Source organism: Pseudomonas sp. FSL R10-2964 (genome assembly GCF_009600035.1).
Taxonomy (GTDB): domain Bacteria; phylum Pseudomonadota; class Gammaproteobacteria; order Pseudomonadales; family Pseudomonadaceae; genus Aquipseudomonas; species Aquipseudomonas bubulae.
The window spans coordinates 1-57,367 of sequence record NZ_WIWH01000035.1; the positions used below are offsets into that span (position 1 = coordinate 1).

Annotated in this window: 52 protein-coding genes and 2 tRNA genes (1 of these 54 cut by a window edge); 13 read left to right on the forward strand and 41 right to left on the reverse strand. The window is 59.6% G+C overall.

All coding sequences use genetic code 11. The features are described from left to right. A tRNA-His gene (locus tag GHN92_RS18350) sits at positions 1-73 on the reverse strand. 41 nt (positions 74-114) lie between these two features. After that, positions 115-191 (reverse strand) — tRNA-Arg (locus GHN92_RS18355). 280 nt (positions 192-471) lie between these two features. Here GHN92_RS18355 and folD point away from each other — a divergent pair. Beyond that, positions 472-1,329, forward strand: coding sequence for a bifunctional methylenetetrahydrofolate dehydrogenase/methenyltetrahydrofolate cyclohydrolase FolD (folD, locus tag GHN92_RS18360; RefSeq protein ID WP_095020907.1), 858 nt, complete (start codon positions 472-474; stop codon positions 1,327-1,329). Positions 1,330-1,549: 220 nt separating this feature from the next. Here folD and cysS read toward each other — a convergent pair whose 3' ends face one another. Next, entirely contained in the window at positions 1,550-2,932 is a 1,383-nt protein-coding gene (gene cysS / locus GHN92_RS18365) for a cysteine--tRNA ligase (RefSeq protein WP_095001710.1), read from the reverse strand. Between the two features lie 22 nt (positions 2,933-2,954). After that, positions 2,955-4,652, reverse strand: a complete 1,698-nt coding sequence (locus GHN92_RS18370) for a glutamine--tRNA ligase/YqeY domain fusion protein (RefSeq protein WP_095019323.1) — start codon at positions 4,650-4,652, stop codon at positions 2,955-2,957. A gap of 277 nt (positions 4,653-4,929) precedes the next feature. Between GHN92_RS18370 and GHN92_RS18375 the strand changes: the two genes are divergently transcribed. Together GHN92_RS18375 and lpxH are read left to right on the forward strand one after the other, a co-directional pair. Continuing rightward, positions 4,930-5,433: a peptidylprolyl isomerase gene (locus tag GHN92_RS18375; RefSeq protein WP_095001712.1), complete on the forward strand. Its 504-nt coding sequence runs from the start codon at positions 4,930-4,932 to the stop codon at positions 5,431-5,433. Beyond that, complete coding sequence (gene lpxH / locus GHN92_RS18380) at positions 5,430-6,167, forward strand: UDP-2,3-diacylglucosamine diphosphatase (RefSeq protein WP_095001713.1); 738 nt, start codon at positions 5,430-5,432, stop codon at positions 6,165-6,167. Before GHN92_RS18375 ends, lpxH begins: the two co-directional genes overlap by 4 nt. 121 nt (positions 6,168-6,288) lie before the next feature. Here lpxH and GHN92_RS18385 read toward each other — a convergent pair whose 3' ends face one another. From GHN92_RS18385 to GHN92_RS18405, 5 genes are all read right to left on the reverse strand, one after another. Further along, positions 6,289-7,818, reverse strand: a complete 1,530-nt coding sequence (locus tag GHN92_RS18385) for a DHA2 family efflux MFS transporter permease subunit (RefSeq protein ID WP_153380742.1) — start codon at positions 7,816-7,818, stop codon at positions 6,289-6,291. Between the two features lie 63 nt (positions 7,819-7,881). Beyond that, positions 7,882-9,087 (reverse strand): efflux RND transporter periplasmic adaptor subunit, encoded by a 1,206-nt coding sequence (locus tag GHN92_RS18390; protein WP_095019325.1) that lies wholly within the window; start codon positions 9,085-9,087, stop codon positions 7,882-7,884. Between the two features lie 9 nt (positions 9,088-9,096). After that, on the reverse strand, positions 9,097-10,572 hold the full coding sequence (locus GHN92_RS18395; RefSeq protein ID WP_153380744.1) for an efflux transporter outer membrane subunit: 1,476 nt from the start codon (positions 10,570-10,572) through the stop codon (positions 9,097-9,099). Beyond that, positions 10,569-11,042 (reverse strand): MarR family winged helix-turn-helix transcriptional regulator, encoded by a 474-nt coding sequence (locus GHN92_RS18400; protein WP_095001717.1) that lies wholly within the window; start codon positions 11,040-11,042, stop codon positions 10,569-10,571. The genes GHN92_RS18395 and GHN92_RS18400 overlap by 4 nt, the downstream gene beginning before the upstream one ends. Positions 11,043-11,303: 261 nt before the next feature. After that, complete coding sequence (locus GHN92_RS18405) at positions 11,304-11,912, reverse strand: tRNA-(ms[2]io[6]A)-hydroxylase (protein WP_095001718.1); 609 nt, start codon at positions 11,910-11,912, stop codon at positions 11,304-11,306. A gap of 220 nt (positions 11,913-12,132) precedes the next feature. Between GHN92_RS18405 and GHN92_RS18410 the strand changes: the two genes are divergently transcribed. Beyond that, a complete protein-coding gene (locus GHN92_RS18410; RefSeq protein ID WP_153380748.1) occupies positions 12,133-12,996 on the forward strand; it encodes a universal stress protein in 864 nt (287 codons plus the stop codon). 4 nt (positions 12,997-13,000) lie between these two features. Here the strand turns inward: GHN92_RS18410 and GHN92_RS18415 are convergent, their stop codons facing one another. Then, the gene (locus GHN92_RS18415; protein ID WP_153380750.1) at positions 13,001-13,471 is read right to left on the reverse strand and encodes a DUF1289 domain-containing protein; all 471 of its coding nucleotides are present in this window, start codon (positions 13,469-13,471) and stop codon (positions 13,001-13,003) included. Positions 13,472-13,877: 406 nt separating this feature from the next. On the opposite strand from GHN92_RS18415, the gene acnB reads away from it, so the two are divergent. Beyond that, on the forward strand, positions 13,878-16,478 hold the full coding sequence (acnB, locus tag GHN92_RS18420; RefSeq protein ID WP_095001721.1) for a bifunctional aconitate hydratase 2/2-methylisocitrate dehydratase: 2,601 nt from the start codon (positions 13,878-13,880) through the stop codon (positions 16,476-16,478). 69 nt (positions 16,479-16,547) lie between these two features. Here acnB and GHN92_RS18425 read toward each other — a convergent pair whose 3' ends face one another. Next, on the reverse strand, positions 16,548-17,618 hold the full coding sequence (locus GHN92_RS18425) for an AI-2E family transporter (protein ID WP_095001722.1): 1,071 nt from the start codon (positions 17,616-17,618) through the stop codon (positions 16,548-16,550). Between the two features lie 87 nt (positions 17,619-17,705). Next, positions 17,706-17,945: a sulfurtransferase TusA family protein gene (locus tag GHN92_RS18430; RefSeq protein ID WP_095001723.1), complete on the reverse strand. Its 240-nt coding sequence runs from the start codon at positions 17,943-17,945 to the stop codon at positions 17,706-17,708. A gap of 120 nt (positions 17,946-18,065) precedes the next feature. On the opposite strand from GHN92_RS18430, the gene GHN92_RS18435 reads away from it, so the two are divergent. Then, positions 18,066-19,496 (forward strand): M48 family metalloprotease, encoded by a 1,431-nt coding sequence (locus GHN92_RS18435; protein WP_095001724.1) that lies wholly within the window; start codon positions 18,066-18,068, stop codon positions 19,494-19,496. 39 nt (positions 19,497-19,535) lie between these two features. On the opposite strand, the gene nadA is transcribed toward GHN92_RS18435, so the two are convergent. The 5 genes from nadA to galB all read right to left on the reverse strand — a co-directional run bounded on the left by nadA (position 19,536) and on the right by galB (position 24,098). Beyond that, a complete protein-coding gene (gene nadA, locus GHN92_RS18440) occupies positions 19,536-20,594 on the reverse strand; it encodes a quinolinate synthase NadA (RefSeq protein WP_095001725.1) in 1,059 nt (352 codons plus the stop codon). 214 nt (positions 20,595-20,808) lie between these two features. After that, entirely contained in the window at positions 20,809-21,495 is a 687-nt protein-coding gene (locus GHN92_RS18445) for a type 1 glutamine amidotransferase domain-containing protein (protein ID WP_153380752.1), read from the reverse strand. Positions 21,496-21,571: 76 nt separating this feature from the next. Beyond that, positions 21,572-22,648 carry a 4-oxalomesaconate tautomerase gene (locus GHN92_RS18450; RefSeq protein ID WP_095001727.1) on the reverse strand — a complete coding sequence of 359 codons (1,077 nt, stop codon included), beginning with the start codon at positions 22,646-22,648 and terminating at the stop codon, positions 21,572-21,574. Between the two features lie 2 nt (positions 22,649-22,650). Continuing rightward, positions 22,651-23,367, reverse strand: coding sequence for a 4-carboxy-4-hydroxy-2-oxoadipate aldolase/oxaloacetate decarboxylase (locus GHN92_RS18455; RefSeq protein WP_095019329.1), 717 nt, complete (start codon positions 23,365-23,367; stop codon positions 22,651-22,653). Continuing rightward, complete coding sequence (galB, locus tag GHN92_RS18460; RefSeq protein ID WP_095001729.1) at positions 23,364-24,098, reverse strand: 4-oxalmesaconate hydratase; 735 nt, start codon at positions 24,096-24,098, stop codon at positions 23,364-23,366. The genes GHN92_RS18455 and galB overlap by 4 nt, the downstream gene beginning before the upstream one ends. A gap of 157 nt (positions 24,099-24,255) precedes the next feature. Between galB and GHN92_RS18465 the strand changes: the two genes are divergently transcribed. Continuing rightward, the gene (locus GHN92_RS18465) at positions 24,256-25,470 is read left to right on the forward strand and encodes a LysR family transcriptional regulator (protein ID WP_095001730.1); all 1,215 of its coding nucleotides are present in this window, start codon (positions 24,256-24,258) and stop codon (positions 25,468-25,470) included. On the opposite strand, the gene GHN92_RS18470 is transcribed toward GHN92_RS18465, so the two are convergent. From GHN92_RS18470 to GHN92_RS18540, 15 genes are all read right to left on the reverse strand, one after another. Next, on the reverse strand, positions 25,449-26,696 hold the full coding sequence (locus tag GHN92_RS18470) for an OprD family porin (RefSeq protein ID WP_095001731.1): 1,248 nt from the start codon (positions 26,694-26,696) through the stop codon (positions 25,449-25,451). The genes GHN92_RS18465 and GHN92_RS18470 overlap by 22 nt on opposite strands. 55 nt (positions 26,697-26,751) lie before the next feature. Beyond that, positions 26,752-28,014 (reverse strand): gallate dioxygenase, encoded by a 1,263-nt coding sequence (locus tag GHN92_RS18475; protein ID WP_153380754.1) that lies wholly within the window; start codon positions 28,012-28,014, stop codon positions 26,752-26,754. Between the two features lie 25 nt (positions 28,015-28,039). Further along, positions 28,040-29,380 (reverse strand): aromatic acid/H+ symport family MFS transporter, encoded by a 1,341-nt coding sequence (locus tag GHN92_RS18480; RefSeq protein WP_153380756.1) that lies wholly within the window; start codon positions 29,378-29,380, stop codon positions 28,040-28,042. A 204-nt stretch (positions 29,381-29,584) separates the two neighbouring features. Beyond that, on the reverse strand, positions 29,585-30,547 hold the full coding sequence (locus tag GHN92_RS18485; RefSeq protein ID WP_095001733.1) for a type II secretion system F family protein: 963 nt from the start codon (positions 30,545-30,547) through the stop codon (positions 29,585-29,587). Positions 30,548-30,571: 24 nt separating this feature from the next. Continuing rightward, complete coding sequence (locus GHN92_RS18490; protein ID WP_095001734.1) at positions 30,572-31,558, reverse strand: type II secretion system F family protein; 987 nt, start codon at positions 31,556-31,558, stop codon at positions 30,572-30,574. After that, positions 31,555-32,994: a CpaF family protein gene (locus GHN92_RS18495; RefSeq protein WP_095001735.1), complete on the reverse strand. Its 1,440-nt coding sequence runs from the start codon at positions 32,992-32,994 to the stop codon at positions 31,555-31,557. The genes GHN92_RS18490 and GHN92_RS18495 overlap by 4 nt, the downstream gene beginning before the upstream one ends. A 3-nt stretch (positions 32,995-32,997) precedes the next feature. Continuing rightward, on the reverse strand, positions 32,998-34,215 hold the full coding sequence (locus GHN92_RS18500) for an AAA family ATPase (RefSeq protein WP_095001736.1): 1,218 nt from the start codon (positions 34,213-34,215) through the stop codon (positions 32,998-33,000). Then, the gene (locus GHN92_RS18505; protein ID WP_095001737.1) at positions 34,209-34,712 is read right to left on the reverse strand and encodes a TadE/TadG family type IV pilus assembly protein; all 504 of its coding nucleotides are present in this window, start codon (positions 34,710-34,712) and stop codon (positions 34,209-34,211) included. Before GHN92_RS18505 ends, GHN92_RS18500 begins: the two co-directional genes overlap by 7 nt. Beyond that, on the reverse strand, positions 34,712-35,182 hold the full coding sequence (locus tag GHN92_RS18510) for a TadE/TadG family type IV pilus assembly protein (RefSeq protein ID WP_095001738.1): 471 nt from the start codon (positions 35,180-35,182) through the stop codon (positions 34,712-34,714). Before GHN92_RS18510 ends, GHN92_RS18505 begins: the two co-directional genes overlap by 1 nt. An 8-nt stretch (positions 35,183-35,190) precedes the next feature. Next, positions 35,191-36,531, reverse strand: coding sequence for a TadE/TadG family type IV pilus assembly protein (locus tag GHN92_RS18515; RefSeq protein WP_238705536.1), 1,341 nt, complete (start codon positions 36,529-36,531; stop codon positions 35,191-35,193). A 40-nt stretch (positions 36,532-36,571) separates the two neighbouring features. After that, positions 36,572-37,378, reverse strand: coding sequence for a Flp pilus assembly protein CpaB (gene cpaB / locus GHN92_RS18520; RefSeq protein WP_095020918.1), 807 nt, complete (start codon positions 37,376-37,378; stop codon positions 36,572-36,574). Positions 37,379-37,390: 12 nt separating this feature from the next. Beyond that, positions 37,391-38,713 (reverse strand): AAA family ATPase, encoded by a 1,323-nt coding sequence (locus tag GHN92_RS18525; RefSeq protein ID WP_095001741.1) that lies wholly within the window; start codon positions 38,711-38,713, stop codon positions 37,391-37,393. Between the two features lie 14 nt (positions 38,714-38,727). Continuing rightward, on the reverse strand, positions 38,728-39,246 hold the full coding sequence (locus GHN92_RS18530) for a prepilin peptidase (protein WP_095001742.1): 519 nt from the start codon (positions 39,244-39,246) through the stop codon (positions 38,728-38,730). A gap of 28 nt (positions 39,247-39,274) precedes the next feature. Then, positions 39,275-39,466 (reverse strand): Flp family type IVb pilin, encoded by a 192-nt coding sequence (locus tag GHN92_RS18535; RefSeq protein WP_016782274.1) that lies wholly within the window; start codon positions 39,464-39,466, stop codon positions 39,275-39,277. A gap of 417 nt (positions 39,467-39,883) precedes the next feature. Then, complete coding sequence (locus GHN92_RS18540; RefSeq protein WP_095001743.1) at positions 39,884-40,075, reverse strand: Flp family type IVb pilin; 192 nt, start codon at positions 40,073-40,075, stop codon at positions 39,884-39,886. A 241-nt stretch (positions 40,076-40,316) separates the two neighbouring features. On the opposite strand from GHN92_RS18540, the gene GHN92_RS18545 reads away from it, so the two are divergent. After that, positions 40,317-41,177 (forward strand): AraC family transcriptional regulator, encoded by an 861-nt coding sequence (locus GHN92_RS18545; RefSeq protein ID WP_153327473.1) that lies wholly within the window; start codon positions 40,317-40,319, stop codon positions 41,175-41,177. A 5-nt stretch (positions 41,178-41,182) separates the two neighbouring features. On the opposite strand, the gene GHN92_RS18550 is transcribed toward GHN92_RS18545, so the two are convergent. The 4 genes from GHN92_RS18550 to GHN92_RS18565 are packed head-to-tail and all read right to left on the reverse strand — an operon-like array spanning position 41,183 to position 48,679. Then, on the reverse strand, positions 41,183-42,934 hold the full coding sequence (locus tag GHN92_RS18550) for a tannase/feruloyl esterase family alpha/beta hydrolase (RefSeq protein ID WP_153380758.1): 1,752 nt from the start codon (positions 42,932-42,934) through the stop codon (positions 41,183-41,185). A gap of 41 nt (positions 42,935-42,975) precedes the next feature. Then, positions 42,976-44,349 carry an efflux transporter outer membrane subunit gene (locus GHN92_RS18555; RefSeq protein ID WP_153380760.1) on the reverse strand — a complete coding sequence of 458 codons (1,374 nt, stop codon included), beginning with the start codon at positions 44,347-44,349 and terminating at the stop codon, positions 42,976-42,978. Next, on the reverse strand, positions 44,346-47,480 hold the full coding sequence (locus GHN92_RS18560) for an efflux RND transporter permease subunit (RefSeq protein WP_153380762.1): 3,135 nt from the start codon (positions 47,478-47,480) through the stop codon (positions 44,346-44,348). The genes GHN92_RS18555 and GHN92_RS18560 overlap by 4 nt, the downstream gene beginning before the upstream one ends. A 2-nt stretch (positions 47,481-47,482) precedes the next feature. Next, positions 47,483-48,679, reverse strand: coding sequence for an efflux RND transporter periplasmic adaptor subunit (locus GHN92_RS18565; protein ID WP_095032092.1), 1,197 nt, complete (start codon positions 48,677-48,679; stop codon positions 47,483-47,485). Positions 48,680-48,817: 138 nt separating this feature from the next. Between GHN92_RS18565 and GHN92_RS18570 the strand changes: the two genes are divergently transcribed. Both GHN92_RS18570 and GHN92_RS18575 read left to right on the forward strand, forming a co-directional pair. Beyond that, positions 48,818-50,203: an ATP-binding protein gene (locus tag GHN92_RS18570; RefSeq protein ID WP_153380764.1), complete on the forward strand. Its 1,386-nt coding sequence runs from the start codon at positions 48,818-48,820 to the stop codon at positions 50,201-50,203. Between the two features lie 3 nt (positions 50,204-50,206). Continuing rightward, positions 50,207-50,872, forward strand: coding sequence for a response regulator (locus GHN92_RS18575; RefSeq protein ID WP_095001750.1), 666 nt, complete (start codon positions 50,207-50,209; stop codon positions 50,870-50,872). A gap of 32 nt (positions 50,873-50,904) precedes the next feature. On the opposite strand, the gene GHN92_RS23890 is transcribed toward GHN92_RS18575, so the two are convergent. From GHN92_RS23890 to GHN92_RS18585, 3 genes are all read right to left on the reverse strand, one after another. After that, positions 50,905-51,060, reverse strand: a complete 156-nt coding sequence (locus tag GHN92_RS23890; RefSeq protein WP_176464952.1) for a hypothetical protein — start codon at positions 51,058-51,060, stop codon at positions 50,905-50,907. A gap of 263 nt (positions 51,061-51,323) precedes the next feature. Continuing rightward, complete coding sequence (locus tag GHN92_RS18580; protein WP_153380766.1) at positions 51,324-52,643, reverse strand: LLM class flavin-dependent oxidoreductase; 1,320 nt, start codon at positions 52,641-52,643, stop codon at positions 51,324-51,326. A gap of 17 nt (positions 52,644-52,660) precedes the next feature. Next, entirely contained in the window at positions 52,661-53,584 is a 924-nt protein-coding gene (locus tag GHN92_RS18585; protein WP_095019283.1) for an ABC transporter substrate-binding protein, read from the reverse strand. A gap of 313 nt (positions 53,585-53,897) precedes the next feature. On the opposite strand from GHN92_RS18585, the gene GHN92_RS18590 reads away from it, so the two are divergent. Then, positions 53,898-55,136 carry an acyl-CoA dehydrogenase family protein gene (locus tag GHN92_RS18590; RefSeq protein WP_138738467.1) on the forward strand — a complete coding sequence of 413 codons (1,239 nt, stop codon included), beginning with the start codon at positions 53,898-53,900 and terminating at the stop codon, positions 55,134-55,136. On the opposite strand, the gene GHN92_RS18595 is transcribed toward GHN92_RS18590, so the two are convergent. After that, positions 55,137-55,352, reverse strand: coding sequence for a hypothetical protein (locus tag GHN92_RS18595; RefSeq protein ID WP_153380768.1), 216 nt, complete (start codon positions 55,350-55,352; stop codon positions 55,137-55,139). A gap of 62 nt (positions 55,353-55,414) precedes the next feature. Here GHN92_RS18595 and GHN92_RS18600 point away from each other — a divergent pair, with 62 nt between their 5' ends. Continuing rightward, on the forward strand, positions 55,415-56,434 hold the full coding sequence (locus GHN92_RS18600) for an alpha/beta hydrolase (RefSeq protein ID WP_095026557.1): 1,020 nt from the start codon (positions 55,415-55,417) through the stop codon (positions 56,432-56,434). Between the two features lie 176 nt (positions 56,435-56,610). Next, positions 56,611-57,126, forward strand: coding sequence for a cupin domain-containing protein (locus tag GHN92_RS18605; protein ID WP_153380770.1), 516 nt, complete (start codon positions 56,611-56,613; stop codon positions 57,124-57,126). 14 nt (positions 57,127-57,140) lie between these two features. On the opposite strand, the gene GHN92_RS18610 is transcribed toward GHN92_RS18605, so the two are convergent. Beyond that, on the reverse strand, positions 57,141-57,367 hold the 3' portion of the coding sequence (locus tag GHN92_RS18610) for a helix-turn-helix domain-containing protein (RefSeq protein ID WP_095001756.1). 595 nt of this gene lie beyond the right edge of the window; the window shows 227 of its 822 coding nt (coding positions 596-822); its start codon lies beyond the right edge, outside the window; the stop codon is at positions 57,141-57,143.

Here is a 57,367-nt window from a genome sequence, read left to right on the forward strand (position 1 = left end):
GGTGGACGAAGGGGATCGAACCCTCGACAACGGGAGTCACAATCCCGTGCTCTACCAACTGAGCTACGCCCACCATATTGCCTGTACTGCTTTACTTGTGCCAAAGCTGCCTAATGGCGCACCCGGCAGGACTCGAACCTGCGACCATCCGCTTAGAAGGCGGATGCTCTATCCAGCTGAGCTACGGGCGCATTGTTAGCCTGTATTCTTTGACGACTACAAACCAAGTGCTTTCAGTATCACCAAGCTGGACAACAACTTCGCTCTACCTTCTTAACCAGTGCTAGGCTGTGCCCGACAAGTGCGACGAATGTTATAGGTGAGCCCGTAAGTCGTCAACTGTTTTTTAAAAAAAGTTTAGAAATATAAAGGAGTTAGGGCAATAAACAGACCAGGCGCCTTTGCCCTCGCGCCGCGGCATGCGAGAATGCACGTCCTTTTTCCACCCTTTACGATGGTTAATCACGCGTAATGACTGCACAACTAATCGACGGCAAAGCGATCGCCGCCAGCCTGCGCCAGCAGATTGCCAAACGTGTCGCCGAGCGCCACGAGCAAGGCCTGCGCACCCCTGGTCTGGCAGTGATTCTGGTCGGCAGCGATCCTGCTTCCCAGGTTTATGTTTCGCACAAGCGTAAAGACTGCGAAGAGGTAGGCTTTATTTCCCAAGCCTATGACCTGCCCTCCGACACGACCCAACAGGACCTCACCGACCTGATCGACCGTCTCAATGACGACGCGAACATCGACGGCATCCTGCTGCAACTGCCTCTGCCTGCCCATCTGGATGCCTCCAAACTGCTGGAGCGTATCCGTCCGGACAAAGATGTCGACGGTTTCCACCCCTATAACGTCGGTCGTCTGGCCCAACGCATCCCGCTGCTGCGCCCATGCACCCCCAAAGGCATCATGGCCCTGCTGGAAAGCACCGGCCAGGACCTGTACGGAATGGACGCGGTCATTGTCGGCGCCTCCAATATCGTTGGACGCCCGATGGCCATGGAATTGCTGCTGGCTGGCTGCACCGTGACCGTAACCCACCGTTTCACCAAGGACCTGGCCGGCCACGTTGGCCGCGCCGACCTGGTGGTGGTAGCTGCCGGCAAGCCTGGCCTGGTCAAAGGCGAATGGATCAAGGAAGGCGCCATCGTCATCGACGTGGGCATCAACCGCCAGGCTGATGGCAAGCTGGTGGGCGACGTGGTGTACGAGACCGCCCTGCCCCGCGCGGGCTGGATCACCCCGGTACCGGGCGGCGTAGGCCCGATGACTCGTGCCTGCCTGCTGGAAAACACCTTGTACGCAGCCGAAGAATTGCACGGCAGCTAGTGCAAAGCGCTGCAAAAAAACGGCACCTTCGGGTGCCGTTTTTATTGGCGCCGCTAAAATCCGGGCAAACAAAAGCCCGCACTTGGCGCAATGCCATGACCTCAATTGTGGGAGCGAGCCTGCTCGCGAAAGCCCACCCGAGACCTTCGCGAGCAGGCTCGCTCCCACAAAATCATCAGCATCACGCCCCGTACGGGCTTTTGTTCACACAACGGGCAATCTAGTCAGCCAAGCGCCAGGTTGTCCCGCCTTTACTGTCTTCCAGCACCACACCCATTGCCGCGAGCTGATCACGGATACGGTCAGACTCCGCCCAGTCCTTGGCAGCGCGGGCAGCCAGACGCGCATCGATCAAGGCCTGCACCTGAGCGGCATCGATCTTGCCTTCAGCACCGGCCTGCAGAAAGTCATCCGCTTCAAGCTGCAACACACCCAGCACATCGGCCAATTGCTTGAGACGTGCCGCCAGACCGGCAGCCGCCTGCAGATCGGTTTCGCGCAACCGGTTGATCTCGCGAACCATCTCGAACAGCACCGCACAGGCTTCCGGCGTACCGAAGTCGTCGTTCATGACCTGGGTAAAGCGCTCAACAAAGGCTTCACCACCGGCCGGAGCAACCTTGGGCAACCCTTTCAGTGCGTTATAGAAGCGATCAAGGGCTGCCTTGGCATCCTTGAGATTGTCTTCCGAATAGTTGATCGAACTACGGTAGTGGCTCGACACCAACAGATAACGCACAACCTCCGGGTGATACTTCGCCAGAACGTCGCGAATGGTGAAGAAGTTGTTCAAGGACTTGGACATCTTCTCGCCATTGATGCGAATCATCCCGCAGTGCATCCAGGCGTTGGCGTAGGTTTTACCCGTAGCCGCCTCGCTTTGGGCGATTTCGTTCTCATGGTGCGGAAACTCCAGGTCGCTGCCGCCGCCATGAATATCGAAGGTCTCACCCAGGCAGCAGGTAGACATCACCGAGCATTCAATGTGCCAGCCCGGACGACCCGGGCCCCACGGCGACTCCCAGCTCGGCTCGCCCGGCTTGACGCCTTTCCACAACACGAAGTCCAGCGGATCGTCCTTGGCCTCGTCGACCTCGATGCGCGCGCCGATGCGCAGATCTTCGATCTTTTTGCGCGACAGCTTGCCGTAGCCCATGAACTTGGCAACGCGGTAGTACACGTCACCATTGCCCGGGGCATAGGCGTAACCCTTGTCGATCAGGGTCTGGATCATCGCGTGCATGCCAGGGATATGATCCGTGGCACGAGGCTCCATATCCGGCTTGAGGATATTGAGCCGCGCTTCATCTTCATGCATGGCCGCGATCATGCGCTCGGTCAGCACCTCGAAAGGCTCGCCGTTTTCACGCGCACGATTGATGATCTTGTCTTCAATGTCCGTAATGTTGCGCACGTAGGTCAGGTTGTAGCCGCTGAAACGCAACCAGCGGGTCACCAGATCGAAGGCAATCATGCTGCGACCATGGCCGATGTGGCAGTAGTCGTACACGGTCATGCCGCACACGTACATGCGCACATTGTTGCCGTCCAGCGGCTTGAAAACTTCTTTGCTCTTGGTGAGCGTGTTGTAGATCGTAAGCACGGCTTGTTCCTTCAAAACTTGATCACTGGCCCCACGAATCACGCAGGGTCACGGTACGGTTGAATACCGGGTGACCGGGTTTCGAGTCCTTGATATCTGCGCAGAAGTAGCCTTCGCGCTCGAACTGGAAACGGTCTTCCGGCTGTGCATTGCCCAGCGAGGGTTCAGCACGACAACCGGTCAGTACCTGCAGCGAGTCAGGGTTGATGTTTTCCAGGAAGCCCGCGCCGTCTTCGGCCTTTTCAGGGTTCGGCGAGCGGAACAGACGATCATACAAACGCACTTCGCATTCGACGCTGGCAGCCGCCGGCACCCAATGCACAACACCCTTGACCTTGCGACCTTCAGGGTTTTTACCCAGGGTCAGCGGATCGTACGAGCAATGCAGTTCAACGATGTTGCCATCGGCATCCTTGATCGCTTCGTCGGCACGGATCACATAGCTGCCGCGCAAACGCACTTCGCCCGCAGGCTCAAGACGCTTGTAGCCTTTTGGCGGCTCTTCCATGAAGTCTTCACGGTCGATGTAGATTTCACGGGCAAACGGCAACACCCGCACACCCATGTCTTCCTTAGGGTGGCAAGGCAGCTCGAGGTTTTCGACCTGACCTTCCGGGTAGTTGGTGATGATCACTTTCAATGGACGCAGCACGCACATGGCGCGCGGCGCGCTGTGGTCCAGATCGTCACGAATGCTGAATTCCAGCATGCCGAAGTCAACAACACCGTCAGAACGGTTGGTGCCGACCATGTCACAGAAATTACGAATCGATTTAGGCGTGTAACCGCGACGGCGGAAACCCGACAGCGTCGACATGCGCGGGTCATCCCAGCCGTTGACGTGCTTTTCATCGACCAGCTGCTTGAGCTTGCGCTTGCTGGTGATGGTGTAGTTGAGGTTCAGACGGCTGAACTCGTACTGACGCGGGCGCGCCGGTACTGGCAGGCTGTCCAGGAACCATTCGTACAGCGGACGATGGCTTTCGAACTCCAGGGTGCAGATCGAATGGGTGATGCCTTCAATGGCATCCGACTGACCGTGAGTGAAGTCATAGTTGGGGTAGATGCACCACTTGTCACCGGTCTGGTGGTGATGGGCATGACGGATGCGGTACATGATCGGGTCGCGCAGGTTCATGTTCGGCGAGGCCATGTCGATCTTGGCGCGCAGCACACGCTTGCCGTCTTCAAACTCACCGGCGGTCATGCGGGCGAACAGATCCAGGTTCTCTTCAACGCTGCGGTCGCGGAACGGGCTGTTCTTGCCGGGCTCGGTCAGGCTGCCACGGTATTCCTTGGCTTGCTCGGGCGTCAGGTCGCAGACGTAGGCCTTGCCTTCTTTGATCAGGTAAATCGCCCACTCGTGCAGTTGATCGAAGTATTGCGACGCGTAACGCACTTCACCGGCCCACTCGAAACCCAGCCACTTGACGTCGCTTTCGATGGCGTCGATGTATTCCTGGTCTTCTTTTGCCGGGTTGGTGTCGTCAAAACGCAAATGCGTCACGCCGCCAAACTCTTGAGCCAGCCCAAAGTTCACACAAATGGATTTGGCATGACCGATGTGCAGATAGCCGTTTGGCTCCGGCGGAAAGCGGGTCACGATCTGTGTGTATTTACCCGAGTCTAGGTCCGCCTGAACGATTGGACGCAGGAAGTTAGCCGGGACAGCAGGGCCAGCCTTTGGATTCAGAGTGGGGTCGACAGTGGGCTTGCTCATAGGATCCTTGAACGTAACAGGGTGCGCGGCCTGGGTCGGCCGACTAAATCAAAGCGCCTATCATAGCCGATGCCGCCAAGTCACTGACAGAGCAGGTGCTCAATCAAAGCGATTGAAATGCCGGCTTTTAGTCCCCATATGGGAAAAACACCATCGAAATGCCGTGCGAGCACGCTAAACTCCGCCCGCGGCTGTATCTACCCAGCCAGCCCGGGAGATTGAGGTGTGTTCACCCCGCTCCCCGGCCCGACGAATTCCCTGATAGAGCGATACGACCATGACCCAAGTAAAACTGAGCACCAACCACGGCGACATCGTGATCGAACTGAACGCTGAAAAAGCACCGATCACCGTAGCCAACTTCATCGAATACGTAAAAGCCGGCCACTACGAAAACACCGTTTTCCACCGTGTAATCGGCAACTTCATGATCCAGGGCGGCGGTTTTGAGCCAGGCATGAAAGAAAAGAAAGACAAGCGTCCAAGCATCCAGAACGAAGCCGACAACGGCCTGCCGAACGAGAAGTACACCGTGGCCATGGCTCGCACCATGGAACCGCATTCGGCTTCCGCCCAGTTCTTCATCAACGTGGCTGACAACAGCTTCCTCAACCACAGCGGCAAAACCGCTCAGGGCTGGGGCTACGCCGTATTCGGTAAAGTCGTTGCAGGCCAGGACGTAGTAGACAAGATCAAAGGCGTTGCCACCACATCCAAAGCCGGCCACCAGGACGTGCCTAAAGATGACGTGATCGTCGAGAAAGCAGAGATCATTGAGTGATACTGCTGATTTCAGATTTGCATCTGGAAGAGGAGCGCCCGGACATTACCCGGGCGTTTCTGGATTTCCTGACCGGGCGTGCGCGCTCGGCTCAGGCGCTCTACATCCTGGGCGACTTTTTCGAAGCCTGGATTGGCGACGATGCCATGACCCCCTATCAGCGCTCGATCTGTGCAGCGCTGCGCACCCTGAGCGAGACCGGCACGCAGATCTTTCTGATGCACGGCAACCGCGACTTTTTACTGGGCCAGGCCTTTTGTAAAGCGGCTGGCTGCACCCTGATCAAAGACCCCAGCGTGGTCGACTTCTATGGCGAACCGGTTTTGTTGATGCACGGCGACAGCCTGTGCACGCGCGACGAAGCCTATATGCGCCTGCGACGCATCCTGCGCAACCCCGTCACTTTGTGGGTCCTGCGCCACCTGCCGCTGGGCACGCGGCATAAACTGGCGCGCAAGCTGCGCAGCGAAAGCCGCGCCCAGACCCGCATGAAAGCCAACGACATCGTTGACGTGACCCCCGAGGAAGTACCCCGGATCATGGCGCACTTTGGTGTGCACACCCTGATTCACGGCCACACCCACCGCCCGGCGATACACAAACTGCAGATCGGCGAACAGACCGCCCGGCGCATTGTGCTGGGTGACTGGGACCGCCAGGGCTGGGTACTGCAAGTGGATGAGCAAGGCATGCAGCTGGCGCCGTTTGATTTTGCTCCGCCTGGCGCACAGTAAACTCGTGGGCGCGAGCCTGCTCGCGAAGGTTTCTGCGCAACATCACAGATAAACCGCATGCCGACTTTCGCGAGCAGGCTCGCTCCCACAAGGGGCTTGCAGGGCTCCAGCCCCTCTACCCCTAATGCCCGCTGGTCGCCGGCCCCGCCTTGGCTATAAACGGCGGTTTCGCCAGCCACACCAGCAGAATCAAGCCCATAAACAGCCAACCCATCATGGTGAAGTAATCCACGGTGGAGAACATATAGGCCTGACTTGTCAGAATCTTGTCCATCTGTGCATAGGCAGGCGTGCTGGCACCGCCCAGGCTTTCGAGCGTATGCCGGGTCACAGGGTCATAGGCGCTGATGCTTTCGCTCAAGTAGGCATGATGCTGATCCGCCCGGCGAATCCAGATCCAGGTGGTCAAGGACGCCGCAAAGCTGCCGCCCAGTGTACGCAGGAAGGTCGCTAGCCCAGCGCCATCAGCAATCTGATGCGGCGGCAAATCCGACATCAAAATGGTCAAGGTCGGCATAAAGAACAGGGCCACGCCAATCCCCATAAACAGCTGCACCATCGCGATATGCTGGAAATCCACCTCATTGGTGAACTCGGCACGCATAAAGCAGCTCAGGCCAATAGCCAAAAAGGCCAGCCCGGCCAACAGGCGCAAGTCGAATTTATTCGCGTACTTGCCCACAAAGGGCGACATCAAAACCGGCAAGATCCCGATCGGTGCCACCGCCAGACCGGCCCAGGTAGCGGTATAGCCCATCTGCGTCTGCAGCCATTGCGGCAAAATCAGGTTGATACCAAAGAACCCGGCATAACCCAACACCAGCACAATGGTGCCAATCCGGAAGTTACGGTGAGCAAACAGGCGCAAGTTGACGATCGGATGCTGGTCTGTCATTTCCCAAATGATAAAGGCCGCCAGTGCCACTACCGATAAAGCTGTGCCCGAGAGAATGAAACTGGACTCGAACCAGTCCAGATCATTGCCCTTGTCGAGCACGATCTGCAACGCACCCACACCGATGATCAAGGTGATTAGCCCCACGTAATCCATCGGTTGACGGGTAATCACCACCGGGCGCGCCTTGAGTTGCTGGCGAACCACCATCACGGCAAAAATACCGATCGGGATATTGATAAAGAAGATCCACGGCCAACTGTAACTGTCGGTGATCCAGCCGCCCAAAATAGGCCCGGCAATCGGTGCAACCACCGTGACCATTGCCAGCAATGCCAATGCCATCCCCCGTTTTGCCGGGGGATACACCGCAATCAGCAAAGTCTGGGTCATGGGATAAAGCGGCCCGGCCACCAACCCCTGGAGCACGCGAAACCCGACCAGCTCTGGCATCGAGGTGGAAATACCGCACAAAAACGAGGCCAGAACGAACAGCATCGTGGCCCACAGAAACAACTTAACCTCACCAAACCGCCGGCTGAGCCAGCCGGTTAACGGCAAGGCAATCGCGTTACTGACCGCAAATGACGTAATGACCCAGGTACCCTGCTCCGAACTCACTCCAAGATTACCGGAGATGGTGGGCAAGGCGACGTTGGCGATGGTGGTGTCCAGCACCTGCATAAAGGTCGCCAGCGACAGGCCGATCGTGGCCATTACCAGGCTGGGAGGGGAAAATGACGCGTTTGTACTCATCGCAAATCCTTTAAAACCGGGGATGCAGCCCCACCCTTGCGGCGGGGCTCATGGATTGGCGAATCAGCGTTGGGCGGCCATGTCGCCAGTGCCAGCGCTGTTGCTGTCAATCAAACGCGTAATCAGGGCTTCGGCATCGACCAATTGCTGCGCATACACCGTGGTGGAGAACGAAGCTTTTTGCGGCGGTTGCTGAGCCAGAACCGGACCACTTTGGTCACGCAGGTTGACATCCACAGTCGTCGACAAGCCGACCCGCAACGGGTGCTCGGCCAGCTCATCGGCATTGATATGAATACGCACCGGCACACGCTGGACAATCTTGATCCAGTTGCCCGTGGCATTTTGCGCGGGCAACAGAGCAAATGCACTGCCGGTACCGGCACCGATACTGTCGATGGTGCCGCTGTATTTCACGCCGCTGCCGTAGATATCAGACTCAATATCCACCGCCTGCCCGATACGCATCTTGTGCAACTGGGTTTCCTTGAAATTGGCATCGATCCACAGCTGGTTAAGCGGAATGACCGCCATCAACGCCGTGCCTGGCTGAACCCGCTGGCCCAGCTGCACGGTGCGCTTGGCCACATAACCGGTGACCGGCGCAATCAGGGTGGAACGGGCATTGGCCAGGTACGCCTGGCGCAGTTGCGCCGCTGCAGCCTTCACATCCGGGTGGTTGGCCACCGTGGTGTTATCGACCAACGCCAGGGTGGTGTCGAGTTTTTGCTCGGCATTGCGCAAGGCGCTTTGCGCCGAAGACAGATCATCCCGGGCATGGGACAACTCTTCCTGAGAGATCGCCCCGCCTGCTGCCAGGCTTTTACGGCGGCTGTAGTTGTCCTGGTTTTTCTGCACTTCAACTTTCTGCGCAGCCACCTGGGCTTTCATGCCCTTCACATCACTGAACAGGCCGCGTACCTGGCGCACGGTACGGGCCAGATTGGCTTCAGCGCTCTGCAGGCCGACCTGGGCATCGCTCGGATCGAAATCAATCAGCACCTGCCCTTCATGCACCAGATCGCCATCATCGGCGCCGATACTCACCACCGTACCGGTGACCAACGGGGTGATTTCAACCACGTTGCCATTTACATAGGCATCGTCGGTGCTTTCATTCCAGCGACCATAGAGCTCTTCCCAGGCCCAGACACCCAGCCCGAGCAGGATGACCAAAATTGCCAGGCCGCTCAGCCAGAGCTTGCGTTTGCGCTGGCTGGCAGCGTCCTGGGGTTGTTGCGTTTCATTCGGTGTTTGCACAGTGGCCATGACGGGTACCTAAATTATTCTGCCAGCGAGGGCTTCAGCGGGAGCGGCCGCAGCCGGATTGCCGGGCTCAAGTCCGCCGCCCAGGGCTTGCATCAGTTGAATCGAAAGGTCGATCTGCTCGGCATTCAGGCCCGCCAGCTGGCGCTGCGCCTGCAACAATTGCTGCTCGATGCTGAGCACGTCGAGGTAGTTGCCGACACCCGAGCCGTAGCGCTGCAAGACGGTATCGAACGACTCCTGAGCGATCTGGGTGGCCCGTTGCTGGGCGCTTATCTGCTGGCCCACGGCACTTAACTGCGCCAGGGTGTCACTGACATCGCCCAGGGCGCCGACCAGGATCTTGTTGTATTGCGCCACCGCCAGATCGTAATTGGCGTCCTCTGCGTCCAGCCCGGCACGCAAACGCCCGCCATCAAAGATCGGCAGCGAAATCGCCGGGGCAATATTGAGGAAGCGACTGGCAGAACCGAACAGCGCATCACCCAGCAACGACTGGGTTCCCGCCGCTGCACTCAAATTGAGATTGGGATAAAAACGCGTCCGGGCGGCGGTAATATTCTTGCTCGCTGCCTCTACCCGCCAGCGCGCAGCCACCAGATCGGGGCGACGCCCCAGCAGTTCAGCTGGCAAGCTGCTCGGTAACGCCACGGCGCCCGGGGCGAGGGTTTTCGGGCGAGCGATATCCATCCCGCGGTCCGGCCCCTTGCCCAACAACACCGCCAGCGCGATGCGTGCACTTTTGAGTTGTTTTTCAGCATTGATCAACTGCTCCTGGGAGCTGGCCTCAAGGCTTTCGGTTTGCTGGTACTGGTAATGGCTGTCGATACCGGCTTGCAGGCGGCGCTTGCTCAGGTCCAGCATTTTACCGGTGCGTTCCAGGTCATCCCTGGCCAGGTCGCGCACGATAAAGGCATGTCCCAGGCTGCTATACCCCCGCGCTACATCGGCAGCCAGGGTCAGGCTCGCGGCCTGAGTGTCGACTTCGGCAGCGCGGGCCTGGCCCAACGCCGCTTCCCAGGCCGCACGCTGGCCACCCCATAGGTCGAAGGTGTAATTAAATGTCAGGCTGGCGTTGCGTAGCGTGTCGTAACGGCCACCCTGGCCGGTCGGATCCTGGGAACGCGACAGGCGCGAACGCGAAACATCGGCCTCGGCATCCAGGGTCGGCATGCGTGCGGCATCTGCAGCCCCGGCTGCAGCCGTTGCTTGATGGGCGCGGGCACTCGCTATTTGCATATCAGGGCTGTCGCGCAACGCTTGTTCGATCAAGCCATCCAGCTGAGTGTCGCCCAGGCGCTTCCACCAGTCCTTTTCAGGCCATGCCGCCGGGCTGACGGTAATGCCTGCAAGGGTCCTGGCCGCTTCCAGGTTTTTCCCGTCCTGGCTCACGCCCTCGGTGTTCAGCCCGCTGTAGCTGGCACAACCGGCCAGCAGCATCGACGTAAAAACCAGGCTCAGGCCTGTACGCAGTGTCTTGTGGCTCATTTTTCACCTAAACGCATGACAGTGATGGGATCACCCGCTGCCAACAGTATTTTCTTGAGGATCTGTTCCAGGCTTTGCAGTTCTTGCGGGCTGATGGCGCCGGCCAGCTGGTTCATCGCATCGGCACCGACCTTCGGCAGAAGGCCTGCCAGGGCCTTGCCGTCTTCGCTCAGTACCAGCCGCACCTGGCGACGGTCAGCCTCGGAACGCTGGCGCACCAGCAGGTTTTTCTGCTCAAGACGATCGAGCATGCGCGTCATCGAGCCGCTGTCCAGGCACAGATGGCGGCAAAGCTCAGCCGGAGTGTCGACGTCGAACTGGGCCATGATGATCAGCACCTTGAACTGCGCCGCGGTGATGCCGTAAGGCTCCATATGGCGGTCAATGATCTTGTCTTTGAGCATGGCCGTGCGCCCCAGGAGCAAACCCAGGCTGCAGTTTTGAAAGTTATCGGGGTGAAAATGCTTCATCAGGGCACCAGGAAGCTGCCTAGGCAGTAATGTTTCTAAATATTACTGTCTAGGCAGCTAATGTCAAGCCGATTATTAGGTGGCTATCTATCTGGTTTTTCAGCGGGCACGCAAACCGGTGCCTAAGAGAGCAACTATCTAGATGATGGCGGGATTGTTGTGGAAGCGGGCTTGCTCGCGAGGGCATCGCCCTGCCTGCATGACAGACCGCAGCGTCTGCATCGCGAGCAAGCCCGCTCCCACAGTAGATCTACAGAAGACTCAAGAAACTGCCGGCACACCACTATGAAAGCGGAATTCAACATCCGGCGACTCAATCAGCTCCTGCTCCGCCGCCCTCACCCGCTCGATCACCTGGGCGATATCCTTGGCGTCGCCATACTGGTAGGCCAGTTTCAGATAACCCTGGAAATGTCGGGCCTCGCTCTTGAGCAGACCGAAGTAGAACTTGCCGAGCTCTTCGTCCAGATGCGGCACCAGCGCCTCGAAACGCTCGCAGCTGCGGGCCTCGATAAACGCCCCCACCACCAGGGTATCCACCAGTTTGACCGGCTCATGGTTGCGCACCACCTTGCGCAGCGCCGAGGCATAGCGCCCGGCTGATAGCTGGCGCAGCTCGATCTTGCGCTTTTTCATCAGACGCATGACTTGCTCGTGGTGCACCAGCTCTTCACGAGCCAGACGCGACATCATATTGATCAGGTCAACATGGGAGTGATATTTGGCGATCAGGCTCAGCGCCGTGCTGGCGGCCTTGAACTCGCAGTTTTTGTGATCGATCAGCAGGGTTTCCTGATCAGCCAGTGCCGCTGCAATCCAGCCGTCAGGCGTTCGGCAACCCAGGAACTCATGAATTTCAGGAAGATTCACGCGCACACTCCCAGGCATTGGGAATTGCACGGCAGACCGGCAGTGATTTGAACAATTGCTGACATGGGACTCACAAAGACTGAATTGAGGCGAGCCGGTGATTATACGGGCCCCGGCGCGCAGCACCAACGACACAACTTGATATGCATCAACGCAGGTTCAACTGCCGACCAACTATAGTGAATGCACGCCGTTTCTATTACATGTGGAGTCACCGGTCATGCACAGCATTAACAGCCTGTTGGTCGTCATCGAGCCTCACCTGATGGAAAGCCTCGCACTCAAGCGGGCCAAGCACATTGCCAGTCACACCAAGGCGCATCTGCATCTATTGATCTGCGATAAAAAAAATGACCACTCAGCCCTGCTGAGCGTGCTTGAAAGCAGCCTCAAAAGCGAAGCCTACAGTGTGAGCAGCGAGCAGGCCTGGCACGAAAGCCAGCACGCCACCATTATCAAAGTGCAGCAGGCGCACAACTGCGGGCTGGTGATCAAACAGCATGTGCCCGACAACCCGCTAAAAAAAGTCCTGCTGACCCCTGAGGACTGGAAACTGCTGCGCTATTGCCCAAGCCCGGTGCTGCTGGCCAAAACAGCACAGAGCTGGGAGCACGGCGTGATACTGGCAGCCGTCGACGTGGGCAATAACGACCCGAAGCATATGGCCCTGCATACCAGCATTGTCGACCACGGCTTTCGCATCGCCAGCATGGCCCATGCCGAACTGCATGTGGTCAGCGCCCACCCGGCGCCAATGCTCGCAACAGTCGACGCGGTCTACCCGCTGGATACCGAGCTGGAACAGACCTACCGCGCAGAATGTAAAGTCTTCCAGCAACAATGCGAAATTGACGACAGCCGCCTGCATATTGAAGAAGGCCCGGCGGACGTGATCATTCCGCGGGTAGCCAAAAACCTGGACGCCGTGGTCACCGTGATGGGCACCGTCGCCCGTACCGGTTTTTCCGGGGCCCTGATCGGCAATACCGCCGAAGTGGTGATCGACAAGCTGGAAAGCGACATTCTGGTGCTCAAGCCCGATGACATCGTCGAGCATCTGGAGCAACTGGCGAGCAAGCTCTGAGCGCTTACTCGCCAAACGCATCCTTCAGAAAGCCCGGGGCGATATAGCGCTGATAATGCGCTTCGGACAGGAGGAAAAATTCCCGATCAATGGCATCGCGCAGATCGGTCAGCGGCCAGCCGCGAAACTCCGGCAACAGCACCATGCCGTACAGCTCCAGCTGGTTGATCACCCGCGCCCCGCGGGCAATCAGCTGGTAGGCCCAGCAATACTCGGACTGGGCAGGCACAAAGCGGATTTTGCGCGCCACCAGCTGGTCACGCAGCGTGGCCCGGTCGAACACTTCGACCTTGCCGGCCATCACCTGCACCAACAACTGCTCGAGCCGACGCCACACGGCACGCTTTTCTTCCTCGTTGTAACCGTTCCAGTTGATCACTTCATGATGGAAACGCTTGCAACCACGGCACACAAGGTCGCCGTAAACCGTTGAGCAAAGGCCTATGCAGGGGGTCTTGATGGCTTGATTGGACATGGCGAAATAGAGCACTGCAGAACGAAACAGGTGGCCATGTTAGCCCTTTGTCTAACGCAGATCACCCCTCAACCTTCAGGGCCTAACTTACCTTTAACAAGTTTTTACCGTAGAATCGGCCTGCCTTTTAAGGCGCCAATGTCCGTTAGAAGCTGTTTTCAAAGCGTCACGAGCACAGTTGATCCCGAAGAACGGTGTTGGTGAGGGGTGTTTGCACTGCAGATACCCCCACCGACATTCATCATCTCCCCCGTTCGGAAGGCGTAAAACTTTGAAAACAGCTTCTGTTGGGAATCCTTGAAACTCTGGCCAAGCGGCTCATAAAGCCGCGCAGCGCATGAGTGCTCGGCATTCCTGGATGAGCGTCCCGGACACCCATTTGGGACCAATGATGAGGGTAATAACTGTGCTTGAAGCCTACCGCAAACATATCGAAGAGCGCGCAGCACTGGGTATCGTTCCCCAGCCGCTTAACGCCGAACAAACCGCAGGCCTGGTTGAGCTGCTGAAAAACCCGCCTGCCGGCGAAGAAGAATTCCTCGTAGACCTGATCACCAACCGCATTCCGCCGGGTGTTGACGAAGCTGCTTACGTAAAAGCCGGCTTCCTGGCCGCGATTGCCAAAGGCGAAGCGACCTCTCCGCTGATCAGCAAAAAACGCGCTGTTGAACTGCTTGGCACCATGCAGGGCGGCTACAACATCGTGACCCTGGTTGACCTGCTGGACGACGCGGAGCTGGCTCCGGTTGCCGCCGAGCAACTCAAGCACACCCTGCTGATGTTTGACGCCTTCCACGACGTTGCAGAAAAAGCCAAGAACGGCAATGCCCACGCCAAAGCCGTGGTGCAGTCCTGGGCTGACGGCGAGTGGTTCAAGAACCGCCCTACCCTGGCTGACAAAATCAGCCTGCGCGTGTTCAAGGTAACCGGCGAAACCAACACCGACGACCTGTCGCCGGCACCGGACGCCTGGTCGCGCCCTGACATCCCGCTGCACGCCCTGGCCATGCTGAAAATGGCCCGTGACGGTATCGTGCCGGACGTGCAAGGCTCCATCGGCCCGATGAAGCAAATCGAAGAAATGCGCGGCCAGGGCTTCCCTATCGCTTACGTCGGTGACGTAGTCGGTACCGGTTCGTCGCGCAAGTCGGCAACCAACTCCGTACTGTGGTTCTTCGGCGACGACGTTCCTTATGTACCGAACAAGCGTGCCGGCGGTTTCTGCTTCGGCAGCAAAATCGCTCCGATCTTCTACAACACCATGGAAGATGCTGGCGCACTGCCAATCGAATTTGATGTTTCCAACATCAACATGGGCGACGTGATCGACCTGTACCCGCACGCAGGCAAAGTCTGCAAGCACGGTACTGACGAAGTCATCACCACTTTCGAACTGAAAACCCCGGTTCTGTTGGACGAAGTACGCGCTGGCGGCCGTATTCCGCTGATCATCGGCCGCGGCCTCACCGAGAAGGCTCGCGCCGAGCTGGGTCTGGGCCCTACCGACCTGTTCAAGAAGCCTGAAGCACCGGTTGAAAGCACCAAGGGTTTCACCCTGGCGCAGAAAATGGTCGGCAAGGCTTGCGGCGTGACTGGCGTTCGTCCAGGCACTTACTGCGAACCGAAGATGACCACCGTAGGTTCTCAGGACACCACCGGTCCTATGACCCGTGACGAACTGAAGGACCTGGCGTGCCTGGGCTTCTCCGCTGATCTGGTGATGCAGTCGTTCTGCCACACCGCGGCTTATCCAAAGCCGATCGACGTGACCACCCACCACACCCTGCCTGACTTCATCATGACCCGCGGCGGTGTTTCCCTGCGTCCGGGCGACGGCATCATCCACAGCTGGCTGAACCGCATGCTGCTGCCGGATACCGTCGGTACCGGTGGTGACTCCCACACCCGTTTCCCGATGGGCATTTCGTTCCCGGCCGGTTCGGGTCTGGTGGCGTTCGCCGCAGCTACTGGCGTAATGCCATTGGATATGCCGGAATCGGTTCTGGTTCGCTTCAAGGGCGAAATGCAACCGGGCATCACCCTGCGTGACCTGGTTCACGCCATTCCTTACGTCGCTATCCAGAAAGGCCTGCTGACGGTAGAGAAGAAAGGCAAGATCAACGAATTCTCGGGTCGTATCCTGGAAATCGAAGGTCTGGACAACCTGAGCATCGAGCAAGCCTTCGAACTGTCCGACGCTTCGGCAGAACGTTCGGCCGCCGGTTGCACCATCAAGCTGTCCAAAGAGTCGATCACCGAATACCTGAACTCCAACATCACCCTGCTGCGCTGGATGATCGGTGAAGGTTACGGCGACGCACGTACCCTCGAGCGTCGTGCTCAAGCGATGGAAGCCTGGGTAGCCAACCCTGAGCTGATGGAAGCCGATGCTGACGCCGAATACGCGCACATTATCGAAATCGATCTGGCTGACATCAAAGAGCCTGTGCTCTGTGCGCCAAACGACCCGGATGACGCCCGTCTGCTGTCCAGCGTTGCTGGCGAGAAAATCGACGAAGTGTTTATCGGTTCGTGCATGACCAACATCGGCCACTTCCGCGCTGCGGGCAAGTTGCTGGACAAGGTCAAAGGCCAGCTGCCAACCCGTCTGTGGCTGTCGCCGCCGACCAAGATGGACGCTCACCAACTGACCGAAGAAGGCTACTACGGTATCTACGGCAAAGCTGGCGCGCGCATGGAAATGCCGGGCTGCTCGCTGTGCATGGGTAACCAGGCACGTGTAGAGCCGAACTCGACTGTTGTGTCGACTTCGACCCGTAACTTCCCGAACCGTCTGGGTGACGGCGCGAACGTTTACCTGGCTTCGGCCGAGTTGGCGTCGGTTGCCTCGATCCTGGGTCGCCTGCCTTCCGTTGAGGAATACATGGCCTACGCGGCAGAGATCAACACCATGGCTGCGGACGTGTACCGCTACCTGAGCTTTGATCAGATCGCCGAATTCCGTGAAGCGGCAGCCAATGCCAATATCCCGGTTATTCAAGCGTAAGCTGATGCAGTAACGAAAAAGCCCCGACTCTTACGAGCCGGGGCTTTTTCATGTCTGGCGTTCAGTGATTTACAGCAGCGGTGATACGACTTGCTGCTCTCGCGGCCAGGCATCGAGCACGGCCTTGAACAAGGTCGCCAGCGGGATCGCAAAGAATATCCCCCAGAACCCCCATAAACCGCCAAACAACAGCACCGCACAAATGATCGCCACCGGGTGCAGGCTCACCGCCTCGGAGAACAGCAGCGGTACCAGCACATTGCCGTCCAGGGTCTGAATGATCCCGTAGACCGCCATCAGGTAGATAAACTGATCGCTCCAGCCCCACTGGAACAGCGCAATCAGCAGCACCGGCACCGTCACCACCACCGCCCCGACATAGGGCACCACTACCGAAACCCCCACTAGCAGCGCCAGCAAGGCCGCATAATTGAGGCCCATGGTGACAAAGGCGATATAGGTCACGCCGCCACAAATGATGATCTCGATCACCTTGCCGCGAATGTAATTGGCAATCTGGCGGTTCATTTCTTCGGCCACGCGGGTAATCAATGCCCGTTCACGGGGCAAATAACCCCGCACCCAACGGCCAATCACCGCGCGGTCCTTGAGGAAGAAAAACACCAGGATCGGCACCAGCACCAGATAAATCATGATGTTGACCAGCAGCGGCAAACTGGACAGCGAAAAGGTCAGTGCCAGTTGCCCGAACTTGCCGATTTCACCCCGTGCAACTTCGATGGCCTGTAACACCTGCTCATCCGACACGAGGTGAGGGTAGCGCTCAGGCAGCAACAGCAACAACGATTGCCACTTGGCAAGCATGCCCGGCAGCTCGTTGAACAGGGTGATCAACTGATGCCAGAGCAAAGGCACTACCACCACCAGAAACACCAGCAACAGCCCCATAAACAGCGCAAACACCAGCCCGACTGCCGCCGCGGCCGGCATCCGCATGCGTTCCAGTGCAACCACCAGGCCCTGCATCAAATACGCCAGCACCATGCCCGCCAGCACCGGCGCCAGCATGCCGCCCAATGTCAGTACGGCGGTGAAAGCCAACACCAGCAACACCGCCAGCACCACTGCTTCTTCATCAGAGAAATAGCGCTGCACCCAACCACGTAAAACCTTGAACATCGATATTCCTTAAAAGAAAGTGCAGCGCTTCTGCGGCAGCGATTCATTCGCGAGCAGGCTCGCTCCCACAGCGAGGTCAAGCAAGGCTCAGGCCTTGCGTAACCAGTAGCGATAAGTGCCAGCATCTACTTCTTCACGCAGCAACTCATGGCCTGCCAGGCGCGCGAAGGTACGAATGTCCCGTTGTGAGCCGGCATCGGTGGCAATCACCTTGAGGGTCTGGCCACTGCCCATTTTGTTAAGCGCCATCTTGGCCTTGAGCAGTGGCAGCGGGCAATTGAGCCCGGCAGCATCCAGTTCGGCATCATGGGCCAGCACATCAGTCATTGCATACGTCTCCACAGAGGGCTTTTTTTATGCGGGCTAGAATACCCCAAGCAACCCCGCCACTGGTCGCCAGCCAAGTGTCCAGCTACAGTAAGCGCTTTACCGACCAGAGCCTTGTGCATGACTTTTCTGCGCCCTACCCTGTTGACGCTCGCTTGCCTGCTCGCATCACCGAGTTTCGCCGACGATTTACCGTCTCTGGGTGACGCCAGTTCGTCCATTGTCTCGCCACAGCAAGAGTACCAACTGGGCCGCGCCTGGCTGGGCATGTTGCGCGGCCAGGTGTCACAACTCAACGACCCGCAACTCAAGGACTACGTCGAGACCAGTGTCTACAAACTGGTCGAAACCAGCCAGGTGCAGGACCGCCGCCTGGAATTCATCCTGATCAACAGCCCGCAGCTCAACGCCTTCGCCGCACCCGGCGGCATCATCGGGGTTAACGGCGGCCTGTTCCTCAATGCCCAGACCGAAGGTGAATATGCCTCGGTAATGGCCCACGAACTGGCCCACTTGTCCCAACGCCACTTTGCCCGTGGCGTGGAAGCCCAGCAGCGCATGCAACTGCCGATGATGGCAGCGCTGCTCGCCGGGATCATCGTTGCAGCCTCTGGCGCAGGAGATGCCGGCATCGCTGCGATTGCCGGCACCCAGGCTGCGGCCCTGCAAGAGCAGCGACGCTTCTCGCGCCAGAATGAGCAGGAAGCTGACCGCATCGGCATTCTTAACCTGGAGAAAGCCGGTTACGACCCGCGCTCCATGCCCACCATGTTTGAGCGCCTGATGCGCCAGTACCGTTTTGATGGCAGGCCGCCGGAATTTTTGCTGACTCACCCGGTCACCGAGTCGCGTATCGCCGATACCCGCAACCGCGCGGAACAGGCCCGGCCAGGCGGCACCGAAGACAGCCTGCGCTATCAGTTGATCCGCGCCCGGGTGCAACTCAATTACGAAGAAACCCCGGGGCTGGCGGCCAAACGCTTTCGCCAGCAACTGGATGAAAACCCGAAAAATAACGTAGCCCGTTATGGCCTGGCGATTGCCTATATAAAAGGCAGCCAGTTCAACGAAGCCCGCGAGACCCTCAAGCCACTGCTGGAAAAGGCGCCCAACGACATCACCTATAACCTGGCACAGATCGAGCTGGACATGGACAGCAACCGCCTGAGCGAAGCCCAGCAACGTATCGACCGGATGCGCACCCTGTACCCGGGCAATTACCCGCTCAATCAGGCCCGGGTTGATTTGCTGCTCAAGCAGAATAATCCCAAGGAAGCCGACAAGGCCCTTGAGGCGCTGCTCAAGAGCCGCCCCGACGACCCGGATGTCTGGTATTCGGTTGCCGAGACCCGAGGTTTGTCAGGCAATATCATCGGCCTGCACCAGGCCCGTGCGGAGTACTTCGCATTGGTGGGGGATTACCGCCAGGCCATCCAGCAACTGGACTTTGCCCAGAAGCTGACCAACAACTTTCAGCTGTCGGCACGCCTGGATGCGCGCAAGCGGGAGTTGATGGATCAGGAACGGGCGCTCAAGGAAATGATGAACTGAGCCTGACTGGCTCAGTTCCTGTGGGAGCGGGTTTGCTAATCAGGCATTCCCCGCCAGCTTCAACCGCGCCGCCTGGGTGAAATCGAGCATGCGTTTGAGCGGGCGAATGGCATGGGGCACCAGTGCCGGGTCGACAAAGATTTCGTTGCTGCCCTGCTGCAAGCATTCCAGCGTGCGCTCCAGGGTATTCATCGCCATCCACGGGCAGTGCGCGCAACTGCGGCACGCCGCACCGTTACCCGCAGTCGGGGCCTCGATAAACACCTTGTCCGGGCACAGTTGCTGCATCTTGTAGAAAATGCCGCGATCGGTGGCCACGATAAAGGTCTTGTTCGGCAGGTTCTGCGCCGCAGCGATCAACTGACTGGTAGAGCCCACGGCATCGGCCAGATCGATCACCGATTCCGGCGACTCCGGGTGCACCAGGATCGCTGCATCCGGGTACAGCGCCTTCATGTCTTCCAGCTGCTTGGACTTGAACTCTTCGTGAACGATGCAGGCACCGTCCCACAGCAGCATGTCGGCACCGGTCTGGCGCTGGATATAACGGCCCAGATGCTTGTCCGGCCCCCAGATAATGGTTTCGCCGTTATCCATCAGGCTTTCGACGATTTCCAGCGCGCAGCTTGAGGTCACCACCCAGTCCGCCCGGGCCTTGACCGCCGCCGACGTGTTGGCATACACCACCACCGTGCGCTCGGGGTGCTTGTCGCAAAACGCGGAGAACTCTTCCACCGGGCAGCCCAGGTCCAGCGAGCAGGTGGCCTCCAGCGTCGGCATCAGCACGCGTTTTTCAGGGGTGAGGATTTTTGCGGTTTCGCCCATAAAGCGCACACCGGCCACCAGAATGGTCTTGGCCGGGTGAGCCGCACCAAAGCGGGCCATCTCCAGGGAGTCAGAGACACAGCCGCCAGTTTCTTCGGCCAGGGCCTGAATCACCGGATCACAATAAAAGTGCGCCACCAGCACCGCGTCGCGGGCTTTAAGTTCAGCCGCGATTTGCGCCCGCAGGCTGAGGGCTTGAGCCTCAGTCAACGGCTTGGGCTGCTTGGCATCAAGGTGGGCTTGAACCAGAAGTCGTTCAGAAATTTGCGTCATGTTCGCAAGACCTGCAAGCGCTGTTGCGCGAAAGTCGAGTGTACCACCAGCTCCGGGCCGGCAAGCCCCGCTGGGAGAATGTATGTATCAGGCACGGACAAGCACTGAAGCGCGACAAGGCTACAGAATATCCTTGGGATTCAAAAGTTTAATGTGGGTATCAGGCAGGTAGATGCAGGCTGAGGGGCCTGCATCGGCTTTAGAACGGGGGATTTTACTGAATCGCCGCCAGTACCAGCTCGGCCACCGGCCCGCCCGATGCCGGGTTTTGCCCGGTAATCAGCCGTCCGTCTGCGATGGCAAACGGTGCCCATGGGGTACCGGCCTTTTGATACAAGGCACCGCGCTTCACCAGCTCGGTTTCGGTCAGGTACGGCACATGCTGGCTTAATCCGGCCAGGTCTTCCTCTTCATTGGAAAAACCAGTGACTTTCTTGCCCTTGACCAGCAGTTCACCATTACTCAGCTTGATATTCAGTAAACCCACAGCGCCATGACACACCGACGAAACCACCCCGCCGTGCTCATAGATATGACGGCTGAGCGCTTGCAGTTTCTCGTTGTCAGGAAAATCCCAGATAACGCCATGGCCGCCCGCGTAATAAATGGCGATGTAGTCATCCGGGTTGACCTGATCGGGCTTGAACGTCGCGCCCAGCCGGTTCATGAAGGCCTTGTCGTGATACCACTGCCAGTCAATCGGCGACGCCATGTCGGCGGCCAGGCTGTGGGGGTCGATCGGCGTGTACCCACCTTGCGGGCTGACGTAGTCGACGGCATAGCCTGCGGCCTCGACCTTGTGCACAAAATGCACGGCCTCGCCCAGCCATAAGCCTGTGGCGCGATCAAGGTTCGGGTATTTCTCGACGCTGGTCAGTACCACCAAAATCTTCTTGCTCATGGTCAACCTCCTGTTTGTGCGGACACCGGCAAACCGGTGGGAACAAGAGCATAGACCACGCCAGCGCGCATTTGTCCTAGCCTGCCCAGACCGCCGCCGGCACACACACCACCCCGTCAAACAGCAACCGCGCCGTGCGCATCAGCCCGCACCCAGCCAACTGGCCGTGGTGCAAACGCAGCTCCACCGTGAACTCTCCTGTCGGGTGTTCTACCGAAAGTTGCCGCACATCCCCCTTCCCTACCCGGGCCAATCCTGCCGCCACACTCCCCTCGATCAAACACGCGGCAGCCACGCTGACCGCCCCGAATACGCCAATACTGGTATGGCAGCGATGCGGAATGAATGTACGTGTACACAACGCCCCCCCCGCCTGTGCAGGTGCCACCAGGCACATTTTCGGCACATTACGCTGGCGCACATCACCCAGGTTCATGGCCAGACCGGCCTGCATGCGGATCGACTCAAGCCGTGCTCTGAGCGCAACGTCCGCATCCAGCTGTGCCGGGCTTTCATAGCCACTGCATCCCAGTTCCTGGGCCCGCAGCAACACTACCGGCATGCCATTGTCAATGCAGGTCACTGCAACTCCGTCCAGCACATCAACAGCGTTACCCGTTGGCAATAGCGCACCGCAGCTGGCCCCGGCGATGTCTTCGAACTCGACGACCAGGGGCGCGGCAAATCCCGGCACACCATCGATTCGCGCATCACCGCTGTAGCAGACACGGCCGGAAGATGTGGGCACATGGGCAATCGCGATCTGCCCGCTGTTCTGCATATATATCCGTACCGGGGTCACATCCCCCGCCACTGGCACCAGCCCCCGCTCAAGGGCAAACGGCCCGACGCCGGACAGGATATTGCCGCAGTTCTGGCCGTAGTCGACTCGCGGCTCATCCACCAGCACTTGCGCAAACAGATAGTCCACATCAGCGTCCGGCCGGGCAGACGGCTGGATAATTGCAACCTTGCTGGTTAGCGAGTCGGCACCACCGATGCCGTCAATCTGCCGGCTGTCCGGCGAACCCATGACCGCCAGCAGCACGAGATCACGCAACAGCGGGTCTGCGGGCAAGTCGCTGGCCAGAAAATACGCGCCCTTTGAGGTGCCACCGCGCATCAACAGGCAAGGAATGCGGGTCTGGGTCATGCTCAGCCCCCGAGTTCTTCAATGCTGTCGACGTAACGCAGGCCTTTCTCGGCCAGCCGCCCGCGCATGTTATAGATATCAAGCCCCAGCTCGCCCTTGGCCAGGCGCAGGGCTTTGTGGTCTTCCAGATCAGCCCGCTCGCGGCTGGCCTCGACCACCTTCGCCACCTCGACGCGGCGCACAATCACTACCCCGTCGTCATCCGCCACCACCACATCCCCAGGGTTGACCAGTTGCCCGGCGCAGATGATCGGCAGGTTCACCGAGCCCAATGTTTCCTTGATCGTGCCCTGGGCACTGATGGCCCGCGACCACACCGGGAAGCCCATGCCACGCAAGGTATGGGTGTCGCGAACTCCCGCATCGATAATCAGTGCACGCACACCACGGGCCTTGAGCGAGGTGGCCAGCAGATCGCCAAAATAACCGTCGGTACAAGGTGAAGTCGGTGCCACCACCAGAATGTCGCCGGGTTGGCATTGCTCCACGGCAACATGGAACATCCAGTTATCCCCTGGCGCTACCAGCACTGTCACTGCCGTGCCGCTGATCACCGTACCGCGCTGGATCGGTGTGATGCGAGGGGCCAACAGGCCTTTGCGGCCCTGGGCCTCATGGATCGTGGCCACCCCGTAGCGTCCCAGTTCGTTGACCAGCGCCGCGTCGGCACGGGGGATATTGCGCACGACCAGGCCGGTTTTACCCATCAGTTGGCTCATGCCAGGTTCTCCGTCACACGAGGGAAGATGCTCTGGTAACCCTCGGCATACTCGATATTGCGCCCCGAGGCGATACCCACGTTGCGCTTGGCCTGCACCCCGCGCTGCAAAGCAACACGGGTGTAGTACTCCCACAGATGTTCCTGACCGGCCATGCATTGAATGGCCGCGTATTTTTTGTCCCACACATCGGTGATATCCAGCAGCACATCCGGGCGCCACTCGCACTGTTCCGGCTGATGCGGCTCGAAGCTGTACACCGGTGGTGCCCCGATGATTTTCTCGCCCGGCCGGTAACCTTCGGCCTGAGCAATGATGCGTGCCTCCTGGGTCAGGTTCATGGCCAGCGGATGATCGTAGTTGTACGGGTCCTTGATCGAATGGCTGAGCACAAACTCCGGCTGCACGCGGCGAAACACATCAGCCAGGCGAAACAGCGTGTCCTTGTCGGCGCGCATCGGGTAGTCGCCGATATCGAAGAATTCGACGCTGGCGCCCAAAATATCCGCGGCCTGCTGCGCTTCCTCGCGGCGCGCCTGCTTGACCCGCTGTTCACTCATCTCGCCTTTGCGCCACAACTTGGCGGATTCACCGCGCTCGCCATACGACAGGCAAACAATGTGCACCGCATAACCCTGTTGCGCATGCAAGGCGATGGAACCGCCGGCGCGCCAGACAAAATCGGCCGAGTGGGCACTGACAACCAGTGCGGTTTTGGGTGATGCATTCATGTGCGGGCTCCTTCAACAGTTGGCCAAAGGATCGCACCCACCTGCCGCCCCGGAGTAATGCATAAGCTTGTTACAGGTATGCGTTTTATTTATTGCCAGCTCATCTTCCAGGCAGGCATAGTCCCACCGTATTGCCCAATCAAAGAGCCTGCCCCCCATGCAGCCGAGTGAGCTACCCAGCCTGATGCACGTGCGCGCCTTTGTCCGGGTGGCCGACTACGGCAGTGTGTCCAAAGCCTCTGAAGCCCTGTTCCGGGCACAGTCGGTCGTGACCCGCTCGATTTCCGAACTGGAGGCTCGCCTCGGCGTGCTGTTGTTTGAGCGCCATGCCAACGGCATGCGCCTGACCGATTACGGCACCCGCCTGCTGCCTCGCGCCCGCCGCGTGCTGGCCGAACTGGACAGCGTCCCGCAGCTGCTCAACGGTGCAGACAAAGCCCAGAACGAGCCGCTGTACCTGTTTCAGGCCCGACGCCTGCAAGTCTTTGTCAAACTGTGCGAAACCCACCATATGCAGACCGTCGCCAGCCTGCTCGGGCTGAGCCAGCCGGCCATAAGCTCGACCCTCAAGGTGCTCGAAAGCGGTTGCGGCCAAACCCTCTTCGAACGTACGCCACGGGGCCTGCTGCCCACCCGCGCCAGCCTCGACATCCTGTTCCCGGTGCGCCGCGCCCTCAATGAACTGCGCCATATCGACACCGATATCAGCGCCCTGCAGGGAGCGCTGCAGGGTGTGGTTCAGGTGGGTGCCCTGCCCTTGGGCCGCACCCGCATCCTGCCCGAGGCCATCGTGCGCCTGATGCGCGAACACCCCGGCATCCAGGTGATCACCAACGAAAGTCCGTTCGATCTGCTGGCCACCGAGTTGCGCGCGGGCGATGTCGATTTTATTTTCGGCGCCTTGCGCTCGACAGCGTACGCCAGCGACCTGTCGGGCGAGGCCTTGCTGACGGAGGAGATGGTGGTGCTGGCGCGACGCGGTCATCCGCTGTATTCGAAAAGTGCCTTGCAGGCCGAACTGGCTGATGCGCAATGGGTACTGCCACGGGCCGGCTCGCCGGCGCGACATATGCTTGACGACTGTTTTACGGCATTTGGCATTGCGCCGCCGCGCCCGGCGGTCGAGAGCGGCGACATGGCGATCATCCGCGGCCTGCTGCTGCGCTCGGACATGCTCGCGGCGGTGTCCGCACACCAACTGGAGCCTGAAATCGCCAGTGGCGAGCTGTGCATCCTGCCGCTGGAACTGCGCCATACCTCCCGCGCCATCGGCCTGACCTCACGCACCGCCAGCCTGCACTCACCGGTGGCGCAGGCGTTGATGGACGTGATCCGTGAAATAACCCGAAGTCAGAGAATATTCAACGGATAGCTGACAATCAGACGGTTTTCATCAAACTCGCTGGTGCTGTAGTCGCGGCGTATCGTCGAGTTGCGGATGCGCAGGTTGAGGTCTTTGAACGTGCCACTCTGCAGGGTGTAGGCCAGCTCGGTTTCACGCCCCCATTCCTTGCCATCTGTGATGGTGCCGGTATGCACGTTGCTGCCACTGAGATAGCGGTTCATCAACGTCAGGCCGGGCACCCCAAGCGCCGCAAAGTTGTAGTCGTGGCGCAACTGCCAGGACTTCTCCCGGGCACTGTCGTAGCTGGAGTTGTACGTGTCATTGGCCAGGGTTCCGCCGCTGGTGCCATTGACCCGCATCCAGCCGTCATCACCGCTGACCTTTTGCAGGCCCACATAGAACGTGTTGCCGCCATAACGGGCCGAAAGCAGCGCCGACACCGTGCGGTTATCCAGGTTGCCGGCTTTGGCACTGCCCTCTTCGGTACCCCGGAAGTAACCCAGGTTGGCCCCCAGCGTCCAGTCGCCCAGCGGCTGGCTGTGGGTCACTTGCAGGTATTGCTGCTGGTAGATGTCCTTGAGCTCGGCATTCCACAAGCCGACCATCGTGCGTTTTTCGTTGAAGGTGTATTCGCCGCCGACAAAGTTGAAGCGATCGGATGTAACCGTCGCTTTGCCCTGCATAAACATGTCGTCCATGCTCGAGTCGTTACGCGGGCTGTTTTTGCGGAATTGGCCGCCGTACAGTGTCAGGCCATCAAAGTCCTGCGAGGTTACCTGAGCGCCTTCAAAGGTTTGTGGCAGTGAGCGACCATCATCGGAACGCAGGATCGGCAGCACCGGCATCCACTCCCCCACTTTGAGCACGGTCTTGCCGATTTTCATTTTCCCGGCCACCGCCAGACGCCCGAAATCGTCAGCCGGGCGCCCGTCACTGCCCACCGGCAACAATTGGGTGCCACCACTGCCCTTGCCGCCATCGAGCTTGATCGAATACAGGCCCAGCGCATCCACCCCGAAGCCGACAGTGCCTTGGGTAAAACCCGACTTGGCGTCCAGAATAAAGTTCTGGGTCCATTCCTGAGCCAACCCCTGGGCATTGCCCGGGTTGGTAAAATTGCGGTTGATAAAGAAATTGCGCAGGTTCAGGTTGACGCTGGCATCGTCGACAAAGCCGGCCGCCTGGCCTGGTAAAGGCAACGCACAGGCAAGCGCCAACGCGCAGAAATTGCGTGAGTTGAGGGTGACAGTCATTGTTATTGTTTTCCGTTTGTATTGGTTAATCGCCCCCTTTGCGGGGGCAACACGATCAGCGCGAAGCTTTGCCCGCCACTGAATAGAGCACTTGCTGATTGCGGGTCTGGATAAAGTCTTTCAGGCTTTCGCCGCGCATGGCGGCATATACCTGCAGATTGGGAATACCCAATACCGCCGCGAGTTTTTCCAGCACAAAGAAAATCACTCCGTAGTGGATCAACCCGCGCCAGTCGCGACGACGCAACAGGTCACGTTCTTCTTCGCTGAGCCCGGACTCGGCAAACATCGCCTCAGGCCCGGCCAAAAAGCGCTGGCGCCATTCGGGCTCGATCATGCGGTGCAAAAACTTGTTCAGGCGATAGCACTTGGCACTGCGGGCCAGGGTGAAGGGGTAAGTGCCTGGCAACTTCTCGATCCCTGCCAGTTGGTGCTGCATATGTGCCCGATGACGGGCATTGGCCTCGGCCGGCACCGGGCGATCCTGGTTCTCCAGCAACAGGGTGGCAATCCCGGTCATGGACGGCAGGTAGTAATCCTGATGCAGGTTTTTCACCACAGCCGACAACGCACCGCGCATGATCAGCCAGGTAATGACCTCTGCCCCCTCCAGGCCGCCAAGGGTGGCAAACTCGGCCAGGGTCATTTCAGTCAAACGCACCGGATCATTGACCAGCAGGTCGACAAACTGCGCATCCCACTCCGGGTTGTTGAAGCCGCAACGCTCCCCATGCACCTGGTGGGAAACCCCGCCGGTGGCGACGATGGCGACCTTCAAATCCTCTGGATAACTTTCGATGGCGCGGCGCAGCGCCAGCCCCAGCTTGTAGCAGCGCAACGCACTGGGAATGGGGAACTGCAACACGCCGACCTGTAGCGGCACGATTTGCACCGGCCAGTGCGGCTCGTGGGGCAGCAGCGCCGACATGGGCGAAAAGAAACCGTGATCCAGCGGTTTGTCACGGAAAAAACTCATGTCGAATTCATCGGCCATCAGGCTTTCGCCGATATGCCGGGACAGGGCCGCATGCCCGCCGACTCCCGGTAACGCGCGCGGATTTCCGCCTTCGTCGGCTACTTCGTAACGCTCATCCACCCCCAGAGAAAACGCACCGTAGTGGTCGAAAAAAAACGACGTCACATGGTCATTGAAAATGTAGAACAGCACGTCCGGCTGCTGCTCTTTCAGCCACACCTTGATGGGTTCAAAACCATCAAATATTGGTGCCCAGGCGGCCTCGTTCTGTTTGTCGTGATCAACGGCGAAGCCGATGGTCGGGGTGTGTGATACAGCGAGGCCACCTATGATGCGAGCCATGACGAATTCCTTGAATAATAAGAGTTTATTGCGCCAGCACCGCACGGCTGACAGCCCGTTGCCGTGCCCGGCCATTGCCCATGATTGCCAACGCAGCGATAAAGGCCGGCACCGCCAGCATCGCGAACAGTAACGGTAAGTCCAGCCCCAGGCTGAGCACCGCACCGCCGATCAGCGAGCCGAAAATCGCGCCAAAACGGCCAATGCCCAACATCCAGCTCACGCCGGTAGCGCGGCAGTCGGTCGGGTAGTAGCCCGGCGCAAAAGCGTTAAGACCGGTTTGCGCTCCGCTCATGCAAAAGCCTGCGGCAATCACGCCCACGGCCAGCAGGCTGGACTCCAGGCTGAATGCCCCCAGCAGCAGGATAAAGGCACCGCCCAGGGCATAGGAGGTGGCGATCACGGCATTGGGATTGCGTCGGTCCATTGCCCAGCCCACCACGATGGCACCCACCGTGCCGCCGATCTGGAACAGCCCGGTGATGGTGGCGGCACGCTCGATGGACAAACCACCGTCACGCAGCAGGGTCGGCATCCAGCCCATGGTCAGGTAGATCACCAACAGGCCCATGAAATAGGTCAACCACAGGGCCAGCGTGCCGAAGCGGTACTGCCTGGTGAACAGCATGCGCACTGGCGCTTTGTGCTGCACCTGGGGTTCGGACATGACAAACCGGGTGGCGGCAGTGAAAGTGCCGCCCAGCTTGTTCAGCACCTTGGCAATCTGGCTGGCCGAGGCATTATGGGCCGCCAGAAAACGTGCGGATTCGGGTAGCAGCAACCACAGGAACGGCAACAGCAGCAGCGGCATGATTCCGCCAAACAGCAGCACCGACTGCCAGCCATGGCTCGGGATCAACCAGGCTGCGACAAAGCCGCCGAGTCCGGAGCCCATATTGAAACCGGTGAACATGATGGTGATAAACAGCGAGCGGTTGCGTTCCGGCAAGTATTCAGCCAGCAGTGTGGTGGTATTGGGCAACGCCGCCCCCAGCGCCACCCCGGTCAGCAGGCGCAGGGCTGCCAGCTCATAGGGATTACGGGCAAAAGCGCAGGCCAGGCTCAGCACGCTAAACCCGGTCACGGCAAACAGCATGATTTTCTTGCGCCCCAGACGGTCGGCGTATGGCCCCGCAGTCAGGGCGCCAATGGCCAGCCCGACCATTCCCGCGCTCATCACCGGGCCGAAAGCAGCGCGTGACAGGCCCCATTCCTGGATCAGTGACGGTGCGACAAAGCCCATCACCGCCACATCGAAACCATCGAACAACACAACGAAAAAGCACAGTGCAAGAATCAACCACTGGTATTTGGCGACGGGCCTGCCATCGATCCAGGCCTTGATATCGACCGTTTCGTGAGTCATGTTTTCCACCTTATTATTTTTGTAGAAATTGCGACTGGCACTGGCATAAGCGCAGGCCAAAAAAAGTCATGCCCAACAGTCGAACTGTTGGGCATGACTCTAAGGCCGCCGATGCCTGCCCCGCCTCTGGGAAATCCTTAAGCGGGTATCGATTTTTCTTATCAGGTGTTCCACACGTTCGTGCGTACCGCCTTGCTTTTCTACTTAAATCTTGCCGAACACCTTGAACACACTGATGATCGCAGGCCCGATGGCCACCAGGAAAAAGCTCGGCCACAGGCAGAAGATCAGTGGAAACACCAGCTTGGTACCGACTTTGGCGGCCTTTTCTTCAGCCAGCTGGGTGCGCCGATCGCGAAACTCTTCAGCATAAATCCGCAGGGTCGTCCCCACACTGGTACCAAAGCGAATGCTTTGTGCCAGCAAGCTCACCAGCCCGCGAATATCTTCCAGCCCGGTACGCTCGGCCAGGTGCTTGAGCGCCTCAGTACTGGGCACCCCGGCACGCACCTCGGCGTTGACCAGCGCCAGTTCCATGGCCAGGTCAGGCTGGCTGACGGCCATTTCCTCGGCCACCCGTTCAATAGCCTGGGGCAAGGCCAGGCCCGATTCCACACACACCACCATCAGGTCGAGGGCATCCGGGAAGGCAATGAGCAACCGCGACATGCGCGACTTCTTGCGTGAGCTGACATAGATCGCCGGTATCAACCAGCCCACCCCGAGCGCTACTGCCAGGATGCCGCCCCCCAGCAGCAGCGACATGTTGGGAATAAACGGCAATGCCAGAAGCGCAATACCCATCAGCAGCAGTGGCAGCAGCAGACGAATCGCCCAGTACACCTGCACCGCAGACGGCGAGCGATAACCGGCATGGATCAGCAGGGTCCGGGTGGCCGATGCCCCCCGGGTCTCACCGGAGCTGAAACGCTGCCCGACCTGCTCCAGCATCATTTGCAGATTGCTCGGCGGCGCCCGGTGGTCGACACCATGCCCGCGCTTGATCAACATCAAGCGCCGCTGTACCGGGCTTTGCAGGCCCTTGACCAGCACCGCCAGGGTGACCACCACCAACACCACACTCAGGCCGATAAGCCCGGCAAACAGCATGCGGGTCAGTTGCTCGTTACCCACCATCCGGTTGATCAGTTCGAGTAAATAGTTCATGTCACCCTCCAGGGCGAGCCGTGTTCAAACCTGAATCCGGATGATTTTGCGAATCCAGAAAATCCCGATGATCATGGCCACAAAAGCCCCCATGATCAGCTTCTGGCCCATGGGCTCCTTGAACAGCAGGGGCATATAAGTCGGGCTGGAAATCAGGATGGCCAACGCCAGCACAAAGGGCATCGACACCAGAATCCAGCCGGACATCCGCCCTTCAGCCGAGAGCGTCTTGACCTTGCGATGGAAGCGAAAGCGCCCGCGGATCAGGCTGCTCAAGCGGGTCAACACCTCGGTCAGGTTGCCGCCGGTTTCGCGGTGGATCAGCACCGTGGTCACCAGCATCATCACCGTCATGCTGGGCACCCGTTCCAGCAGGCCGAGCATGGCCCGGCGCACATCATTGCCATAGTTGATATCGGCAAAGGCCAGGCCGAACTCGTAAGCCACCGGCCCGTGATGCTCTTCGGCAACCAGTTGCAGGGTTTCGTTAAACGGATGCCCGGCGCGCAAAGCCCGGCACATGGCATCCAGCGCATCGGGCAAACCCTCTTCAAACTGGGCAAAACGCTTGATGCGATCGTGGGAAATCTTCCAGATGGGTAGCCAGAAGCAGACAAACGCCGCTGGCAACGCCACCCACCACAGCTGCAACAACGACCACAGCACCAGCCCCACCGCCGTAGCCAGCACCAGCCCCAGCAGCAACACGCGGTAGGCCCTGTATTCATGGCCGGCCTGCTCGATCATCTGCGCCAGGGTTTCCATCATCGGCAACTGCTCAAGGCGGGCCTCAAGGGGTGGCAGACGCCGCAGGTATTTCTGGCGCAGGATCGACTGCATATTGGGCAGGTTACTCGCCCGCTCCAGCAGGTTCAGGCGCCCGCGAATGCGCTTGCGCACCTGGTTGGCCTCACCGAACACCGGAATGGTCAAACCCTGACTGAGCAGGAACATGGCAGTGAACACCATGCCCAGGAACGCCAGGATAAATTCGCCAGGAACCTGATTCATGACTGCCCCTCCATCCATTCCGGCCGGAACAGGCTGAGCGGCAGCTCAATACCCCGTTTGGCCAGCACATCACGAAATGCCGGCACCATGCCGGTTGAGCGGAACTCGCCCAGCACTTCCCCTTTTTCGCCCATGCCGCTGCGTACAAAGGCGAAGATCTCGGTCATGGTAATGATGTCGCCTTCCATGCCGTTGATTTCCTGCACGCTGACCAGGCGCCGGGTACCATCCTCCTGACGCTCCAGCTGGATGACCACGCCGATGGCCGAGGCAATTTGCTGACGCATGGCCTTGATCGGAAAGGTGGCGCCGCTCATCGACACCATGTTTTCGATCCGCCCCAGCGCGTCGCGGGCCGTATTGGCGTGAATAGTGGTCAGCGACCCGTCGTGGCCGGTGTTCATGGCCGTCAACATATCCAGCGCCTCGGCGCCACGCACCTCACCGATCACGATCCGGTCAGGGCGCATACGCAGGCTGTTGCGCACCAGTTCACGCTGACCCACCTCGCCACGCCCCTCGATATTCGAGGGCCGGGTTTCCAGGCGCACCACATGGGGCTGCTGCAATTGCAGCTCGGCGGAGTCTTCAATGGTGACGATGCGCTCGTTGTGCGGGATAAAGCTGGAGAGCACATTGAGCATGGTGGTCTTGCCGCTGCCGGTGCCGCCGGAGATCAGCACATTGAGCCGCCCGCGCACGATGGCCTTGAGCATCAGGGCAATGGCCGGGGTCAGGGTGCCCATCTGCACCAGGCTCTGGGTATTGAGCAGGTCTACGGCGAAGCGGCGGATCGACATGCTCGGCCCGTCGATGGCCAGCGGCGGGATGATCGCGTTGACCCGCGAGCCGTCCTTGAGCCGTGCATCCACCAGGGGCGAGGACTCATCGATACGCCGCCCGAGGCTGGAGACAATACGGTCGATGATATTGAGCAGATGATGATCGTCGCGAAAGCGCACATCGGTTCTCTGCAATTTACCGAAGCGCTCGACGTACACCGAGTCAAAACCATTGACCAGAATGTCCGATACGCTGCTGTCACCCAGCAGCGGCTCCAGCGGCCCGAGGCCCAGCACCTCGTCGGTAATCTGCTTGATAATCAACTGACGGCTGCTGGCACTGACCGGTGCCGAGTATTCATCCAGCAGGCGCTGACTGATCTCGCGAATCTGGCGCCCTGCATCGGCCAGCTCCAGGGTGTCGAGCAAGGACAGGTCCATGACCTTGAGCAACTGCTGGTAAATCTTCTCCCGCCACTCGGCCTCCATGGAGCTGAGCTTGGTGCGGGTTTCATACACCACATCCGGCACGCTGGCTTCCCAGGCCATCAATACACTGGTGCAATCGGCGCCCTCGACAGGCAGTGCCACCACTTCTGCGGAGGCCAGCTTGCCGGCTTGCTGACGCAGACGATTACGAAAGTCGCTGAGCATGGCTTATCCTCCGAACAGACGGCTGAAAGTACGTTTGAGCAAACCTGCTTCAGTGGCCTCGATGCCGATCAGGCTCTGGCTCAGCTCACGCAGGCTCAAGGTGATGCTGGCACGGGGAGCATGCAGCTCCAGGGGCACCCCGGTATTCTGGCTTTCACTGACCACCGCATAGTCATTGGGCAACTTTTGCAGTTCCGCGCAGCGCAATGCTTCGCTGATGTCCTTGGGTTTAAAGGGCGACGCCTTGTCAAAGCGGTTAAGCACCACATGCAGACGATTGCCCTGCACGCCCAGGTCGTCGCGCAGAATGCGCACCAGGCGGTTGGCGTCCTGCAGATGGCTCAAGCTTTGCTGCAGCACGATATAGACCCGGTCCGACTGTTCCAGGGTGATGCCGGTGAGGTGATCAATATGCCGCGGCAAATCCACCACGACCCAGTCATAGGTGCTGCGCGCCAGTTTCAGCAAACTGTCCAGTTGCTCCAGGCGAATTTCCTGGGACAGGCACAGCTCATCGGTGCGGCCGCCCAGCACATGCAGACTGGGGCTGAAATGACTGCAGAAACCCCGCAGCGCCACGCTGTCCAGGGTATCGATCTGTTGCAGCACATCGGTATGGCTGTGGGTGGGCAACACATCCAGACTGTGAGCCAGGCTGCCGAATTGCAGGTCCAGATCCAGCAGCAGGGTTCTGCCGCCCTGCACACTTAATTGATGAGCCAGATTGCAAGCCAGCATCGAGGCACCCGAACCGCCCTTGGCATTCATCACCGACACCAGTTTGCCCTTGCTCCCATACTCGCTGTGCTGCTCCAGCTGCATGCGCTCCAGCGCCGACTGCAAGTCCTCGGCCGACACTGGCTCCGGCAAAAAGTCACGGGCCCCGGCCTGCATGGCCATACGCATGCCTTCATGCTCATCCAGCGACCCGCACACCAGCAGTGGCGGACGCTCCTTGAGCGGATGCTGCAACAACGCCGCCAGTTCCTCGCGCCATAAATGACTGACGCGCAACAGCAGAAAATCAGGCTGCTGTTCCAGGCCGTAGAGCGGGTCAGTGTGGCCATTGCTCACCAGCCGCGTACTCACCTGCAAGTGGGCTATGCCCTGGCTCAAGGCCTTGAGATGATTCAAGGCCGCGGCATCACGGCCGCTGATCAACAGGCGCATTCCCTGGCGGTCTGATGACGTAGCCGCCGTCACTTCTCGGACACTTAACATGGCGTAATCCCCGGTGTAACCGCCGGATCAGGCTGGCGACCAAGACTCTCACGAGGCACGGTCGACCTGAACGTGGGCAGAATGAAGACCCCCCTGAAGCCGGGGATCAACAGATTGAAACTGAAGTTGGTCACCTGCAGTTGCACATAACGAATGGCGGCAAAACCGCCGGCCCCCACCAGATCATTGGGGCTGGAGACCACTGCACCGTTGGCGTCCAGATAGATCAGGTTCAGATTGGCACTGGTCAGGCTGGCGATCAGGCTGCTTGGCCCGGCATTGCCCGCCGTGTTGAACATGGCACGACGCAGGATGACCGGGTCCTGGATATTGCACACCGCTGCCAGCCGCGCGCCGCGACGCACCGACTCGCTCAGCACATTGACGGTGAAGTACAGCCGGCCCATTTCCAGTGCGCCAAACAGCAGGGTGAAGAGCACCAGAGCGGTGATGGCGAACTCGACGATATACACGCCACCCATGCGTTTGCGGTTCATCACAAGGCCCTCATTACGACCGTTGAAGTCAACAGCAGGCCCAGTGGCACGCTGCTGCCATACAGCGCAGGAATGGCGCTGCCGAGCGCCGGGACAAAGGTGTAGGCAATGCTGACCCGTACATGGTTGGTGCCCACCGCACTCACCGTGACATCACCGGTGGTCAGGCCTGGTGCCGCCGCCGGGTAACCGTTGGGGTTGGCCGGCAGGCCATAAACGGCAACGTTTTTGGTCTTGGTGACCAGCGCCGCGTTCAGGTCCAGCGTGCCCAGGGTGGCGTTCCACGCCTGGCTGGCCACATAACGCCCGGCATCACGGCTGGCCTGCTGCAGGCTGTTGTACTGGAACAGCATGCGGCCGAACTCGGCGAAGGCCAGCATCAGCAACACCAGCAGCGGCAGGGTCAGCGCCAGTTCGACCATCGCCAGGCCCCGCTGGGCGCGGGACGACCTGAATCCACAGCGTCTCATGAGACCTCCTAGGAGTCGGTGCTCGGCGTCTGGTTGTTGTCGATATAGGTTTTGTACAGCTGGATCACCTGTGGCCCGGCGTTGGCCGCAGGGTTGGGACCCGGTACGTTGTCGCCTTCGCACACGCTGACGAACTGGCCGAAGATTTGCGCTTCATTACCCTGCTGAGCGGCTGGCTGCATCACGAAATAGCAGCCAAAGCCCAGCACCGGAATCGCCGAGGCTCCGTCGTTCTTGCCCGAGCAATCGCCGATCACGATTTTCAGGATCCGTCGTTCAAATACACCATTGCCCTGGCAACCGGCGCCGCCGCCCACACAAGCTGCCTCGTCCTGCTTCCAGTTGTTGTAGTCGTACAGGGCACCGCTGCTGGTGGACAGGTTGCCGCTGCTGGACGTGACCGTATTGCCGTCATACAGAATCGGCGCAGGCGACCCGGCGTAGGTAAATGACTTGGGATTGACGGTAACCACCAGGTCCGGCGGATAGTCAGAAGCACTGAGGCCACCCTTGTATTCGTTAAAGCGCGTATTGAGGCCCTGGGAAGCCGGGCCCACGGTGTTGCCCGGCTTGGTCTGGGCAGTTGCACCGACGATATTGCACTGGTCGATCCCCCCCGCCAACGCTTCCCTGACCGTCTTGCCGCCCGAACCGAAATCCAGCAGCTGAAAATTGCCCGGACCGATGGGCGAATTGTTGTTGGCGGCAGTTTTCAGTACCTGCAGATCACCGAACGTGAAACCCCAGAACATCCCCGCAGCCGGATTGTTCTGCGCAGGGTTGCCGCACACCAGCAGCGGCGTCAGATCACAGGGGCCGCTGCTCGGGCTGGGCCCGGCAGTGGCCACCGCCGCGACGGCCTTGCCGGTGGCGTTACCGTTGTCCAGCGCCTGGAATACGCCCCAGAAAAAACTGCTCAGGGGATAGTTGTTCACCGTGACCCGAACAAAGGTCGCATTGGTCGGCCCCGGGAAAGAAAACGGCCCGTAGACACTGGTGGCCAGTTCTACCGAGGCAAAGCCTGACGGGTTGGCCGTGATGGCCCTGCCCAATTCCTCGTTGCCCGTCGCATTGGCATTGAGGCTCAGGGTATTGAGGGCCGCTGTTTGCGTCAGGCTGGCCGAGCCGGTCGCCCCCACTACCATGCTGAGCGTCTTGGCCCCGCTCAACGCCGCCGCATCCACGGCGTTTTGCAACCGGGTCTTGTTCAGCAGCATATGGCTGCCGTCCAGGGCCAGGGCGCCCATCAACAAGAGCGAAGCCATGGCAATCACCACCAGGACCAGCATGGCGCCGCGCTGTTGCCGGGGAAACGCGGTGTGGGGCTGTTGGATACGCGCGTTCATGATGGTTCACCTTGATAGTCTTGCGCGGCCGCTGCCCGGCCCTCTACATCGCCTTTTCTACCGTGGCCGCGACACCGCGGATGACAATCACGCCACCGTCATTGGCCGGTGCACGACGGCGAGCCACCGGCTTGGCCATCACGGTCGGCAGTACCGGCGCCGCCATGGCAACGGGCTCAGCCGCAATGGGTGTCTTGTTGTTATCCAGAGGGTTGCGCAAGGCCAGTTGCACCTTGCCAGCGCTCATGCCCTTGACCAGCACTTCGGCCTGGGCGGGGGTCATCTCCAGGGTTACCGCACGCACCACCACCGGTTGGGTCTTGTCAGTGCTGGCGGTCTGGTCAACAGCCAGTACCCGCAGGTCCTGGAGAATGGTCTTCGACTCGGCATTACCTTCGCTACCAACCTGCCGGGTTGCCAGCACGTCGACCCGATTACCCGGCAGCAGGAAGCCGCCGACGCCCACCACGTCATCCACCCGCACCGAGATGGCCCGTTTGCTGGGTTCGATCAGCGAGGCCAGGGTGCTGCCACCCATATGCTCGGCCAACCGTGCCCCCCGCAGAATGTCGCCGCGCAGCAGGGAGAAGGTGGCGATCTTGCCGACCACTTTTTCAGTGGTGTCGAAGGCGTCTTCGGGGGCTGCATCCCTGGGCATGCGCACCACCGTCACTTGCTGGGGCTCGATCATCTGCCCGAAAGCGATTTCCACCGTGGCAATCACCACGTTTTGCTGGTTATCGTCAGGGCTGGTGTTCAGCCGTGCCGTGAGCCAGTTATTGGCCATCCATGTAGCCCCCAGCCCGAGGATCACGGACAGGACAATCAAAGTCAGCGTGCGCGAGTTCATGACGGTAACTCCTTAGCCAAGAAAATCGAGTTGGACGAAATAGTTGCGCCACGCCCACTCAAGCTCCTGAGTAGTCAGTGGCCCCGCCCCCTCCAGATAACGCTGGCGATCGCACGCCATATTCAACAGATCCCGGGGATGACATGGCACCAGGGGCATGTTTTCGGCGCCATACAGGTCGTGCAGCACGAAACTGAGCAACAGCGGGTCATAGGGGATACCCAGGCGCTGCGTCTCTTGAATCCAGATGCGTTCGTATTCGCCAGGCTTGAGGTAGCCAAATTGCAGCTTGTAGCCAATGCGCCGCAAAAATGCTTCGTCAGCCAGCTCCAGCGGATTGAGGTTGGTGGAGAACACCAGGATCAGGTCAAACGGCAGTTCGCAGTGGCGCCCGCCCCCCAGGTTGAGGAAGTCTCGCCTCTCTTCCATGGGCACAATCCAGCGGTTCAACAACTCGCCCGGGGTCATGCGCTGACGCCCCAGATCGTCGATGATCAGCAGGCCGTTACTGGCCTTGAGTTGCAACGGTGCCTGGTACTGACGGGCATAAGGGTCATAACGCACATCCAGTTGTTCCATCGTCAACTCACCACCGGTGATCACGATCGGCCGTTCGCAGCACAGCAAGCGGCGGTCTATGCCCTCGTTGAGCATCAAGCCGTTTTGATGTTCGTCATCGCCCAGGCGCTTGTGTACCTGAGGGTCAAAGATCTCGATCACCGATTCATTGATGGCGATGGCATGGGGCACCCAGATCGCTTCGGCAAACAAGCGGATCAGCCGACTGCTGACATAGGTCTTGCCGGTACCCGCAGGCCCGTAAATCATGATGGCGCGCCCGGAATTCAAGGCAACACCCAGTTGATCGAGCATGCTTTGCGCCAGCACCATCGAACCGAAACAGTGGTGCATGTCATGGGCGCTGATACGCCCGTGGTGAATGGTCTGCAACTTCAGCAGCGAGCGGTAGGCACTCACCGGGTAAGGCGCTGCACCTATGTAGCCACTGCGGGCCAGGGCATCGCGGGCACTGTTGCGGCCGCGCTCGGTCAAGCCGTAGCGCATGGCCTGCCCCCCTGCCTGGCCCAGTACTTCGACGCGACGGTCCTTGCGCAGGAACGTGAGGATTTCTTCCATTACCGCACCGGTAAGCGCCAGTCGCGCCACCAGCTGCACCATGTCCAGCACACCCGCATCGTATAAATGCTTGCACACCAGATCACCGAGAAAATTGTCTGCCAATCCGGTTTCAAGGATGGTCCGTGGTTGTGGAGCCAGTAGTTGTACCGCTTCGCGCTCATCGAGAGAAACACGGTTGCTGCTGATGGCGTACATGGTGTTCTCCTGAACTAGTGGCCCAAGGTCAGCCAAAAGACGCTGGCCAAGGTGCCGAGCAAAACGGCGACCGAATAAGGGAAAGGTTTGCCGGCCACTTCAGCAGCGTGGGGGGGGAAGTAGGCGCGTGCCCTGAGCATCAACCAGTAGCGGCCCAGGGTTTGCAGGGCCTGGCCCTGCACCAGGACGATCAATAACCCGCATACCCCACCTGCAATCAGGCTGAAAAACGCAGCCCAGAGGGCGTCATGGGGGGTTAAAAATGCGCCGGCCATGGCCATTAACTTGACGTCCCCGGCGGCCATCCCGCCAACGGCGTACATGGGCAGGAAAATTCCGAAACCGATCAGCATGCCCAGCAGTGAATGCCCCAACCCGATAAAGCCTGCGGCCCAGGTCTGGCCGACCAGGCCCAGTACCAGCCCCAGCAAAACAAGAAGGTTGGGAATGCGGTGACTGCGAAGATCGCTCACCACCGCAACTCCCAGCAGCCCTAAAAGCAATACGACAGGAGCAATCAGTAACTCGCTCATGGCTGCACCCTCAACAGGAGACATCGTGTTAGCAGACAGTGCCCTTGACAGCACATCCCAGACTGGTGATTGCTGTTTTCACATTGCCGCCCAGGGTGATAAACGCGGCGACAGCGCCCAGTGTTATCAGCCCGCCTGCCACTGCATATTCCACAATGGTCAGGCCATCTTCGTCGTTGATAAACTTCACTACGGAAGTCTTGATTGATTGCAGGCTCATTTCGTCCACCTCACTCAATGTTTGATATCAAGAAGCAGGGCTATTTGCGCTGCTTGATTGGATCTTAGCCAGAGGGTTATTTGAGGGTTAGGAGATTTTTGCTGACTGCTAGGACTTTATTGACATTACCCAGAAACAGTTAAACCCCACCTATTCAAGAGCAGGTAACTGCCACTAACAGACTCTTTATATGCAATCCGTACTACAACTAATCAGGCACAAAAAAACCGGCTTAAGGGTGCTGGGCTAGAGGGGACGTATAGCGCAACAGACTAAGCCGGGGGTTTCATAGCAGGATTTAATCTTCACAACCTCACAGCAACAGCGATACTTATGTACGGGTTGGTATCATTGGCGCTGCAAACCGGCAGCCAGCAACTGCAAAGGAGCCATGCCCCAGTGATCATTGCCCGTGCATCAGCAGGTAGTACCCTTGACCGCACACCCCAGGCTGGTAATGGCGTCCTTGACGTTGCCACCCAGGGTGACGAATGCCGCAACCGCCCCCAGGGTTATCAAGCCACCGGCCACGGCGTATTCAACAATGGTCAGGCCGTTCTCATCCTTAATAAAGGCCTGGACGGAAGTTTTAATGGTTTGCAAGTTCATTTTGTTCACCTCACTCGAGTGGCTTGCCCAAAGCGATTACTAAATGCACCGCCTGATTGAAGGCTAGCCATCGGTGGAAGGAGCGGTTAGGAGTTTATTGTCGAACAGCAGGATTTTTTTGCACTAATTAGATAGGCAAACACCCTGATCGGATCCAATTAAAAACCAACTTGAAAGTGCGCGTACATATTGATTCGACCTATCAACCCGACAGCGCTCTGCACAAGAAAGGATTAGGTGAATGAAATCTGAAGCTGTCAAACAACCTCATCTCCTATGGTTCGACCTTACCCGCAATCAATCCACTGAAGCCCTCATGCTGCCCTTTCGTTCCGCCTGTCACTGCCTGCTGGACACCCCCCGGGCCTGGGCCAACAAACACCGCGAACCGGTGCCAGACATGATCTGCATGCATTTTGACTGCCCCGACCTGGCGGGGCTCAGCCTGTTGCAGGAAATCAAACTCAAGTCGCCCTCTATCCCGATCACCATGTTTACCGTGCAGCACTCCGAAGAGCTTGCGATCTGGGCCATGCGTTCGCGAGTCTGGGAATATGTGGTGCTGCCCCTGAGTGCGGCCGAGATCAATCGTTACCTCAACGCCCTTGAGCAACTGTGTACATTGAGAAGCGCCGCCGGGAACAACAAGGCATTGCCGATCGAACATGGTCCTGCTCTGCCCGACAGCATCCGCCTGACCACCGACCATCAAAAGCACAACGCACTGCACAATGTGCTGCAGTACATCGATCAGCATTACTGCGAAAGCATTGACCAGAAAGACCTGGCCAGGCGCTGCAGCATGACCACCTTTCGCTTTAGCCGCCTGTTCAAGGAAGTCTACGGGCTGGGCTTTATGGACTACATACTGGGCAAGCGCATGGACAGCGCCAAGGACCTGCTCGACAACAGCCAGATGCCCATTACCAGTATCGGCTATGAAGTCGGCTTCAAAGACCCCTCCTACTTCGCCCGCGCATTCAAGCAATACGCGGGCAGTACCCCCAGCGAGTATCGCCAGGCGCGACGCAGTGATGTGCCATTATCGGATGAAATCCTCACCCAGGTCATCCAGAGCCTGGCGCGCAGTGCCGAGGGCTGAAGACCTCAGCGTTGCAGCGGTGCATAGGGCGTGAAAAAGTCCGAGCCCAGCCACTGCGGGTTTTTTTCATCCACCGCGTTTGGGCTGCGCACATAACTGTCGGCCGATTTAACATCGCCCTTGCCGTCATACACCGCCACATCCGGGTACGGAAACACCAGGCGTGTAAGCCCGTCGTTGGCAGGGTCCTGGGCGACAGACCGGGGCGCCATCATTGACGGTTTTTGGTCCGCAGCAGCCCGGCCCGGCAGATTGGTCGGTGCGCCAAACTCGCTGGCAGCGGCCTGTTTGCTGCTGGCCTGCAAGGTCACAATGGCAGCGGGGGCCTGACCCTTTTCGACCCATGACATCATGGGTGTCAGCAGGTCCAGCAGGCTCGGGCCTTCACCGCCACCACAGTGGTAAACCCCTGGCAGCAGATAAAGCCGCTCGAAGGACTCGGCCTTCGACTTGCCCATCTGCACCTGCACCGCCTGGTGGTAGGCGATGGTGTTCAGGGGCGAGATATGCTGATCGGCCCAACCGTGCCACAGGATCAGCTTGCCGCCGCGGTCTGCGAATGCCGACAGATCCGGGTTGGTGGCGTCATACAGTGGGTGCAGGGCGCGCAATTGGTCCAGGGTGCTGCGATCAAACTTCACGTCCGCCAGGCTGTAATCTGCTCCCGGATTGCGCTCGAAGGCCAGATTGCGCAAGACATCCAGAGCCATCTTTTCACTGTTGATCGGCTGATCGACGCTGTCCGGCACAAACACCCCGGCCCAGGCCAGCTCGGAACCCGGCTGTGGCCCGGCAATGGTCAGGCGTTCACCGGTAGCCGGGTCACGCGGGCCGTCATAAAGGCTTCGGGTCGCATCCACCTCCCTGGTGCTCAGGCAGTCCGAAGTGTCCGTCGCAGAGGCCTTACACTGCACGGTTGCTGGATCAAAGCGGCAAGCTCGCGGGTCGCTGATCAGACCATCGACCTGCCCGTCCAGCGCGTCGCACTGCTGCAGCACAGCCTGGTGCAGGATCGGCAGGCGCGAGGCTACAAGAATCGCCTTGCCCTCCCCGTCCTGATTGGCGCGGGCCTGCCAGGCATGATAAATCGAATTCTGCACCAGAAAATTCAATGCCGGCGCCCCGGCAATGATGCCGTTGAAATCGTCGGGATAGCGCTGGGCTTCGATCAGGGCTTCGCGCCCGCCATCGGAGCAGCCGGTAAAATAAGCGTACGCAGGTTGCTGGCCGTAATAGGCGCCAATCAGTTGCTTGGCGGCCAGTGCCGTCAGGTGGACGCCGCGATGGGCGAAATCAGCACGTTTTTGTGCATCGTTGCCCCAACTGTTGTCCATGCCCTCGTGACCCATATCGGTTGCTGCCAGCACAAAGCCGCCGCTGTTCAGGGGGGCACAGCCTTCGGCCGCGCCCACCTGCAATGAAATCCGCCCGCACAGGCCGCCGCAACCCACTTGCAGATAACGCTGGGTCCAGGTGTGGGTTGGCAGCATGACCTTGAAACCGATGCTCGGCGCCAGCGTGCCTTGTACTTCACAGGCGGTAACCCCATTGCTGGTGGTTTCGCTGGCCGACTCCACCTGGCTGCCCTTGCCGCCGATTGCCTGCAGATCAACCCGGGTCAGGGCCGCGCAGCTGATGGCGGGTTTGACCACGGGCAGCGCGGCGATGGTCGTTTCGGCATGGGCCAGGTTCGGCAGTTGCAGGAGAAGCACTGTGCTGCCGAGTAATAGCCGGCGCAGGGTTTGGAGGGCGATCATGACAGCTCCTTTTCAATGAAAAATCCGGGGTAAACCTGCGCTCAGTTCCAGCCACCGCCCAGCACTTTGTATAACGTCACGCGGTTGCTTTGTTCGGCCAGTCGCAGGGTGATCAGGTCTTGTTCGGCGCTGTACAGCGAACGCTGGGAAACCAGTGCTTCAAGAAAGCTTTGCGAACCACTGCGGTACAGTGCATCCGACAACTCGTAGCTTTTGCGACTGGCCTCGGTCAGCGCTTGCTGGGCGCTCAGGCGCTGGTCCAGGGTGCTGCGCACCGCCAGTGCATCGGCCACTTCCTTGAACGCAGTCTGCAAGGTCAGCTGGTAGGTCTGCGCCTGTATCTCGCGCTCCACTTTGGCTGAGTCCAGCGTAGCCCGATTACTGCCGGCGTCGAAGATCGGCAGGCTGATACTCGGCGCAAAGCTCCACGCGCCGCTGCCGGCCTTGAACAGGCTCGACAGGCTGGTGCTGGCTGACCCGGCACCGGCGGTCAGGGTGATGCTGGGGAAGAACGCCGCCCGCGCCGCGCCAATGTCGATGTTGGCGGACATCAAGCTATGTTCAGCGGCCAGTACGTCCGGACGACGCTGCAACAAGGTGGACGGCAACTCGGCTGGCACTTGCACCAGCATCGCCGCCGATTCCAGGCTGTCGCCCGGCAGCAGGTTGGCCGGGATGTCGCTGCCCACCAACAGGCGCAGCGCATTCTGATCTTGCAGCACCTGACTGGCGTATTCGGCCACTTCGACCCGCGCCGATTCCACGGTGGTTTGCGCCTCAGAGACCGCCAGCCCCGATGAACCACCCAAACCATGGCTGCGCTGGGTCAGTTCGTAGGTGGACTGCTGGCTGGTCAGCGTCTCTTGTGCCAATTTCAGGCGCTCGTTGTCCGCCGCCAACGTCAGCCACGCGGTGCCCACTTCGGCGACCATGCTGATCTGAGTGCTGCGGCGGGTTTCGGTCAGCGCCAGATAGGATTGCAGCGCTTCGTCCTGAAGGTTTTTGACTCGCCCGAACACGTCCACTTCGTAGCTGCTCAACCCCAGTTCGGCACTGTAGCTGTGGCTGGTGCTGCTGTTGGCCCGACTGGAACTGCCACTGACGCTGGCGTCGATCCCCGGAAACGAGGCGGCACGCTGAATACGGTATTGCGCCTGCGCTTTTGCGATATTCAGGCTGGCCACCCGCAGGTCGCGGTTATTGGCCAAGGCCAGGGTCTGCAACTGCGCCAGACGCGGGTCGGTGAAAAACTGCTGCCATTGAATGTCCGCCGCCACCTGCCCTTTGGGCGTAGCGGTGCCCGGCAGCCATTGTTCGGCCACCGGGGCTTGCGGGCGCTCGTACTCAGGCGCCAGATTGATGCAGCCGCCCAGCAGTGCGAAAACGGCCAGCAGCGACCAACGAAAGCGACTCATGCTTCACCTGTACGGTCAGTGGTGGGGGTCGACACGCGGCTGAAACGGCGGCGAATCAACACGAAGAACAGCGGCACAAAGAAGATTCCCAGCACCGTGGCGCTGAACATGCCGCCCAGCACGCCGGTGCCGATGGCTTGACGCCCGGCCGAACCTGCACCGGAACTCATGGCCAGCGGCAACACGCCAAACATAAAGGCCAGCGAGGTCATCAAAATCGGCCGCAGACGTTGCCGTACCGCGATCAGCGTGGCGTCGATCAAACTGTTGCCCTGCTCTTGCAGATGCTTGGCGAACTCGACGATCAGAATGGCGTTTTTCGCCGCCAGCCCCACGGTGGTCAACAGTCCCACCTGAAAGTACACGTCATTGCTCAAGCCGCTGAAGCGAGTGGCGAGCACCGCGCCCACCACGCCCAATGGCACCACCAGCATCACCGAAAACGGCACCGACCAGCTCTCGTACAGCGCCGCCAGGCACAGGAACACAAACAGCACCGAAATCGCATACAGCAACGGCGCTTGCGAGCCGGACAGGCGCAGTTGATAGGACTGCCCCGTCCATTCGTAGCTGATGCCTTCAGGCAGTTGCTTGATGATCGACTCCACAGCGTCCATCGCCACCCCGGAACTCACGCCCGGTGCCGGATCACCCACCACTTCCAGCGACGAACTGCCGTTGTAGCGCTCCAGCAGCGGCGAACCCGAGGTCCATGAGCTGCTGGCGAACGAGGAGAACGGCACCATTTCGTCATTGCTGTTGCGCACAAACCAGTGATCAAGGTCGTCAGCCTGCATCCGCGACGACGCCTGCCCCTGCACATAGACCTTTTTCACCCGGCCCTGATTGAGGAAGTCATTGACGTAACTGCCGCCCAACGCCGTGGATAACGTGGTGTTGATATCGCTGGTGGTCAGGCTCAGCGCCCCGGCTTTGCGGTCATCAATCGTCACCTTGAGCTGCGGCGTGTCGTCCAGACCGTTGCTGCGTACGCCTTGCAGGCGCGGGTCCTGTCTGGCCAGCTCGATCAGTTGCTCACGCGCCGCCACCAGCGCTTCATGGCCCAGCCCGGCGACGTCCTTGAGTTGCAAATCAAACCCCGAGCTTTGCCCCAATCCGCGCACGGCTGGCGGCTGCATGACAAACACATCGGCATCGCCGATGCTCGACAGCGCCTGCGTGGCGCGCTGCGCGATCGACGCTGAATCCTGCCCGGCGCCGGTGCGCTCGCTCCATTCCTTGAGACGGATAAACGCCCGCGCCGAGTTCTGGCTATTGCCACCCATGCCCATGCCGGAAATGCTGATCATGGCCTCGACTTCCGGCTGTTGCAGGATGTAGCTCTCGAACTGTTTGAGCACAGCCTGGGTGCGGTCATCGGTGGCGCCTACCGGCAATTGCATCTGCGCCATGAGGATGCCCTGATCTTCATCGGGCAGGAACGAGGTGGGCAGTTTGGTGTAACCCACCGCCATCGCGGCGACCACCAACACGTACACCATCAGGCTGCGGCCACTGCGCTGCAAAATCTTGCCGACTACCCGTTGATACGCCTGGGCGCCGCGTTCAAAGGTGCGATTGAACCAGCCGAAGAAGCCGGTCTGCGGGCCGTGCCCGTTTGGGTCAACCGGCTTGAGCAAGGTCGCACACAGGGCCGGGGTCAGGGTCATGGCCACCAGCACCGAGAGCACCATCGCCGACACAATCGTCACCGAAAACTGGCGGTAGATAATCCCGGTTGAACCGCTGAAAAACGCCATGGGGATAAACACCGCGCTCAGCACCAGGGCGATGCCGATCAAGGCGCTGGTAATTTCATCCATCGACTGGCGCGTTGCCTCCAGCGGCGACAGGCCCTTCTCGCTCATCACCCGCTCGACGTTTTCCACCACCACAATGGCGTCATCCACTAGCAAGCCAATGGCCAATACCATGGCAAACATGGTCAGGGTGTTGATCGAGTAACCAAACATCGCCAGCACGCCAAAGGTGCCCAGCAGCACCACCGGCACGGTGATGGCGGGGATCAGCGTGGCGCGAAAATTCTGCAGGAACAGGAACATGATCAGCACCACCAGCACGATGGCCTCGCCCAGGGACTTGACCACTTCTTCGATGGACAGGCTGACAAACGGCGTGGTGTCGTAGGCGATCACGTTTTTGAGCTGCATTTCGCTCGGGTAGTACGGTTCCAGTTCGGCGAGCTTGGCCTTGACCGCCTCACCGACTTCCAGCGCATTGGCGCCGGTGGCCAGTTGCACGCCCATGGCGGCGGACGGTTTGCCATTAAGGGCCGAGTTGACGTCATAGCTGTCACTGCCCAGCTCCACCGTGGCCACTTCGCCGAGCAACACCACGGCACCGGCGCTGTTGGACTTGACCACCACATTGCGAAATTCTTCGGCGGTTTGCAGCTTGCTGCGCGCGGTGATGGTGGCATTGAGTTGCTGGCTGGCCACGGCGGGCAAGGCGCCCAATTGCCCGGCCGACACTTCGGTGTTTTGCGCCTCCAGGGCGGTGGTCACGTCAGAAGGCATAAGGGAATATTTTTGCAGCAGCGCCGGGTCCAGCCAGATGCGCATGGCGTAGCCTGAGCCCATGGCTTTGACTTCACCGACGCCGTCGATGCGGCTGATGGAGTCGAGCAAGGTGCTGGAGATGTAATCGCCAATCTGCGTGCCGGTCACGCTCGGGTTATCCGAGGCCAGCGCGGCAATCATCAAGAAATCCGAGCCGCCCTTGGTCACGGTCAGGCCTTCGCTCTGCACCGAGCTGGGCAGGCGCGATTCCACTTGCTGGAGCTTGTTTTGCACCTGCATCTGCGCCACGTCGGGATCCGTGCCGGCCTCAAAGGTGAGGTTGATACTGGCGCTGCCCGCCGAACTGCTGGAGGCCGACATATAGGTCAGCTTGTCGATACCGGTCATTTGCTGCTCGATCACCTGTGTCACCGAGTCCTCGACCGTTTTGGCCGATGCGCCGGTGTAGGTGGCGGCGATTTTCACGGTGGGCGGTGCAATGTCCGGGTACTGTTCAAGGGGCAATTGGGTGATCGACAGCGCGCCCGCGAGCATGATCACAATGGCAATCACCCAGGCAAAAATCGGCCGATCAATAAAGAAACGCGCCATGCTCAACCCTCCTTGGCAATTGCAGTGGGTGCGGCACGGGTTGGCAGCGCACGGGTTTCGCTGTTTTGTGCCAATACCTCGTTGCCCACCCGGACTTTCTGCCCGCCCTCGACAATCACCTGATCACCGGCATTCAACCCGGAGGTGACCCACCATTGATTGCCCACGGCACGGTCAATGGTCAGCACGCGCTGTTCGACCTTGCCCTCGACCACCACCAGCACCGAGGTCACGCCGCTGGCGCTGCGGGTGACGGCTTTTTGCGGGATCAAAATCGCCCTGTCGTCGGTGGCCTGATCCAGCACGGCGCGTACATACATACCCGGCAATAACAGGTGATCGGGGTTGGGGAAGACAGCGCGCAGGGTCACGGTGCCGGTGCCTTCAGTGACGGTGACGCCACTGAACTTGAGGCTGCCGGCGTGGTTGTAGGTGCTGCCGTCATCGAGTTTGAGCAACACCGGGGTTTCGCCCTGGCCATTGTTTTGCAGGGTGCCGCTGGCCAGGTCGCGTTTCAGGCGCAGCAACTCGCTGGTCGACTGGGTGACGTCGACATAGATCGGGTCCAGTTGCTGCACGGTGGTCAGCGCAGTGTCCTGGCTGGCCACCACCAAGGCGCCGGGGGTCACGGTGGAGGTTTCGATGCGGCCACTGAGCGGCGAACTGATGCGCGTGTAAGCCAGATTGATGCGCGCGGTTTCGACGTCGGCCAAGGCCACTTGCAGGTCGGCCTCGGCCGTTTGCAGGCTGACCTGCGCGTCTTCATTATCTTGCTGGCTGATGGCGTCTATTTTCGCCAGTTGCGCGTCGCGCCGGGCCGTGGCCTGAGCCGATTTGACGGTGGCGCGGGCCTTGGCGGCGGTGGCCTGCATCTGGGCAAAGGCGGCCTTGTATGGCGCCGCATCAATTTGATACAGCGCCTCGCCGGCCTTGACCTCGGCCCCTTCGACGAACAGGCGCTGCTGCACAATGCCGCTGACCTGAGGACGGATCTGCGCAACCATAAATGCCTGGGTGCGACCGGCCAGCTCGGTGGTCAATGCCTGACGCTGCGGTTGCACAGTGAGCACCGAAACCTTGGGTTTTTCGGCAACGGGCGCGGAATCACCGGCCGAGCATCCGCTCAACACAACGAGAACCAGCAAAGACACAATAACAGCGGCGGTTACCAGGGATTTGGTAAACAGTTTGATCGACATGGCGGCCTCTACAAGACAGTTGGCTGATGTCATGGTGCGAGGCAAATGTGCAGGAAAATTGAAGATTGCCCGCAAGCCTTGAATCTTCCCCGGCGCTGGGCCTAAATGAGCAGGCCATTTCGCCAGTAAGCCGAGCCGATGAAACTGAGTATCTCCACCAAGCTGTTTATCGCCGTCCTGGCCAGCGTGCTGTTCGTGATTCTGAGCATGGGCCTGGCCACCAGCTGGAGTTTCACCCGGGGCTTTCTCGGCTACCTCAATGAACAGGCGCTGGAGCGCATGGAATCCGTGCAGCCGCGTATGGTTAGCGCCTGGCAGCGCGAAGGCAGTTGGGATTTTTTGCGACACAATCCAGAGCGCTGGTTTCAACTTATGCGGCCAGACGCAGGGGATGAACCCAAACGCGGCGACCTTAAAAACCCGTTGCCCTCGGACCTGACCGGCGCGCTGTTTCGCATTGCCCTGCTCGACCAGGATAAAAAGCGCGTCACCGGCTACCCCTCCATCGGCGACGATGCTCTGCTGCGGCCAATTGAAGTCAATGGCAAAACCGTCGGCTGGCTGGCCGTGACCCCGTTCCAGAGCGTGACCGAGGCCGGTGGCGAGCGTTTCCAGCAATACCAGTTGCAAACCAGTCTGGGCATGGGCGTGCTCTCGCTGCTGCTGGCCATGCTGATTGCCTGGTGGATCGCCCGCACCCTGCTCGACCCGGTCAAGCGCGTGGCTGCGGCCACCCACAAACTGGCCACCGGGGAATACAGCAACCGGGTAGCCGTATCGTCCAATGACGAAGTCGGCCAGTTGGCCCGCGACTTCAATCAACTGGCCTACACCCTTGAGCGCAACGAAAAAATGCGCCGCGAATTTATGGCCGATGTCTCCCACGAACTGCGCACGCCGCTGTCGATCCTGCGCGGCGAACTGGAGGCCATCGAGGACGGTGTGCGCACCCTTGATCACAGTTCGATGAAGTCACTGCAAGGCGAAGTCGGCATGCTCAGCAAACTGGTGGACGACCTGTATGAGCTGTCACTGGCCGATGTCGGTGCCCTGACCTACCGCAAAAGCCAATGCGACCTCAACGACCTGCTGCAGACCTCGGTGGCCATGTATCAGGAACGCTGCAATGCGGCCGGCCTGCGGGTTGAGCTGCGCCTGCCATCCTGCCCCCTGCTGCTGGAAGCCGATGCCAAGCGCCTGCAACAGCTGTTTGGCAACCTGCTGGAAAACGCCGTGCGCTACACCGATGCCGGCGGCATGCTGCTGATCAGCGCCTCCATTGAAGATGAGCACATACTGGTCAGCTTTATGGACTCCGGCCCCGGCGTAGACCCGCAGCAACTGCCGCGGCTGTTCGAGCGCTTCTACCGCGGTGAAGCTTCGCGCAATCGCGCCAGTGGCGGCGCCGGCCTGGGACTGCCGATCTGTCACAGCATCGTACTGGCCCATGGCGGCAGCCTCACGGCCGACCACTCACCCCTGGGCGGCCTCTGGCTCAGCCTGCGCTTGCCACGCAAGGTGTAAAGCATGGACACGATTCTGATCGTTGAAGATGAGCCTAAACTGGCCGCATTGATGCATGACTACCTGACCCTCGCCGGGTACGCCGTGCATTGCCTGGACAATGGCCTGGACGTGGTGCCGTGGGTGCGCAGCCATGCGCCACGGCTAATCCTGCTGGACCTGATGCTGCCCGGTCGCGACGGCCTGGAAATCTGCAAGGAGCTGCGGGATTTCAGCGCAATCCCGGTCATCATGATCACCGCTCGCGTAGAAGAAGTGGACCGCCTGCTGGGGCTGGATCTGGGCGCTGACGACTATATCTGCAAGCCGTTCAGCCCGCGTGAAGTGGTGGCCCGGGTCAAGGCCATCCTGCGCCGCAGCCCGCAGTTCGAGCAGGTGGCCCGGGCCCGCCTGCAGATCGACGAAGCGCAGTATCGCGCCTCGTTCGATGGCGTGGCGCTGGACCTGACCCCGGTTGAACTGCGCCTGCTCAACACCTTCGCCCGCGCCCCGGGGCGGGTATTTTCCCGTGACCAGTTGCTGGACAAACTCTACTCCGACCATCGCGTGGTCACTGACCGCACGGTGGACAGCCATATCCGCAACCTGCGGCGCAAACTGGCCCAGGCCAGCCCCGGGCAAGACCCGATCCAGTCGTTGTATGGCGTGGGCTACAAGCTGGAGTTGTAATGCCAGCGCCCACAATAAAGCGACTCAGCCGATCAGCGCTGACCACCGTGCTGACCACCGCCACCATGACCGCCACCACCGCCACCGCCACCGCCACCGCCGCCTGGCGGCATAAACATCCAGCAGCCTGACAAGGCCGATACCGCCACCGCTACAACCATCGCTTTAACAACAGACTTCAATTTCATGACCGAACGCTCATTTTCAACAGGGACAAAACGCCGCTCTTATACCAGTGCGAGCAAGGCTCGAAGCCAAGATTTACCCAACTTTACAGTCCTTGCACAACTGCCAAGCACCTGTAGCCGCTGTCGAGCGGAGCGAGGCTGCGACGAGCATCGGGTGATTGTCAGCTACCCATTGAATATTCTGTAAAGGAACCGGCCTCAGGGGCTATCGAGCAATCCGTCATTGGCGAGGGGTTCAGGATTGCCCCCCTCGCACTCCGGTTTCAATTGAAACTTTTCAACCCCAGATGCCCACGCAAGGTCGGGTGTTCATAGGCGCTGCGCAGGTAACCGCGGCGTTGCAGGATCGGCACCACCGATTCGGTGAACTCGGTGAAAGTGCCGGGCAGATAGGCAGGCGACACCACATAACCGTCACAGGCACCCAACTCCAGCCAGTCGATCAATTGCTGCGCCACGCTCTCTGCGGTCCCCGCCAATTGCGGCACGCGGATACTGGCGGCCATGATCGCACCGTACTCGCCAAGGGTGATGTCACGTTCCAGACGCAGTTTTTGCGCAATCACGTCGGGGGTGGCCGAGTGCCGGGCGATATCCAGCAGGCGGGTGTCCAGCGGGAATTGGGTAAAGTCGAAATTGGACTGGGTCGACAGGGTGATAACCCCCAGTTCAGGGTTGGCCAATGCATTGTGCTCATCGCGCTTTTTGATCGCTTCAGCTTCAGTGCCGCCAATAAATGGCATGACCGCCGTGAGGATTTTGCAATCAGCAGGATCACGGCCAATGGCACGCATTTGCTGGTGGATGTCCTGGCGGAATTCGAGCATGCGCTCTACCCGGCTGTTGATGCTGAAAATCACTTCAGCCCAGCGTGAACCAAACTGGCGACCCCGCCCCGAAGCTCCGGCCTGGATCAGCACCGGCTGGCCCTGTGGCACTCGCGGAATATTGAGCGGGCCTTCGCAGTCGAAGTAGGTGCCGCTGTGCTTGAAGGCATCGATCTTGCTCGGGTCGGCGAGGATGCCGCGCACCTTGTCCAGCACCAGCGCATCCGGCTGCCAGCTGTTCCACAGTTTGAGCACCAGTTCGACAAACTCATCGGCGCGGGCGTAGCGCTGATCGTGGGCCAGGTGCTGGGCATGGCCGAACAGACGCGCTTCGCTGTCGTTCATCGAGGTCACGATATTCCAGGCGCTGCGACCTCTGGAGATATGGTCCAGGGAGGCGATGGCCCGCGCCACATGGGGCGGTTGGTAGTAGGTGGTAGAGCGTGTCAGCCCCAGGCCAATATGCTTGGTGTGACCGGCCAGCAAGCTGAGAATCGGTAGCGGATCGAGCCGCGCCGCATCCTGCGCACCCAACTCGAAGGAACGCGCCCGGGATTGCCCGGCCTGATCGCCGACCGCCAGGCGATCAGCGAAAAACAACAGGTCAAAACAACCCACTTCCAGGGTCTTGGCTATTTCGATGTAGTAGTCGGGGTCGAGAAAGTGGTTATGGGTTTGCGGGTGACGCCACACCGCGTGGCTATGTACCACGGGGCCCGAAAGCATAAACCCCGCCAGTGCCATTTGCTTGGCCATAAGGTTTTCCTTGGTTGTCAGAGTGCGCGGTCAAACATGGGAGTGACGTCGTACGGCTTTTTCAGCAGTTTGGCGTCGTATAGAAAATCAGAAGTGGCCTGGGCTTCGCTGACAATGGTGGGTGAAATCGGCAACACGGTAATGGCGTCACGCTTGAACCAGGCCTTGGCGATTTCCGGGGAGGACTGGTTGGCCTTGGACCAGGCGGCAGCGTATTCATCAACATGGCTTTGGCTCCACTCCCGGGCGCGGGTCAGGCGCGCAACAAAGTCCTTGATGATCTCGCCCTTTTGCGCCAGCACCGGCTCATAGGCAACCACATAAGTCGGTGCACTCATCAGCCCCTTGGCGTTGCGGATCAGGGTGCTGCCTTCTTTTTCCTGCAGCGACACATAGGGTTCCCACGTGCCGAAGGCATCGATATCGCCCTGGCTCAAGGCCATGCTGGCTTCCGCCGGCAACAGGAACTTGTAGTTCACGCTGTCACGTGGCACGCCTGCTTCATCCAGGGCCTTGAACATCATCTGCTGACTCCAGGAGCCGTTCCAGATCGCCACGGTCTTGCCTTTGAGGTCAGCCACCGAATGGATGCCCGGGCGGGCCACAATGCCGACACCGTTAAGGCTGGTCTGGGTGCTGGCCACGACTTTGACCGGGGCACCGTTGGCCGCCAGGCTGATCACCGGGGTATCGCCTACCACGCCAATATCCAGGGCGCCGCTGGCGACGGCCGAGGCTACCGGCGAACCGGTATTGAAGCGCTTGAAATCGATGGTATAGGGCAAATCTTTAAGCTCACCCGAGAGTTCGAGAACAATGCGGTTGGAGAAGAACTGATCGCCCACCACCAGGGTCTGCGGGGTAGCGGCGCAGGCGGGAGTGCCATGCAGCACCAGAGAGGCCAGACCCAACAGGCCGAGCAATTTTTGACGTGTTGTCATTAAGGATTCCTACAGAGTTAACAGCTGAATCAACCATCTGTAGGCATGCAGTCTGGCTTTGAGAAAAGAGGCTTTTTGAGTCGCCAAGCGTGGCGTTTTTAGAAGCTAGCGCAATAAAGACATAAGCAACCAATACTTTTAAGGCATATCCATAGAACCCTGTCCGGGTATTTGGTTAGCTGTTTTTGGTATTAAGCATTTGACCAATCTAGTATTAGGGTGGCTTCACCAGACCACTGGGCCTAACCGTATTTACTTCACTCATTTCAGCGCCAGCGCGCCTTTGAGCGCAGGCCCGGCAAGGTCAGACTGCATGCCTAATCCACAACTTGATATCTGGGGCAGCGCCCCAAGCGCCCGTTACGAACAACTGGCCGCTCCCTTTCGCCCGCTGTTTGCCCAAATCGGCGCACAAGCCGCCGAAGCTGATGGTTCGCGCAGTCACCTGGGCAAGGTGATCCAGCAACTGAACGCCCTGGGCTTGCCGCGCTGGCGTCTGCCGACCAGCTATGGCGGCCAGGACGCCACGCTGGTTGAGTTGCTCGCCCTGTTGACCGAATTGTCTGCAGCCGACTCCAACATCACCCAGGCCTTGCGCGGGCATTTTGGGTTCTGCGAAGAAGTGCTGGTCTCGAAAAATCTCGACTGGCAGGCCCGCTGGCTGGACACACTCAGCCAGGGCGTTTTACTGTCGCCGGGCAGTACCGAGGTGGGCACGCAGACCCGTGGCGAATTCGAAACCCGCATCCACCGGGCTGAAGACGGCTCGCTGCGTATCAGCGGGAAAAAGTTCTACACCACCGGCGCCCTTTACAGTGACCTGATCAACACCATCGGCACCGGTGACGATGGCACGTTGTACAGCGTAGTGGTCGATCTCAAGGCCCCCGGCGTACAAATCATTGATGACTGGAACGGCTTTGGTCAGCGCCTGACGGCCAGCGGTACCTGCATTTTCGACAACGTGCGAGTGAACGATGAACCCCGCGCCACCGACCAGCGTTTTGCCTATGGCCAATCGTTCTTCCAGATCTACCACCTGAGCACCCTGGCCGGCATCGCCCGCCGCGCCGCCTTGAGTGGTGCCGACGAACTGCACAGCCGCTCCAGAACCTTCTCTACGGGCAATGCCGACAGCGCCGCGCAGGACGTGCAATTGCTGCAAGTGATTGGCGAGGTGGCCAGCCAGGCCTATGCAGCACAGGCCATTGCCCGGTACGCGGCGCAGCGCCTGGAAAGCACCGCGCAATACACCATTGCCAGTGAGCAGCCGCTGACCCATGAAGACCCGCAGGTGGCACTGGCCGAACTGGAAGTGTGCCTGGCGGTCAACCCCGTGGTAGACGCCACCCTGGCCGCGACTACGGCGCTGTTCGATGCCCTGGGCGCCAGTGCCACCGCCAGCAACAAGGCACTGGACCGCCTGTGGCGCAACGCCCGCACCCTGGCCAACCACAATCCCCGGGTCTACAAGTCACGCATTGTCGGCAACTACCTGGTCAACGGCCTGGTGCCCCCTTCGCAGTGGCGGGTGGGGGTGGCCAAGGGCTGATTATTGCGCAGGCGCGGCTTTCAGCTCATTGCCACCCTTAACGTAATGAGTTGGCCTGCGCTCGCCAGATAAAACCCGGGCAACTTGTAAACGCTCATCAAACAACTGTCGTGAAAAACAAATACAGAATGAGCCGCTGGTTTTTCCGACTACAAATCCTCTAACAGTCTGGAAGTTGACGCTTTCAGCCAGCTTGAGCATAACTTCGTCGCCCATTTAGGCAATTGCGATGTACACCCGTACGTGTACGCTCAACCCACTGCGATGAAGATAAAAACATGAGCACTCTTGTTAAAATCCTGGCGGGGTCAATCCTCGCTGTATCTATAGGCAGCGCGTTCGCAGCAACTGACACCGGTATTGAACACAACACCCGGAACTTCCTTAATGCATTGAATTCCAGTGGCGGCACACCCATCGAGAAGCTCTCGCCTGAAAATGCGCGTGCGGTGCTGGCGAGTGCCCAGTCGGGGGTAGAGCTGACTCTGCCCAAAGCCGATATCAGCCAAAAGACCATTTCCGTCGAGGGTCAGGATATCAACCTGACCATCGTGCGCCCGGCAGGCGTGAAAGGCATCTTGCCCGTGTTCATGTACTTCCACGGTGGCGGCTGGGTGCTGGGAGACTACCCGACCCACGAGCGCCTGATACGCGACCTGGTCGCGGGTTCCGGGGCAGTGGCGGTGTATGTTGACTACACCCCCTCCCCCGAAGCCAGGTACCCGACAGCCATCAACCAGGCCTACGCGGCAACCCAGTGGGTGGCCGAGCACGGCAGCGAAATCAATGTAGACGGCAAACGCCTGGCCGTTGCAGGCAACAGCGTGGGCGGCAATATGGCCGCTGTGGTCAGCCTGATGGCCAAAGACAAAGGCACACCGGCGATCAAATACCAGGTGCTGCTATGGCCAGTGACTGATGCCAACTTTGATACCGGATCCTACAAGCAATTTGCCGAGGGCCACTTTCTCACCCGCAACATGATGAAGTGGTTCTGGGACAACTACACCACCGACCCCAAGCAACGTGCCGACCTCTACGCCTCGCCACTTCGCGCATCGGTGGATCAGTTGAAGGGGCTGCCACCTGCACTGGTACAAACCGCCAGTGCCGATGTACTGCGTGACGAAGGCGAAGCCTACGCCCGCAAGCTGGATCAGGCAGGAGTACCGGTCACTGCGGTTCGCTATAACGGCATGATTCACGACTTTGGTCTTTTGAACGTGGTCAGCCAGGTGCCTGCAGTGCGCTCTGCCATGTTGCAAGCCTCGCAAGAACTCAAGGCACATTTGCAGTAATGCTGAATGCTGGCAATGGCATGAGCGGGCAACCAACCCCATCAGCGCTCACCAAAAGTCCGTCTCGATCAGTCGGGCTTTTATAACCCATAAACAAATTGTTAATTGTCCAGAGCCGCTCCCCCGCAGAACATGACTGCCTGTCACGTCAATTCAGCACAAGGGAACCCTGCTCCATGCATAAGCACACTCGCGCACCGCAGCGCATTGCAATCCACCGCCTGGGCCTGCGCACGGCGGCGGCGGTAGCCATTACCCTGGCGACCCTGAGCGGTGCCCAGGCCGCCACCTCCACTACCGACACCATCAAGGCCTACAAATTGTGTACGGGTGCGGACAACGCCTCCCATGTTCTGCAAGGCCGTATCGACCAGAACAGGCGCAACGACGTGACCGCCATCCATTTCAAGCAAAGCCCGGCGCATGCTTCCTATGACTGGCACAACGACCCGGAGCCGCAGTACGTCATCACGTTGTCGGGCACGCTGGCATTCGCGACCCGCAATGGCGAAAAATTCACCCTGCATCCGGGCGAAGTGCTGATAGCCGAAGACAACACCGGTACGGGGCATCGCTGGAGCATGGTCGATGACCAGCCCTGGCGCCGCGGCTACGTGGTGCTTAAACCCTCAGCCAAGGACTCGTTTATCCCCGACGACCCGGTTGCTGCCAAGGTGTGTAGCGGTTCGTAGCAGCGAGCGAAAGGCTATTTGAAAAAATGGCTGGGGGTTTTGCCGAACTGTTTTTTGAACATGTTGGTGAACGCACTCGGACTTTCATACCCCAGTGAAAACGCCACATCGATAATCTTCTCCCCCACCGCCATGCGCTCAACCGCCAGCAGCAAACGCGCCTGCTGGCGCCACTGGCCGAAGGTCATGCCGGTCTCCTTGCGAAACAGGCGCTGGATGGTTTTTTCGTCGAGGCCCAGAT

Excerpts from the sequence above, each read along its gene's own strand:
- folD (WP_095020907.1), top strand. The coding sequence starts at position 472 with ATGACTGCACAACTAATCGACGGCAAAGCGATCGCCGCCAGCCTGCGC.
- GHN92_RS18370 (WP_095019323.1), bottom strand. The coding sequence starts at position 4,652 with ATGAGCAAGCCCACTGTCGACCCCACTCTGAATCCAAAGGCTGGCCCT.
- GHN92_RS18375 (WP_095001712.1), top strand. The coding sequence starts at position 4,930 with ATGACCCAAGTAAAACTGAGCACCAACCACGGCGACATCGTGATCGAA.
- GHN92_RS18385 (WP_153380742.1), bottom strand. The coding sequence starts at position 7,818 with ATGAGTACAAACGCGTCATTTTCCCCTCCCAGCCTGGTAATGGCCACG.
- GHN92_RS18390 (WP_095019325.1), bottom strand. The coding sequence starts at position 9,087 with ATGGCCACTGTGCAAACACCGAATGAAACGCAACAACCCCAGGACGCT.
- GHN92_RS18395 (WP_153380744.1), bottom strand. The coding sequence starts at position 10,572 with ATGAGCCACAAGACACTGCGTACAGGCCTGAGCCTGGTTTTTACGTCG.
- GHN92_RS18400 (WP_095001717.1), bottom strand. The coding sequence starts at position 11,042 with ATGAAGCATTTTCACCCCGATAACTTTCAAAACTGCAGCCTGGGTTTG.
- GHN92_RS18410 (WP_153380748.1), top strand. The coding sequence starts at position 12,133 with ATGCACAGCATTAACAGCCTGTTGGTCGTCATCGAGCCTCACCTGATG.
- GHN92_RS18415 (WP_153380750.1), bottom strand. The coding sequence starts at position 13,471 with ATGTCCAATCAAGCCATCAAGACCCCCTGCATAGGCCTTTGCTCAACG.
- GHN92_RS18425 (WP_095001722.1), bottom strand. The coding sequence starts at position 17,618 with ATGTTCAAGGTTTTACGTGGTTGGGTGCAGCGCTATTTCTCTGATGAA.
- GHN92_RS18430 (WP_095001723.1), bottom strand. The coding sequence starts at position 17,945 with ATGACTGATGTGCTGGCCCATGATGCCGAACTGGATGCTGCCGGGCTC.
- GHN92_RS18435 (WP_095001724.1), top strand. The coding sequence starts at position 18,066 with ATGACTTTTCTGCGCCCTACCCTGTTGACGCTCGCTTGCCTGCTCGCA.
- nadA (WP_095001725.1), bottom strand. The coding sequence starts at position 20,594 with ATGACGCAAATTTCTGAACGACTTCTGGTTCAAGCCCACCTTGATGCC.
- GHN92_RS18445 (WP_153380752.1), bottom strand. The coding sequence starts at position 21,495 with ATGAGCAAGAAGATTTTGGTGGTACTGACCAGCGTCGAGAAATACCCG.
- GHN92_RS18450 (WP_095001727.1), bottom strand. The coding sequence starts at position 22,648 with ATGACCCAGACCCGCATTCCTTGCCTGTTGATGCGCGGTGGCACCTCA.
- GHN92_RS18455 (WP_095019329.1), bottom strand. The coding sequence starts at position 23,367 with ATGAGCCAACTGATGGGTAAAACCGGCCTGGTCGTGCGCAATATCCCC.
- galB (WP_095001729.1), bottom strand. The coding sequence starts at position 24,098 with ATGAATGCATCACCCAAAACCGCACTGGTTGTCAGTGCCCACTCGGCC.
- GHN92_RS18465 (WP_095001730.1), top strand. The coding sequence starts at position 24,256 with ATGCAGCCGAGTGAGCTACCCAGCCTGATGCACGTGCGCGCCTTTGTC.
- GHN92_RS18470 (WP_095001731.1), bottom strand. The coding sequence starts at position 26,696 with ATGACTGTCACCCTCAACTCACGCAATTTCTGCGCGTTGGCGCTTGCC.
- GHN92_RS18475 (WP_153380754.1), bottom strand. The coding sequence starts at position 28,014 with ATGGCTCGCATCATAGGTGGCCTCGCTGTATCACACACCCCGACCATC.
- GHN92_RS18480 (WP_153380756.1), bottom strand. The coding sequence starts at position 29,380 with ATGACTCACGAAACGGTCGATATCAAGGCCTGGATCGATGGCAGGCCC.
- GHN92_RS18485 (WP_095001733.1), bottom strand. The coding sequence starts at position 30,547 with ATGAACTATTTACTCGAACTGATCAACCGGATGGTGGGTAACGAGCAA.
- GHN92_RS18490 (WP_095001734.1), bottom strand. The coding sequence starts at position 31,558 with ATGAATCAGGTTCCTGGCGAATTTATCCTGGCGTTCCTGGGCATGGTG.
- GHN92_RS18495 (WP_095001735.1), bottom strand. The coding sequence starts at position 32,994 with ATGCTCAGCGACTTTCGTAATCGTCTGCGTCAGCAAGCCGGCAAGCTG.
- GHN92_RS18500 (WP_095001736.1), bottom strand. The coding sequence starts at position 34,215 with ATGTTAAGTGTCCGAGAAGTGACGGCGGCTACGTCATCAGACCGCCAG.
- GHN92_RS18505 (WP_095001737.1), bottom strand. The coding sequence starts at position 34,712 with ATGAACCGCAAACGCATGGGTGGCGTGTATATCGTCGAGTTCGCCATC.
- GHN92_RS18510 (WP_095001738.1), bottom strand. The coding sequence starts at position 35,182 with ATGAGACGCTGTGGATTCAGGTCGTCCCGCGCCCAGCGGGGCCTGGCG.
- cpaB (WP_095020918.1), bottom strand. The coding sequence starts at position 37,378 with ATGAACTCGCGCACGCTGACTTTGATTGTCCTGTCCGTGATCCTCGGG.
- GHN92_RS18525 (WP_095001741.1), bottom strand. The coding sequence starts at position 38,713 with ATGTACGCCATCAGCAGCAACCGTGTTTCTCTCGATGAGCGCGAAGCG.
- GHN92_RS18530 (WP_095001742.1), bottom strand. The coding sequence starts at position 39,246 with ATGAGCGAGTTACTGATTGCTCCTGTCGTATTGCTTTTAGGGCTGCTG.
- GHN92_RS18535 (WP_016782274.1), bottom strand. The coding sequence starts at position 39,466 with ATGAGCCTGCAATCAATCAAGACTTCCGTAGTGAAGTTTATCAACGAC.
- GHN92_RS18540 (WP_095001743.1), bottom strand. The coding sequence starts at position 40,075 with ATGAACTTGCAAACCATTAAAACTTCCGTCCAGGCCTTTATTAAGGAT.
- GHN92_RS18545 (WP_153327473.1), top strand. The coding sequence starts at position 40,317 with ATGAAATCTGAAGCTGTCAAACAACCTCATCTCCTATGGTTCGACCTT.
- GHN92_RS18550 (WP_153380758.1), bottom strand. The coding sequence starts at position 42,934 with ATGATCGCCCTCCAAACCCTGCGCCGGCTATTACTCGGCAGCACAGTG.
- GHN92_RS18555 (WP_153380760.1), bottom strand. The coding sequence starts at position 44,349 with ATGAGTCGCTTTCGTTGGTCGCTGCTGGCCGTTTTCGCACTGCTGGGC.
- GHN92_RS18560 (WP_153380762.1), bottom strand. The coding sequence starts at position 47,480 with ATGGCGCGTTTCTTTATTGATCGGCCGATTTTTGCCTGGGTGATTGCC.
- GHN92_RS18565 (WP_095032092.1), bottom strand. The coding sequence starts at position 48,679 with ATGTCGATCAAACTGTTTACCAAATCCCTGGTAACCGCCGCTGTTATT.
- GHN92_RS18570 (WP_153380764.1), top strand. The coding sequence starts at position 48,818 with ATGAAACTGAGTATCTCCACCAAGCTGTTTATCGCCGTCCTGGCCAGC.
- GHN92_RS18575 (WP_095001750.1), top strand. The coding sequence starts at position 50,207 with ATGGACACGATTCTGATCGTTGAAGATGAGCCTAAACTGGCCGCATTG.
- GHN92_RS23890 (WP_176464952.1), bottom strand. The coding sequence starts at position 51,060 with ATGAAATTGAAGTCTGTTGTTAAAGCGATGGTTGTAGCGGTGGCGGTA.
- GHN92_RS18580 (WP_153380766.1), bottom strand. The coding sequence starts at position 52,643 with ATGGCCAAGCAAATGGCACTGGCGGGGTTTATGCTTTCGGGCCCCGTG.
- GHN92_RS18585 (WP_095019283.1), bottom strand. The coding sequence starts at position 53,584 with ATGACAACACGTCAAAAATTGCTCGGCCTGTTGGGTCTGGCCTCTCTG.
- GHN92_RS18590 (WP_138738467.1), top strand. The coding sequence starts at position 53,898 with ATGCCTAATCCACAACTTGATATCTGGGGCAGCGCCCCAAGCGCCCGT.
- GHN92_RS18595 (WP_153380768.1), bottom strand. The coding sequence starts at position 55,352 with ATGGGCGACGAAGTTATGCTCAAGCTGGCTGAAAGCGTCAACTTCCAG.
- GHN92_RS18600 (WP_095026557.1), top strand. The coding sequence starts at position 55,415 with ATGAGCACTCTTGTTAAAATCCTGGCGGGGTCAATCCTCGCTGTATCT.
- GHN92_RS18605 (WP_153380770.1), top strand. The coding sequence starts at position 56,611 with ATGCATAAGCACACTCGCGCACCGCAGCGCATTGCAATCCACCGCCTG.